The sequence below is a fragment of the Phyllobacterium zundukense genome (assembly GCF_002764115.1).
Classification (GTDB): domain Bacteria; phylum Pseudomonadota; class Alphaproteobacteria; order Rhizobiales; family Rhizobiaceae; genus Phyllobacterium; species Phyllobacterium zundukense.
In genome coordinates this window covers 402,869-460,539 of the sequence record NZ_CP017943.1, presented here as the reverse complement: position 1 = coordinate 460,539, position 57,671 = coordinate 402,869, and the positions used below count along the sequence as shown (strand labels likewise).

General features: G+C 57.7%; 45 protein-coding genes and 4 pseudogenes (1 of these 49 cut by a window edge). 24 read left to right on the top strand and 25 right to left on the bottom strand.

Annotation, left to right across the window (positions count from 1 at the left end; all coding sequences use genetic code 11):
- Positions 1-66 precede the first annotated feature (66 nt).
- The 7 genes and pseudogenes from BLM14_RS27865 (at position 67) to BLM14_RS27835 (ending at position 6,388) form a co-directional block, all read left to right on the top strand.
- Positions 67-734: pseudogene (locus BLM14_RS27865) on the top strand (GntR family transcriptional regulator).
- 165 nt (positions 735-899) lie between these two features.
- Positions 900-1,894: pseudogene (bioB, locus tag BLM14_RS27860) on the top strand (biotin synthase BioB).
- The gene (locus BLM14_RS27855) at positions 1,891-3,036 is read left to right on the top strand and encodes an 8-amino-7-oxononanoate synthase (RefSeq protein WP_100003286.1); all 1,146 of its coding nucleotides are present in this window, start codon (positions 1,891-1,893) and stop codon (positions 3,034-3,036) included. Before bioB ends, BLM14_RS27855 begins: the two are co-directional and overlap by 4 nt.
- Positions 3,033-3,671, top strand: coding sequence for a dethiobiotin synthase (bioD, locus tag BLM14_RS27850; protein WP_100003285.1), 639 nt, complete (start codon positions 3,033-3,035; stop codon positions 3,669-3,671). The genes BLM14_RS27855 and bioD overlap by 4 nt, the downstream gene beginning before the upstream one ends.
- On the top strand, positions 3,668-4,870 hold the full coding sequence (gene bioA, locus BLM14_RS27845) for an adenosylmethionine--8-amino-7-oxononanoate transaminase (protein ID WP_100003284.1): 1,203 nt from the start codon (positions 3,668-3,670) through the stop codon (positions 4,868-4,870). The genes bioD and bioA overlap by 4 nt, the downstream gene beginning before the upstream one ends.
- Entirely contained in the window at positions 4,867-5,856 is a 990-nt protein-coding gene (locus tag BLM14_RS27840; protein WP_100003283.1) for a beta-ketoacyl-ACP synthase III, read from the top strand. The genes bioA and BLM14_RS27840 overlap by 4 nt, the downstream gene beginning before the upstream one ends.
- A 115-nt stretch (positions 5,857-5,971) precedes the next feature.
- Positions 5,972-6,388: an aspartate 1-decarboxylase gene (locus tag BLM14_RS27835; protein ID WP_100003282.1), complete on the top strand. Its 417-nt coding sequence runs from the start codon at positions 5,972-5,974 to the stop codon at positions 6,386-6,388.
- Between the two features lie 456 nt (positions 6,389-6,844).
- On the opposite strand, the gene BLM14_RS27830 is transcribed toward BLM14_RS27835, so the two are convergent.
- Positions 6,845-7,087, bottom strand: coding sequence for a hypothetical protein (locus BLM14_RS27830; RefSeq protein WP_100003424.1), 243 nt, complete (start codon positions 7,085-7,087; stop codon positions 6,845-6,847).
- Between the two features lie 1,273 nt (positions 7,088-8,360).
- On the opposite strand from BLM14_RS27830, the gene BLM14_RS27825 reads away from it, so the two are divergent.
- Genes BLM14_RS27825 through BLM14_RS27815 form a run of 3 tightly spaced genes read left to right on the top strand, consistent with a single transcriptional unit; the run spans position 8,361 to position 12,698 of the window.
- The gene (locus BLM14_RS27825; RefSeq protein ID WP_100003281.1) at positions 8,361-9,545 is read left to right on the top strand and encodes a quaternary amine ABC transporter ATP-binding protein; all 1,185 of its coding nucleotides are present in this window, start codon (positions 8,361-8,363) and stop codon (positions 9,543-9,545) included.
- 22 nt (positions 9,546-9,567) lie between these two features.
- Positions 9,568-10,608 carry a glycine betaine ABC transporter substrate-binding protein gene (locus BLM14_RS27820; RefSeq protein WP_100003280.1) on the top strand — a complete coding sequence of 347 codons (1,041 nt, stop codon included), beginning with the start codon at positions 9,568-9,570 and terminating at the stop codon, positions 10,606-10,608.
- Entirely contained in the window at positions 10,584-12,698 is a 2,115-nt protein-coding gene (locus BLM14_RS27815) for an ABC transporter permease (protein ID WP_133123944.1), read from the top strand. Before BLM14_RS27820 ends, BLM14_RS27815 begins: the two co-directional genes overlap by 25 nt.
- A gap of 51 nt (positions 12,699-12,749) precedes the next feature.
- Here BLM14_RS27815 and BLM14_RS27810 read toward each other — a convergent pair.
- From BLM14_RS27810 to BLM14_RS27785, 6 genes and pseudogenes are all read right to left on the bottom strand, one after another.
- Positions 12,750-13,409: pseudogene (locus tag BLM14_RS27810) on the bottom strand (NAD(P)/FAD-dependent oxidoreductase); the annotation flags it as partial.
- A 17-nt stretch (positions 13,410-13,426) separates the two neighbouring features.
- The gene (gene folD / locus BLM14_RS27805) at positions 13,427-14,314 is read right to left on the bottom strand and encodes a bifunctional methylenetetrahydrofolate dehydrogenase/methenyltetrahydrofolate cyclohydrolase FolD (protein WP_100003278.1); all 888 of its coding nucleotides are present in this window, start codon (positions 14,312-14,314) and stop codon (positions 13,427-13,429) included.
- A gap of 3 nt (positions 14,315-14,317) precedes the next feature.
- Positions 14,318-15,202: a formyltetrahydrofolate deformylase gene (purU, locus tag BLM14_RS27800; protein ID WP_100003277.1), complete on the bottom strand. Its 885-nt coding sequence runs from the start codon at positions 15,200-15,202 to the stop codon at positions 14,318-14,320.
- Positions 15,203-15,231: 29 nt separating this feature from the next.
- Positions 15,232-16,164, bottom strand: coding sequence for an electron transfer flavoprotein subunit alpha/FixB family protein (locus BLM14_RS27795; protein ID WP_100003276.1), 933 nt, complete (start codon positions 16,162-16,164; stop codon positions 15,232-15,234).
- 23 nt (positions 16,165-16,187) lie between these two features.
- Positions 16,188-16,952 (bottom strand): electron transfer flavoprotein subunit beta/FixA family protein, encoded by a 765-nt coding sequence (locus BLM14_RS27790; protein WP_100003275.1) that lies wholly within the window; start codon positions 16,950-16,952, stop codon positions 16,188-16,190.
- Positions 16,953-17,038: 86 nt separating this feature from the next.
- Complete coding sequence (locus BLM14_RS27785) at positions 17,039-18,205, bottom strand: NAD(P)/FAD-dependent oxidoreductase (protein WP_100003258.1); 1,167 nt, start codon at positions 18,203-18,205, stop codon at positions 17,039-17,041.
- A gap of 471 nt (positions 18,206-18,676) precedes the next feature.
- Between BLM14_RS27785 and BLM14_RS27780 the strand changes: the two genes are divergently transcribed.
- Positions 18,677-19,798: an aminomethyl transferase family protein gene (locus BLM14_RS27780; RefSeq protein WP_100003274.1), complete on the top strand. Its 1,122-nt coding sequence runs from the start codon at positions 18,677-18,679 to the stop codon at positions 19,796-19,798.
- Between the two features lie 685 nt (positions 19,799-20,483).
- Positions 20,484-21,597: pseudogene (locus BLM14_RS27775) on the top strand (IS630 family transposase).
- A gap of 640 nt (positions 21,598-22,237) precedes the next feature.
- Here BLM14_RS27775 and BLM14_RS27765 read toward each other — a convergent pair.
- From BLM14_RS27765 to BLM14_RS27720, 10 genes are all read right to left on the bottom strand, one after another.
- Positions 22,238-22,786: a flavin reductase family protein gene (locus tag BLM14_RS27765; protein WP_207795630.1), complete on the bottom strand. Its 549-nt coding sequence runs from the start codon at positions 22,784-22,786 to the stop codon at positions 22,238-22,240.
- A 113-nt stretch (positions 22,787-22,899) separates the two neighbouring features.
- Positions 22,900-24,081, bottom strand: a complete 1,182-nt coding sequence (locus BLM14_RS27760) for an acyl-CoA dehydrogenase family protein (RefSeq protein WP_100003273.1) — start codon at positions 24,079-24,081, stop codon at positions 22,900-22,902.
- Between the two features lie 88 nt (positions 24,082-24,169).
- Positions 24,170-25,054 carry a branched-chain amino acid ABC transporter permease gene (locus BLM14_RS27755; RefSeq protein WP_100003272.1) on the bottom strand — a complete coding sequence of 295 codons (885 nt, stop codon included), beginning with the start codon at positions 25,052-25,054 and terminating at the stop codon, positions 24,170-24,172.
- Between the two features lie 9 nt (positions 25,055-25,063).
- Positions 25,064-25,768 carry an ABC transporter ATP-binding protein gene (locus BLM14_RS27750; protein ID WP_100003271.1) on the bottom strand — a complete coding sequence of 235 codons (705 nt, stop codon included), beginning with the start codon at positions 25,766-25,768 and terminating at the stop codon, positions 25,064-25,066.
- A 14-nt stretch (positions 25,769-25,782) separates the two neighbouring features.
- Positions 25,783-26,946 (bottom strand): ABC transporter substrate-binding protein, encoded by a 1,164-nt coding sequence (locus tag BLM14_RS27745; RefSeq protein ID WP_100003270.1) that lies wholly within the window; start codon positions 26,944-26,946, stop codon positions 25,783-25,785.
- Positions 26,947-26,962: 16 nt separating this feature from the next.
- Positions 26,963-28,819 (bottom strand): branched-chain amino acid ABC transporter ATP-binding protein/permease, encoded by a 1,857-nt coding sequence (locus BLM14_RS27740; protein ID WP_100003269.1) that lies wholly within the window; start codon positions 28,817-28,819, stop codon positions 26,963-26,965.
- Positions 28,820-29,655: 836 nt separating this feature from the next.
- Positions 29,656-30,555 (bottom strand): succinate--CoA ligase subunit alpha, encoded by a 900-nt coding sequence (gene sucD, locus BLM14_RS27735; protein ID WP_100003268.1) that lies wholly within the window; start codon positions 30,553-30,555, stop codon positions 29,656-29,658.
- Between the two features lie 13 nt (positions 30,556-30,568).
- Complete coding sequence (locus BLM14_RS27730; protein WP_100003267.1) at positions 30,569-31,753, bottom strand: malate--CoA ligase subunit beta; 1,185 nt, start codon at positions 31,751-31,753, stop codon at positions 30,569-30,571.
- A gap of 12 nt (positions 31,754-31,765) precedes the next feature.
- Positions 31,766-32,707, bottom strand: coding sequence for an HpcH/HpaI aldolase/citrate lyase family protein (locus BLM14_RS27725; protein WP_100003266.1), 942 nt, complete (start codon positions 32,705-32,707; stop codon positions 31,766-31,768).
- A gap of 317 nt (positions 32,708-33,024) precedes the next feature.
- On the bottom strand, positions 33,025-33,528 hold the full coding sequence (locus tag BLM14_RS27720) for a hypothetical protein (RefSeq protein WP_100003265.1): 504 nt from the start codon (positions 33,526-33,528) through the stop codon (positions 33,025-33,027).
- Positions 33,529-34,059: 531 nt separating this feature from the next.
- Here BLM14_RS27720 and BLM14_RS27715 point away from each other — a divergent pair.
- The gene (locus BLM14_RS27715) at positions 34,060-35,010 is read left to right on the top strand and encodes a MurR/RpiR family transcriptional regulator (RefSeq protein WP_100003264.1); all 951 of its coding nucleotides are present in this window, start codon (positions 34,060-34,062) and stop codon (positions 35,008-35,010) included.
- A gap of 111 nt (positions 35,011-35,121) precedes the next feature.
- On the opposite strand, the gene BLM14_RS27710 is transcribed toward BLM14_RS27715, so the two are convergent.
- The 3 genes from BLM14_RS27710 to BLM14_RS27700 form a co-directional block, all read right to left on the bottom strand.
- The gene (locus BLM14_RS27710) at positions 35,122-36,009 is read right to left on the bottom strand and encodes a MurR/RpiR family transcriptional regulator (RefSeq protein ID WP_100003263.1); all 888 of its coding nucleotides are present in this window, start codon (positions 36,007-36,009) and stop codon (positions 35,122-35,124) included.
- A 290-nt stretch (positions 36,010-36,299) separates the two neighbouring features.
- Positions 36,300-36,968: a cysteine hydrolase family protein gene (locus BLM14_RS27705; RefSeq protein ID WP_100003262.1), complete on the bottom strand. Its 669-nt coding sequence runs from the start codon at positions 36,966-36,968 to the stop codon at positions 36,300-36,302.
- Complete coding sequence (locus BLM14_RS27700; RefSeq protein ID WP_100003261.1) at positions 36,965-37,741, bottom strand: N-formylglutamate amidohydrolase; 777 nt, start codon at positions 37,739-37,741, stop codon at positions 36,965-36,967. The genes BLM14_RS27705 and BLM14_RS27700 overlap by 4 nt, the downstream gene beginning before the upstream one ends.
- Positions 37,742-38,221: 480 nt before the next feature.
- Here BLM14_RS27700 and BLM14_RS27695 point away from each other — a divergent pair, with 480 nt between their 5' ends.
- The 9 genes from BLM14_RS27695 (at position 38,222) to traR (ending at position 50,637) form a co-directional block, all read left to right on the top strand.
- A complete protein-coding gene (locus tag BLM14_RS27695) occupies positions 38,222-39,535 on the top strand; it encodes a type I glutamate--ammonia ligase (protein ID WP_100003260.1) in 1,314 nt (437 codons plus the stop codon).
- A gap of 145 nt (positions 39,536-39,680) precedes the next feature.
- Complete coding sequence (locus BLM14_RS27690; RefSeq protein ID WP_100003259.1) at positions 39,681-40,733, top strand: GlxA family transcriptional regulator; 1,053 nt, start codon at positions 39,681-39,683, stop codon at positions 40,731-40,733.
- A gap of 517 nt (positions 40,734-41,250) precedes the next feature.
- Positions 41,251-42,417, top strand: a complete 1,167-nt coding sequence (locus BLM14_RS27685; RefSeq protein WP_100003258.1) for an NAD(P)/FAD-dependent oxidoreductase — start codon at positions 41,251-41,253, stop codon at positions 42,415-42,417.
- Positions 42,418-42,579: 162 nt separating this feature from the next.
- Positions 42,580-43,983 carry an aspartate aminotransferase family protein gene (locus tag BLM14_RS27680; protein ID WP_100003257.1) on the top strand — a complete coding sequence of 468 codons (1,404 nt, stop codon included), beginning with the start codon at positions 42,580-42,582 and terminating at the stop codon, positions 43,981-43,983.
- Between the two features lie 141 nt (positions 43,984-44,124).
- The gene (locus BLM14_RS27675; protein WP_100003256.1) at positions 44,125-45,534 is read left to right on the top strand and encodes an aldehyde dehydrogenase family protein; all 1,410 of its coding nucleotides are present in this window, start codon (positions 44,125-44,127) and stop codon (positions 45,532-45,534) included.
- Between the two features lie 125 nt (positions 45,535-45,659).
- Positions 45,660-46,961: an aspartate ammonia-lyase gene (locus tag BLM14_RS27670; RefSeq protein WP_100003255.1), complete on the top strand. Its 1,302-nt coding sequence runs from the start codon at positions 45,660-45,662 to the stop codon at positions 46,959-46,961.
- A gap of 233 nt (positions 46,962-47,194) precedes the next feature.
- A complete protein-coding gene (locus BLM14_RS27665; protein ID WP_100003254.1) occupies positions 47,195-48,844 on the top strand; it encodes an MFS transporter in 1,650 nt (549 codons plus the stop codon).
- A gap of 447 nt (positions 48,845-49,291) precedes the next feature.
- Positions 49,292-49,888 carry a phospholipid N-methyltransferase PmtA gene (pmtA, locus tag BLM14_RS27660; RefSeq protein ID WP_100003253.1) on the top strand — a complete coding sequence of 199 codons (597 nt, stop codon included), beginning with the start codon at positions 49,292-49,294 and terminating at the stop codon, positions 49,886-49,888.
- Between the two features lie 44 nt (positions 49,889-49,932).
- Entirely contained in the window at positions 49,933-50,637 is a 705-nt protein-coding gene (gene traR, locus BLM14_RS27655) for an autoinducer-binding transcriptional regulator TraR (protein WP_100003252.1), read from the top strand.
- Between the two features lie 3 nt (positions 50,638-50,640).
- On the opposite strand, the gene BLM14_RS27650 is transcribed toward traR, so the two are convergent.
- The 5 genes from BLM14_RS27650 to traA form a co-directional block, all read right to left on the bottom strand.
- The gene (locus tag BLM14_RS27650; protein WP_100003251.1) at positions 50,641-50,949 is read right to left on the bottom strand and encodes a transcriptional repressor TraM; all 309 of its coding nucleotides are present in this window, start codon (positions 50,947-50,949) and stop codon (positions 50,641-50,643) included.
- 316 nt (positions 50,950-51,265) lie between these two features.
- Positions 51,266-51,895 carry a TraH family protein gene (locus BLM14_RS27645; protein WP_100003250.1) on the bottom strand — a complete coding sequence of 210 codons (630 nt, stop codon included), beginning with the start codon at positions 51,893-51,895 and terminating at the stop codon, positions 51,266-51,268.
- 15 nt (positions 51,896-51,910) lie between these two features.
- Positions 51,911-53,161 carry a conjugal transfer protein TraB gene (locus BLM14_RS27640; protein ID WP_100003249.1) on the bottom strand — a complete coding sequence of 417 codons (1,251 nt, stop codon included), beginning with the start codon at positions 53,159-53,161 and terminating at the stop codon, positions 51,911-51,913.
- Complete coding sequence (gene traF, locus BLM14_RS27635) at positions 53,082-53,612, bottom strand: conjugative transfer signal peptidase TraF (protein WP_100003248.1); 531 nt, start codon at positions 53,610-53,612, stop codon at positions 53,082-53,084. The genes BLM14_RS27640 and traF overlap by 80 nt, the downstream gene beginning before the upstream one ends.
- Positions 53,609-56,911, bottom strand: a complete 3,303-nt coding sequence (traA, locus tag BLM14_RS27630) for a Ti-type conjugative transfer relaxase TraA (RefSeq protein ID WP_100003247.1) — start codon at positions 56,909-56,911, stop codon at positions 53,609-53,611. Before traA ends, traF begins: the two co-directional genes overlap by 4 nt.
- Positions 56,912-57,172: 261 nt before the next feature.
- Between traA and traC the strand changes: the two genes are divergently transcribed.
- Both traC and traD read left to right on the top strand, forming a co-directional pair.
- The gene (gene traC, locus BLM14_RS27625; RefSeq protein WP_100003246.1) at positions 57,173-57,469 is read left to right on the top strand and encodes a conjugal transfer protein TraC; all 297 of its coding nucleotides are present in this window, start codon (positions 57,173-57,175) and stop codon (positions 57,467-57,469) included.
- A gap of 4 nt (positions 57,470-57,473) precedes the next feature.
- Positions 57,474-57,671: the 5' portion of a type IV conjugative transfer system coupling protein TraD gene (traD, locus tag BLM14_RS27620; RefSeq protein WP_162293265.1), read on the top strand. The gene runs 18 nt beyond the window's last position; the window shows 198 of its 216 coding nt (coding positions 1-198); the start codon lies at positions 57,474-57,476; its stop codon lies off the right edge, out of view.

The following is a 57,671-nucleotide window of genomic DNA, read 5'->3' as shown; positions in this document are numbered from 1 at the left end:
GGCTTTATCTGCGGAAAAGATTCGCGCGGGCTCGACAAGCTCGGTGAAGCAAAATATCTATAAAACATGACCGCAACGAATGCAGACACAATCGCCAACCGCATCAGCCGTATTCTTGCTGACAGGATCGTAACCGGCCAGCTGGAGCCGGGTACGAAACTGCGGCAGGATCACATCGCGGAGGAATTCGGTGCGAGCCATGTGCCGGTACGGGCGGCGTTCCGCAAGCTGGAGGCGCAGGGGCTTGCGGTCAGCGAACCCCGCAGGGGTGTACGCGTTGCTTCCTTCGATCTCAAGGAGGTGTGGGAAGTAGCGCTGATGCGCGCCGAGCTCGAGGGTCTTGCGCTGCGGCAGGCTGCCCAACATTTGACATCCTCAATTCTGGAGCAAGCTGAAGAGGCAACCGTTGCCGGGACAATTCGCGGGATGTGCGCTCCTGGGAGGAGGCAAACCGGCGGTTTCACCGGCTGATCCTCGTGCCGTGCGGCATGCCACGCCTTCTCGCCGCCATCGATGACCTTCATTCGGTGAGCGCGCGATTTTTGTTTGCCGCCTGGCGCTCCGATTGGGAAGTGCGGACCGATCACGATCACCGCGCTATCCTTGGATTTCTGCGCCAGGGCAACATCGACAACGCGGTTGCCGTGCTTGAGCGGCACGTTCAATGGATCGGGCAAAAGCCCATCAAAAGCGCGACGGGTTCGACGCGAGACGCTTTCGCGATCGTCGGCTAGCATGCCCACCCTTAAAGCCTGCTACTGTGCTGCTTACAAAAGCCGCTCTATTTCGAAGGCCGTCTTATTCGGTTGCGTTTTTGTTCGTGCTGGCTAGAGTTATAGATAAGTATCGATTCTATCTATAATTTCTCTTACCCATCCTATGAGTCGCAGAATTCCCGCATGCCGGAGGCGCCCCAGTTGCAATCCATCGATCCAACTGCCTCAGCCGCTCTAGGATGGCGTTTTTCAGAGGCCAAACCAATCTATAATTTGCCGTTCAATGATTTGCTGTTTCGGGCGAACACCATCCACAGGGCGCAATTCGACCCAAACGCCGTACAGATGAGCCGGCTTCTGTCGATCAAGACGGGGGGATGTCCGGAAGATTGCGGCTATTGCAGCCAGTCGGCGCATTATCCCACCGGTCTCAAGGCGTCCAAACTCATGGAAGTCGAGCGAGTGCTTGCCGAGGCCCGCAAAGGGAAGGAGGGCGGGGCAACACGCTACTGCATGGGCGCGGCCTGGCGCAGCCCCAAAGACCGCGACATGGACATGATCGTCGCCATGGTCGAGGGCGTCCGCTCGCTTGGCATGGAGACCTGCATGACGCTCGGCATGCTCTCGCCTGATCAGGCGGGCAGGCTCGCCGACGCCGGCCTCGATTACTACAACCATAACATCGACACCTCGGAACGCTTCTACCGGGAAATCATCACCACCCGCCCGCAGATCGCCTGGAGACGCTGGCGAATGTGCGCGAGGCGGGGATCAAGGTCTGCGCCGGCGGCATCCTCGGCATGGGCGAGACGAGTGATGACCATGTCGCCATGCTGGTGACGCTCGCCAATCTTCCGGTTCCGCCGGAAAGCGTACCGATCAACATGCTGATACCGAGCCCTGGATCGAAACTTGGGGACGCCGCTCCCACTGATCCCATTCAATTTGTCCGCGCCATAGCGCTTGCCCGCATCCTCATGCCGCAAACGCATGTCCGCCTCTCGGCCGGACGCACGGACATGAGCGACGAGATGCAGGCGCTGTGTTTCTTTGCCGGCGCAAATTCCATCTTTGTCGGCGATACGCTTTTGACCGCCGACAATCCCGGCGAAGATCATGATGCCGGGCTGTTTCGCCGTCTCGGTCTGAAGCCGACGGCGCTGGATGCAGCTGAATGATGCGCGAGCGTCTTGCCCGCTACGCCACGACGCTGAACGGGCTGGAGCGGAAGGGACGGAGGCGCGAGCTGGTAGCGCAGGATGGCATCGATTTTACGTCGAACGACTATCTTGGTCTCGCCAACTCACCGCGCATCCGCTCCGCCATTTCCGAGGCCCTCGAGCGCGGTGTTGCCGTTGCCTCCGGCGGGTCCCGTCTGCTGCGGGGCAATCATCCGAAACATCAGGCGCTCGAAGCTGAGGCTGCCGCCTTCTTCGGGACGGAGAGGGCGCTCTATTTCTCCAGTGGTTATGCCGCGAATACCGCGCTGTTCTCGACTCTGCCGCAACGTGGCGATCTTATTGTCCATGACGCTCTTATCCATGCCAGCGCGCATGAGGGTATCGCAGCCAGCCGGGCAGAGGCTTTTCCCGTCCGCCACAACGACGTTGCGCGTTTCGACGATGCAATCCGTCAGTGGCGCACCGCGGGTGGCATGGGACATCCATGGATTGCGGCCGAGAGCCTTTATTCGATGGACGGGGACCGCGCCCCGCTGGCCGAGCTTCTGAAGCTGGCAGACAGGCACGACGGCTTTCTGGTCATTGACGAAGCGCATGCGACCGGCGTTTTCGGCTCAAACGGCCGTGGTCTTGCTGCCGGGATGGAGGGCCGGGACAATGTCATCCTGCTCCACACATGCGGGAAGGCATTGGGCGTTGCGGGGGCGCTTGTCGGCGCGAACAGCGTCGTTTGCGATTACCTCATAAACCGCGCACGCGCCTTCATCTACTCCACGGCACCTTCGCCGTTGACGGCGGCGGCTGTTCGGGAGGCCCTGAAAATATTGGTGGACGAACCGGAGCGCCGCACGGAGTTCGCGCACCTTCGAACCTTTGCCAATGCGCAACTGACGGCGGTGCTTGGGCTCGAAGGCAGCGGATCGCAGATACTGCAGGTGATGATCGGCGACAACAGCCGCGCAATGCGTATCGCCGCACGTATGCGCGCCGAGGGCTTCGATATTCGTGCGATCCGCCCGCCGACGGTGCCTGAAGGGACAGCCCGCTTGCGGATTGCCGTCACACTCAACGTCGACCGGGCTGCAATTGTCCGCATGTTTGACGCCTTGGCGACCGAGTTTATCGAGGAGGCAGCATGACACTCCGTTTTGTTGTCACAGGGACGGACACCAATATCGGCAAGACGGTATTTTCGGCAGCATTGGCCGATGCGCTTGGTGCTGCTTACTGGAAGCCCGTCCAATCGGGCCTTTCAGGAGAAACGGATAGCCAAACAGTCCAGCGTCTCGGACGGATACCGCCCGAACGTATCGTCCCTGAGGCATGGCGGCTAAAGACGCCGGCTTCGCCGCATGTGGCTGCCAGGATTGCCCAGGTTCGGATTGACCCGGAAGCACTGTCACCTCCGTCGATGGAGTCTCCGCTTGTCATCGAAGGGGCGGGCGGCGTGCTGGTCCCCTTGACGCAAAGCGAAGTGTTCGCCGATGTCTTTGCCCGCTGGCAGATTCCGGTGATCCTTTGCGCCCGCACCGAGCTTGGAACGATCAACCACACGCTGCTATCACTTGAAGCTCTGCGCCGCCGTTCCATTTCGGTTTTCGGCGTTGCGTTCATCGGCAACGAACAGACCGATACGCTGGAGATCATCCCCCAACTCGGCAACGTAAACTGTCTTGGACGGTTACCGCTGCTTGATCCCCTGACGCCTTGCGCATTGCGCCAGGCGTTTCAAGTTCATTTCGACATTTCCTGTTTTCAGAAAGGGCTCCTGTGACCTGCTCCGCTGTCTGGCATCCATTTACCCAGCATGCACTCGAGCCGGCAATGAAGCGCATTGTGCGGACTGACGGCGCCTATCTCTTGGATGAGCAAGGTCACGCGATCCGACGTGCCAGCGAGACCTATGACCAGATCATCTTTGCCGAATATACCCACGAGCCGGCGGAGGAACTGGCGAGAGGACTGGTCGCCATTGCCCCTGCCGGTCTCGACCACGTGTTCTATTCCGACAGCGGCTCGACCTGCGTCGAGGTGGCGCTGAAGATGGCCCTCGGCTTCTTCCACAATTCGGGCACGCCGCGCTCCCGCATTGTCGTCATGGAGTATGGCTACTATGGCGACACGATCGGGACGATGTCGGCGGGCGAACGGGGCGTGTTCAATATGGCCTATGAACCCATGCTTTTCGATGTGGATAGACTGCCGTTTCCAATGCCCGGACGAGAACAGGACACGCTCGACGCCTTCGAGGCATTCTGCCGCGGCGGACAGGTTGCAGCGCTGCTGATTGAACCGCTGGTTCTCGGAGCAGGAGGCATGCTTATGTACCCGGCATCGCTTCTGGCTGAACTGAAGGCGATCGCGACACGGCATCGCAGCCTGATGATCGCCGACGAAGTGATGACCGGGTGGGGCCGCACGGGCACTCTCTTTGCCTGCGAACAGGCGAACATCGCACCGGATATCCTGTGCACGTCCAAAGGCTTGACCGGCGGGTCCCTGCCGCTGGCGGCGACCTTGTGTTCGGCGGAAATATTCGACGCACACCTCTCCACCGATCGAAGCCGGACCTTCTTCCATTCGAGTTCCTACACTGCCAATCCGATCGTCTGTGCCGCAGCGCTGGCCAACCTCGAGGTCTGGAAGACGGAGCTGGTCACGGCACTTATCCAGTCGCTCGTCGCCATGCATGGCGCAAGGCTGGAGCGGTTCAAGGCGGACGCCCGTTTCGGTAACGTGCGTCAGGCCGGGACGATCGTTGCGCTTGACGTCAATGTCCCGGCGACCGGTTACCTATCGGAGGCTGGGCCGAAGCTCCGGGCATTCTTCAAGGCAAGAAATCTCCTGATCAGGCCGCTCGGCAATGTGATCTACCTGATGACGCCCTATTGCGTGACGGGCGCCGATCTCGACCGGACCTACGATGCCATTGATGAGGCAGCGGACATGATTGTCCAAGGCGGTGGCCGATGAGTCCGGTCAAGGCAAGCCGTATTGCCGGATTTGGCCATTACGTGCCAGCGCGCCGTGTTGAAAATGCGCAGATCGAAAACCAGCTCGGTCTCGAACCCGGCTGGATCGAGCGCCGGACCGGCATCCGCGCGCGGCGCTGGGCGGTAGACGGGGAGTTACTCGTTGAAATTGCAGCAAGGGCAGGGTGCGTTGCGCTCTACGATGCCAACGTGAACCCTGGCGACATCGCGTTGACGATCCTGGCGACATCGACCCCAGACCATCTGCTGCCGCCTTCCGCTCCGTTGCTAGCCCATCATCTTGGCTTGGCGAATTCCGGTGCGATCGATCTTGCCGGCGCCTGCTCGGGGTTTATCTATGCGCTGACATTGGCCGACGGCTTTGTTAAAACGCAAGGCAAGCCTGTGCTCGTGGTCGCGGCCAATATTTTGAGCCGCCGCATCAATCCGGCAGAACGCGCCAGCGCCGTGCTCTTTGCCGACGCTGCGGGCGCTGTGGTTCTGGTCCCATCAGGGGATGAAGAAAGGGGCGTTCTCGGTTTAGAACTGGCATCTGATGGCAGTCGCTATGACCTGATTTCGATTCCAGCGGGGGGGTCGAAGCAGCCTTTTGGTCCCGGCATGGCCGCCGAGGAATGCTTGATGACCATGCGCGATGGCAGGGAAATCTTTGCGCAAGCCGTGCAAATGATGACCCTTTGCGCCAGGCGGGCGCTGGCGAGCGCAGGGCTTCAGGCTGCGGAGGTCTCGAGGTTCGTCCCGCATCAGGCCAATGCCCGTATCTTCGACGTCGTTGGCGAGAATATCGGGATTGAGCCTGAAAGGATCGTTCGCACGATCGCTGAATACGGCAACTCCTCGGCCGCAACCATTCCGCTCTCGCTGTCGCTCGCTCACCAGGCAAAACCATTTGTCTCGGGAGAAAAGCTGCTGTTGACGGCAGCCGGTGCCGGCCTGACAGGCGGCGCGGTCGTCTGGGGCATCTAGCGAAGATATGCGGGTCTTATCCGATTAAACCGAGCCGCCCCGGATGTATGGTGATAGCGGTGCATCTAAAACGAAAGGACATTAAAAACAATGCGTCGCCGGCAAGCTTCATGGGATACACGTCACAGAGGCGAACCTCAATTACCACGGTTCGATTACCCTTGATCCTGCTCACTGCGAGGAAGCAGGCATTCTCCCCATGGAATTTGTCGAAATATGGAACAAGAATTCCGGCGACCGCATTTCAACCTATGTCATATTCGGTGAGCGCCACTCCAGATGCTGCATTCTCAATGGTGCTGCGGCGCGGACTTGCCAGCCTGGCGACCCAATCATCGTCTGCAATTCGGTTTATTTAGACGAGCAAAGGATTACGTCTTTGAAGCCACGGGTCGTTACTTTCGACAAAGACAACCGCGTGTGTGACCGTCTAAGTTACTCCGTTAGCCTTGGTGAGAACGGATATAACTTCTCCATTTTTGATGAGTCGAATCAGCCGTTGGCGATACCCGCTCTTGTTTCTCGCGTCTGACCAGTCCATCGAAAATCATTTCTCAGTAAGAACAATACGTTCTTGTACGTCAACACTGACTGGAAGCTTTGGGCCGAACGTTTTGGCATGAGACGTTTGTAGGTCTAAAAAAGCGAGTGACTGAAAGTTGTGTTCGAGCCAAGTTACACGCGGCATAAGTCGTCAATATTAAGAATCGGAGTAGATCGCGGATTCACAATGGTCAGTACCCATTGTTAAGCGAAGCGTTCGCGTTGGAAGATGGAGGGGCAGCAAGGCAAGATTTCCCCGGCCGCTCTTAAGCGCTGCATCACGAAGAGCATCGAGTTTGACCCGAGATCGCAACCAGTGTCTGGTAGCAACGGATCGCGACAGATGCCTCGCGGAGAAGCGCTTGTTTTGCATGTGTTGAGAGAAATAGTGAATCGTTGCTGTACCTGATCAGATCGCGATTGATCGCATCCCGAACTCTCATCATCACTCCATGTCTGGTATGTCGCCAGATTGAAACAGAACTGTCGGCGGACCGTAACCATCCATACCGGGTTCTGCCTCCCGGCTCCAGGCGATCACGCCGACGTGCTTGCCGGCCAGGTGGCGTGCGATGCGAAGCGCCTGCTCTTCGCTGCCAAACTTTGCAGCGTCAAACGCTGGCACGAGCTCACCGTCATCCGCCCTGAAGAATGCCATGACAACAATGAGCTGAGTGGGTTGAACCATGAAGGGGTTGTGTCCGGTGTGCGCAGTTAGATTGCCAGTGTCAGCTATTCCATTCGGGTAAGGGCGATCGACAAATCTTAATCGCGGCAAGAAACGGACATCCACCTCAATCGGGTTTGGCGTCCAAGGGCGCATGTCGGCCGGAATGGGCATGCTCCAGCACTTCAAATGTCGGACAAGAGTCAGTCACCCCGATCAATTGTCTGGACTACTGGTCCACGCACAATAAGCCACGTCATCCAGGCAAAGAACGCGCCGGCCGCAATCTTGAAGACGATAGCCAGCCACACCGCTCCTGCTCCTGACCGTAAGGCCAACTTAACACAGTTTTGCGATCCGGGGCGTTCGAGGGCGCGAAAATGCCGGCGGCGATTGTTCGACGTCGCGGGAGGGCAGCGGCACGTCTTGTACCCCCTACGTATTGTCACGCATTACCAAAGCGGACCGGAAGGGGTAATGGGATATTCTGAGGAAGCGAATCGGGAGGGGTCCAGGACAATGTCAGTCCACAGCACCGTAAATCAGGCAGCAACGGCAATAACGGAGTTGCCCCCAGCTTCGCCCCATTGAAACCGACCACAAGTACGCCCACCTCTGGCGCTGCTTCTTCGAATTGGAAAGATCACCCGCGTACGGACTTCAAAGGGCCGTCCCTCCGGGTCTTCTTGTCCGATTCCTCCCAGATTGATTTAATACCTGCCGCTCAGTTCCACGACTGAGCCGCCCTAGAGATAACACGCGCGCGTGGTGAAATTATAGTGGGAGAGTTGTTTATATCTTTCCCGCTAGTCGGGAGCGCTCTTCAGAGTGCATGTAGTGAAGGTTAATGACGTGGAAGCGTTGCGGCGAGAGTTTGAGGCATTGTCTTCGGCGCGTTGAAATCCTGCGGCGGCCGAGATTGAGCGGCCGGCAGCGGCTGTGCGGCAATGGTTGGTCGGAACAATCTGGTCTCCCGGTTACATCCGTCGGCACGCGTTCCGATTATCTTTCCTCGCTCAATATGAGCGCTCTCTATACTCCTTTGCCCGCCATTCCTTTGCCGGGTAAAGCACAATGCTCTGAAAATAATAGCTCAATATACGCTGCTCTCATTGACATTGAAACGATTATATCGTAGCATTGGGCCTTTATGACAAGGCAAAACGGAGGGCGCAAATAAGCGTCTTTCATAGCTGACTGGTGTCTGTCGCAACAACGGGGTGGCATTAAGATGACAACGGAACAAGTCACACCAACTACCTTCATAACTCCATTTAGAGTTCGTTGACGCGCCATGGCTGAGATTCGCCTCGACTGTCGCGGACTATGGAAAGTCTTCGGACCTCGGCCCCGCAAATTTCTGGACGATCTGCGGCATGCAAATGGTAGCCAGCTGGCCGACCATCATGTTGCAGTACGCGATACTTCACTACAGGTGCGCGATGGGGAGAAATTCGTCGTAATGGGCCTCTCAGGAAGCGGGAAGTCGACACTTGTTCGCTGTCTCACGCGCCTGATTGAGCCTACTGCCGGTGAAGTACGCCTCGACGGCGAAGATCTCATTCAGATGAGTCAGCAGCAGCTTTCGGCTGTTCGGCGCGAGAAGTTCGCCATGGTATTCCAGCATTTTGGACTGCTCCCCCATCGAACTGTGGTCGATAATGTCGGTTTCGGGCTGGAGATACGCGGCGTTCCGTCGCGGGCGAGGCGTGAGCGGGCGTTCGAGGTCATCAGCCGAGTGGGTCTCGAGGGGTGGGGTGAACGGCACGTTTCGGAGTTGAGCGGAGGCATGCAGCAGCGCGTGGGACTTGCGAGAGCGCTAGCCGTCGATCCAAGCATCATCATCTTTGACGAACCCTTCAGTGCACTTGATCCGCTCATAAGACGCCAGATGCAAGACGAGCTTCTCGGTCTGCAGGACGTGATGCAGCGGACTATAGTCTTCATCACTCATGACTTCCTAGAAGCGGTGAAGATTGGTGACCGAATCGCAATCATGAGAAATGGGGAAATCGTTCAGGTCGGCACCGGAGAGGAAATCGTTGCACGACCCGCCGACGAATATGTGGCGAAGTTCATTCAAGACGTACCTCGCTCGAAAGTCATTCGGGTCAGGAGTGTAATGAATACAAAATTGCCGACTTTGTGCCAAGGGCAGTTGAAGGATGCTCCGGTGACGGCGGAAATCCAAGGAAGTCGGACACCGGTCTTCGTCGTCGACGACAAGGGGCGATTTTCTGGAGCGTTCGATCTAGCGACCGCAGAGAGCCCAGCAACCGCGGATGCGGCGGTTCGTCAAGTTGCGAGCGTTCGGCCCGACGCCCGGCTTGAAGAGTTGTTTTCCCTTTTCGCCGTTTTCGACGGACCAATACCGGTCGTCGATGATGAGGGCAGGCTACTAGGCGGTGTAGAGCGGCAGGAAGTAATGCGGGCTTTGGCTGAAAATAACTTGGAAGAGAACGTGGATAAGACCATGTGAGCTCATTAAGGGAGGAATCAAAATGAGTGAAGGGACAATAGAAGGCCGTAAAAAAATCAGCGGCTACCGTTACGAGGCATCTTGGCGCCATCGGCGCTGGAAGCTGTTCGCCGCTTGGTTCATGTGCTTGAGCGTCATCATTTCACCACTGTCAGCATGGGCCGAGACTAAAACAAACAAGGGGAAGCTGGTCCTGGTTGAAATGAACTGGATCAGCCAGGTTATCAACACCAAGGTTGCCGAGATCATCCTACGTGAGAAGATGGGCTACGATGTTGAGGTTCAGCGAATCGACTTCGTGCCGGGGTTCCAATCGCTTGCTAGGGGCGACGCAGACGTCCTCATGGAAATCTGGGATCTGACCGGCAGTCCCTTTTACAAGCAGCCCGAGAAGGAGGGCAAGATCGTCCTTTCGCCTAACGAGGGCATGAAAGCACTCGAAGGCTGGTACGTACCATCATACGTCATCCGTGGGGACCCAAAGCGAGGCATTAAGCCTTCATGCCCAGGATTACCTGATTGGCGTGCGCTGAACGACTGCGCCAAAATCTTTTCCACCGCCGAGACGGAGCCAAAGGGACGTTACTTGAGCGGCGATCCATCGTGGGCCGAGCTGTATGGCGATCCACAGCGAATTAAAAACCTTGGCCTGAACTACGATATGCGCTTCGCCGGATCAGAGGCAGCCCTTGTGGCAGAAATTTTCTCTGCATACGAGCGAGGCGAGCCAATTATGGCGCTCATGTGGGACCCCCACTATGTCCTGTATATGCTTGACATGACGTTGGTAAAGTTTCCTCCCTACACGGAGGAATGCTGGGGGACGACGTACGCCTGCGCTTGGAAGGACCAGACCATGTACAATGGCATGAACGGCGACGCTGCAAAGCGGTATCCGGAAGTGTGGGAATTCATTCAGAACTTTCATATGACGCGTGAGCACCTAGGCGAGATGATGGTGCCAGTCGCCAAGGATGGAATAACCGAAGAAGAGTCGGTTCGCCAGTGGCTCACGAAAAACGAGGAAGTTTGGCGCAAGTGGATACCGAAGGCGGCAAACTGATGGTTGATGCTACTGATCAAATAGCAATGTCAGAGATCAGGCCAATCACCGTTCGAGGGCTCCAGTTTGGAGCCCTCGTGAAACGTGGCAGCAGTTACAGCTTTCTGCTTCAGCTGATCGCGGTGGTTGCTGCCACAGGCATGACCTTGGTCCTTTACGGATTTCTTGGCATGGACCATAACTTTCCGGCGGAGTGGAAACTACCGGTCGGGGAAGCGATCGACGCAATAGTCGATGCGACGGTGAGGACAATCCCGTGGCTGTTTTCCGGCATCCGTAGTACTATCATTACGGCGGTCGATTTCACCGAGCATGTCCTGCTCTCGACCTCGCCGCTAGTCATAGCGGCTGTTGTCGTTATTGCGGTTGCCACGTTGGCATCGGTGCGCCTTGCTTTGTTCGGCCTGGTTGGCATTACATTCGTCGGTGCAACGGGCTTGTGGGAGCCTACGATGGAAACGGCCGCATTAATGGCTGTTGCTCTCCTGTTTGCCGTTGTGTTCGGTTTGGTATTGGGCGTTCTGGCGGCCCGAAGCGACCGGTTCACGCAGCTACTCCGACCGGTTCTCGATGCCATGCAGTCCTGTCCTTCGCTAGTTTATTTTATTCCGTTTTTGATTGTCTTTGGAACAGGGGCTCCCTCGGCGGTCCTAATCACGATAATCTACTCCCTGCCTCCAGTGGTCCGGTTAACCAACTTAGGGTTGCGAGAGGTTCCGCCGGAGGCGATCGAAGCCGCGCGGGCATTCGGTGCCAGCAAGGTCCAGGTACTGACAAAGGTCGAACTGCCGCTTGCCAGGCCGTCGATAATGCTTGGAGTGAATCAGACAGTGATGCTGGCGCTGAGCGTAGTGGTCATGGCTGGTATGATTGGCGCGGGGGGGCTGGGAATAGAGGTGTGGCGGTCCGTTCAACAGCTTCGGTTTGGCCGTGGTCTCCAAGCAGGACTCGCGATCGTCTTCATTGCAATTTTGATTGATCGCCTCGGATACGCGCTAAGCCAGCCTCGCATTACCCCAGGCACGACAAGGTCGGCACCTGTCGCCGGGTTCGATGGAAATCAGCCTTCCGTCGATAAAAATGAAACAATGCGCGCTAAAGCTCGCCGGCATGTTGGTCGTCTAGCCAAACGAGTTTACCCCAAATCCGGGGGGCTATATCCCGCCATTTTTCAGGCGGCAGCCTTGATTATTTTGGCCACTGCTGCTGCACTGGCTCTCCCTAGTGCTGACGGCAATTCCCCCGGGTTACTCACATTCTCGCTGAATGGCCCGGTAGATAACGCAATTAGGTGGTTTAACCTGAATGTCGCGCCATACATTCATCCGGTTCGCGATTTTCTGATCAGGAACATCCTCCTGCCATTTGTAAAATCACTACTTTGGATGCCATGGCCGATAGTCACCTTGGTCGTTGGCTGGCTCGCGTTCCGAAGAAGAGGTGCTGGCACGGGCCTAATTTCTGTCGCAGCTCTCTTTTTGATCGGAATGCTTGGGATGTGGCAGCACGCCATGACAACGCTAGCGATAGTCGGAGTCGCTGTCGCAATCTCGGTGACCCTTGGTGTGGCAATTGGTATTCTCATGGCCAAAAGCAATGTGATTGAGGCCGTCGGTCGAGCAGTGCTCGACGTTATGCAAACATTGCCTATCTTCCTATTCATCATCCCCGCGGTGATGTTTCTGGGGATCGGCATCGTTGCCGGAATTTTTGCGACGGTCATCTATTCTATGCCACCGGTCATCCGACTAACAAACTTGGGTCTGCGCCAAGTCAATATAGAGATGGTAGAGGCAGCGCGAGCTTTTGGGGCCACGGAGAGTCAAGTTCTCTGGAAGGTCAGGATTGCCGCCGCGCTTCCGTCAATCATGTTGGGAGTCACTCAGACCACCATGTCGGCCTTGGCAATGGTTGTGGTCAGCGCAATGATCGGCACAATAGGTCTAGGTGAAAGAGTCATGTGGGCCGTCGGAAGCGTCAACCTGCCCCTAGGATTTGAGGCCGGCGTATCAGTTATCACTCTCGCGATGCTTCTTGATCGTATACTGCAGGGCGGGGGAGGCGGCAAAAGCAAGAAACTGGCAGCGTAATCCGCTCATCCCGATGGTACTGGCCGGCCTGTCATCGGGCTCGACCTGTCAGAGCTCCTTGATGCCGATGCCGAATTGCTGGGGCTCGCGATCCTTCGACAGGTCGAACTTGGCGATGAGCTGCTTGGCGAGTGAGCCACGCACGCCCTCGCCGATCAGCATGTACTTGCCGAGCAGTTCCATGGCCGCGGGGTGTAGTTCAAGCCGCTCGCCGTTCTTCTCGGTGCCCGTCGCCTGTGGCGACGCCGATGACGGCACCCTCGTCGTTATGAAGCACTTCGGTTGCGGCAAAGCCCGGATAGATCTCGACGCCCAGCGCTTCTGCGTGGCCCGCCAGCCAGCGACAGACGTTGCCGAGCGAGACGATGTAATTGCCTTGATTATTCCTCAAGGGCGGCATCATAAAGTTCGGCAAGCGAATGGCGCCGGCCGGACCGAGCACCAGAAAGTCGTCGGCCGTCACTTCCGTCTTGAAGGGATGGCGCTCCTCCTAGCACCAGCCGGGAAGCAGGCGGTCGATGCCGATCGGATCGACGACGGCGCCGGAGAGGATATGGGCGCCGACTTCCGAGCCCTTTTCCAAGACGACCACGGTGAGGTCCGGATTGACCTGCTTCAGCCGGATCGCCGCAGACAGGCCGCCGGGTCTCGCGCCGACGATCACCACGAGAACTTCATGCTTTCGCGCTCGGGTATTTCGGTCATGCCCATAGCTTTCCCTCGGCCGATTAAAGTCTCAGCGCGCCTAGGCCGCTTAAACGCTGCGCGGCGATAACGGTGTTGGCCATCAGCATGGCGATGGTCATCGGGCCGACACCACCGGGAACTGGGGTGATGACGCCCGCAACCTTGGCGCATTCCTCGAAGGCGGCGTCGCCGACTAGGCGCGACTTGCCGTCGACGCTGATGCGGTTGATGCCGACGTCGATGACAGTCGCACCCGGCTTCACCCAATCGGCCTTGACCAATTCGGCACGGCCGACGGCGACGACGAGGATATCGGCGTTGCGGCAGAAGCCGGGCAGGTCCTTGGTGCCTTTATGGGCGGTCGTCACCGTTGCGTTGGCCGCGAGCAGCAGGGCGGACATTGGCTTGCCGAAAAGGTTGGAGCGACCGATCACCACGGCGTTGAGGCCCGAAAGATCGTTGCCGTGTGCGTGGCGAACGAACACCATAGCTCCGGCCGGGGTGCAGGAGACGAGGCCGCCATCGAGATCACCGGTCACGACTTTGCCGGCATTGACGACGTGAAGACCGTCGACGTCCTTCTCTGGCTTGATCGACTGGATGATCGGGCCGGAATCCAGGTGCTTCGGCAGCGGCAGCTGGACGAGAATGCCGTGTATCAACGGATTCTCGTTCAAGTTCCGCACCAGCGCGGCCAGCTCCTCCTGCGCCGTCTCGGCCGGCAGGGTGTGTTGGATCGAGGCAAAGCCGCATTCTTTGGCCATGCGGCTCTTGGCGCCGACATAGGTGTGGCTTGCCGGATCATCGCCCACGATGACAACTGCAAGGCCGGTCTTCACACCCTTCGAACGTTCCAGTTCAGCTGCAGCTTGCTTGACACTCTCGATAACAGATGCCGCTACCTGCTTACCGTCGATGACCTCAGCCATGATTTACCCCATTCGCTCGGAGGCATAAGAACCGGGGCTTGCCGAGAAGACGACGGTGCGGTTGCCATTGATAAAGGTGCGGTGATGGATATGGGCGTGAATGGCACGTGCCAACACCTGGCTTTCGACATCGCGGCCGAGTGAGACGTAATCGTCTGCCGACTGCGCATGGGTGATGCGCACCGTGTCCTGCTCGATGATCGGACCCTCGTCGAGATGGGCGGTGACGTAATGCGCCGTCGCGCCGATCAGCTTCACGCCGCGCTCATAGGCCTGCTTGTAAGGATTGGCGCCCTTGAAGCTCGGCAGGAACGAATGATGGATGTTGATGATCTGCCCAGACATGCGCTTGCAAAGCAGATCCGACAGGACCTGCATGTAGCGGGCAAGCACGATCAGCTCCGTGCCGGTCTGCTCGACCATCTGCAGCAGTTGCGCTTCCGCCTGCGGCTTGTTCTCCTTCGTCACCTTAATGTGATGGAAGGGAATGTCATGGTTGACGACCACCTTCTGGTAGTCAAAGTGGTTGGAGACGACGCCGACAATGTCAATCGGTAGGGCGCCGATCTTCCAGCGATAAAGCAAGTCGTTCAGGCAATGACCGAAGCGCGAGACCATCAGCATGACCTTCATAGGCTTGGTCGCATCGTGGATCTCGGCGTCCATGCCGAATTCGGCAACGATTGGCTTGAGGCCTTCGATCAACTTTGCCTGATCGGCCCGTTCTTCCGAAATGAAGCTTACCCGCATGAAGAACTTGCCGGTATCCAGATCGTCGAACTGGGACGAATCGACAATGTTGCAGCCCTGGGTCGCCAAATAGCCCGATATAGCGGCAACTATCCCAATCCGGCTGTTACACGTAACGGTGAGGGTGAATCTGTCCATGTGTTTCGTTCCAATTTTAAGGAGTGTGCTCAGAGCGCTTTCTCCAACTCCGGCAGCATTTCGAAGAGATCGCAGACGATGCCGTAGTCCGCGACCTGGAAAATCGGTGCTTCCTCATCATTGTTGACGGCGACAATGACCTTCGAGTCCTTCATGCCGGCGAGGTGCTGGATAGCGCCGGAGATGCCACAGGCGATGTAGAGATCTGGTGCGACAACCTTGCCAGTCTGCCCAACTTGGAAGTCGTTTGGGGCGTAGCCGGCGTCCACGGCAGCGCGCGATGCGCCGACGGCGGCCCCGAGCTTATCTGCGACGGGCAGGATGATTTCGTTGAACTTCTCGGCCGAGCCGAGCGCCCGCCCGCCGGAGATAATAATTTTGGCTGATGTGAGTTCCGGACGATCGGAGGTCGAAAGTGCATCTGCAACGAAGGACGAAACGGCTGAAGAAAAGTCTGCCGTCGATATCTCCTCGACGGCAGCAGCTGGGCCCTGGGAGGCCGGGGGGAAGGATGCAGTGCGCACGGTAATGACCTTCTTGGCATCCGATGACTGAACGGTCTGGATGGCATTGCCGGCGTAGATCGGACGCTTGAAGGTATCAGCGGAGACAACTTCGATGATCTCGGAAATCTGGGCGACGTCCAGCAGGGCGGCGACGCGCGGCAACACGTTCTTGCCGGTCGAGGTCGCGGCTGCAAGGATCGTGTCGTAACTTTTAGCCAGCGCGACGATCAGGTCGGTCAGCGGCTCGGCGAGGTTGTTGGCGAGTTCCTCGCTTTGGGCAAGCAGCACCTTGGAAACGCCGGAGAGCGTGGCGGCTGCATCGGCAGCAGCCTTGGCGCCCTTACCCGCGACCAGCACATGAACATCGCCGCCGATCTTTGCGGCTGCCGTCAGCGCCTTGGCGGTCTGGTCGGAAAGGCTCGAATTGTCGTGGTCAGCCAGAAGAAGAATGGCCATGGTCGTAATTCCTTTCTCGAACCTTAGAGGACGCCTGCTTCGACTTTAAGCTTCTCGACGAGCTCGGCGACCGACTTGACCTTGACGCCTGCCTTGCGGCCCGATGGCTCCTCGGTCTTCAGCACCTTGACGCGCGGGGCGGTATCGACACCGAAGTCCGCCGGGCTCTTCTTATCGAGCGGCTTCTTCTTTGCCTTCATGATGCTCGGCAGCGAGGCATAGCGCGGCTCGTTGAGGCGCAGATCCGTGGTGACCACGGCGGGGAGCTTGACGTCGATCGTCTGCAAGCCGCCGTCGACTTCGCGGGTCACCCTTGCTGTGCCCTCTGGCGCCTTGCCGCCGCCGATCTCGATCTTCGAGGCGAAGGTTGCCTGGGCCGAGCCGAGGAGGGCTGCGAGCATCTGGCCGGTCTGGTTGCTGTCGTCATCGATGGCCTGCTTGCCGACGATGATGAGGCCCGGCTTCTCGGCGTTAGCTACGGCCTTCAGGATCTTGGCGACGGCCAGTGGTTCGACGGCATCGTCGGTCTCAATGAGAACGGCGCGGTCGGCACCCATGGCGAGGGCGGTGCGCAACGTCTCTTCCGCCTTGGCCGGGCCGATCGAAACGACGACCACTTCCTCCGCCTTGCCGGCTTCCTTGAGCCGCAGCGCCTCTTCGACGGAGATCTCGTCGAACGGGTTCATCGACATCTTTACGTTGGCGAGCTCGACACCCGAGCCATCCGACTTCACGCGGATCTTGACGTTGTAATCAACCACCCGCTTCACTGGGACGAGAATCTTCATGCGTGTGTTCCAATCATGCAAAACCTTGAGAGCAGCATTGCTCCCTGAGCAACACTCAATTGGGTTATTGCTTTGGGGATGCAGTTCTATGCGAACCGAGCCAAGGCGAATGCCTCAAGCAGTTCCTGGCGTTCACCAAGTGCCCACTTCGCGACAGATTCGCCCATTGCGGGGCCGAGTTTGAAGCCGTGCCCGCTCGATCCGGCGATGACGAAAAGGCCCTTTGCACCGGGTATTTCGTCAACGACTGGAAGGTGGTCCTCGCTCATATCGTATTGGCATGCATAGCCCGGGCGGATACCCAATTCTGCAATTTCTGGGGAGCGGGTCATGATATGCTCGATGGCCCAAACGGCCTCTTCCTGTGTGATCGTGCGGTCCAACTCGCCGGCGACCTCGAGGCGATAGTTCATCCGGCTGTGTTCTGCGGCCAGGGCTTCGTTCTCGATGCCAGTACCACCGCCGCCCCACGTTCCGATTAGGATTGTGTTCTCGCCTTCTGGCCGGGCATAGCAATTAGTTGTCTCGTCGACCCAGGAATGGGGGAGCAGCTTTCGTGCGATACCAGGTGCGTCCATCACGGCCATGAAGTGACGCTCGATGAAGATCGGCAGGTTCACTCCAAGCTTGGCCACAAGTGCCTTAGACCAAACACCGGTCGCAAGTATCACTCGTTCGGTCGTAATGACCGTTCCGTCGCTGAGAGTTACGCCGGTGGTCTGCCCTTTGGTCACATGAATATCGGTAACGGAACGCCCACCCAGGAACTTAACACCGTTCGCGCGCGCTCGATGAACTAGTTCGTTTGTCGCCCCATAGGGATCGCAATGCCCAGATTCATCTTCCCATGCAGCGAAGGTTATCCCGTCCATGTTGAAGTGCGGCAGCAGCGCCGAGGCCTGGGCTCCGGTCAGTCCTTCAATTCGGCTGCCTTCTACATTGCGTATACGGTTAACCGCGTCACGGTAGAGAGCCTCATTATCCGGGCCGCAGGCCCAAAGACAACCGGACTGATCGAAAGCGCCCGGAAGATCCTTCAAAATCTCGATACCGCGTTTTGCCAGCAAGGATTGCTCACGATCGAGATAAAACAAGTGGCACACGGCGGAGGATGACCCCGTCGGACCGGAAGCCGGGTGATCTGTTTCTACCTGGATCACGTTCAGCTTTTGACTGGACAGATAATATGCCGCACCCGCACCCGCGATTCCGGCGCCGACCACAAGCACGTCACAGCTGTATTTCTCGGTCATCTAGTTCTCCCGGGTCACTGCAAAACTAAAAGCATGCCGCAACCATGTCCCTTAAGGCGTGATCGCCCTCCTGGGAGCGATCCACCTGATGTTAAAGATAGAGGCATCTCCTCTCCCACAGGCTGCCAACAACCAGGGACCCAAGGCACGCCACTAACGTGCAGGCAATTGGCTCAAGCCCCTAAGTTCCGGTCATTCAGCAAATGCCTATGAACAGGTTCGATAATAACGCTACTCTGGAAATATTTTTCTGTCCAGCCGATAATGAACATTCTTGACAAAATTTTTTCATACGCTCATGCTGTCCGAACTCGAACAAGTTACCGAAACAATGTTCCTGATCGGGCGGAGAAAACCCGCTAGCGGATAACCGCGACAGAAACCAGCTTTTGGTGACAAGCAGGGTATCGCAAATTCTTGGAATTCAGAAATCATCTTGATAGCGAAACAGGTATAGGCTGGAGCTGCACTATGGAAATGAGAACGGTTTACGATCCTATCTACGAGAAGCTTAAAGCTCCCATGATAGATTTTGGCGGATGGCGAGTTGCTTCCCATATAACTTCGACGGATCAAGAATATATGATGATTCGCAATAGTGTAGGGTTCGCAGAATACGACTTCCAAAGTTGCTTTGGCGTGTGCGGGCCGGACTCCTTTGACTTTATACAAACTCTGATTGTAAACGATCTTGGAAAGATTAGCCCAGGCGGTACACTTTACTCAAGTATCTTGGATGACCAAGCTAATCTCATTGACGACGTCATCATCTTTTGGATGAAAGAAGACCGGTTCATTATTCATGGCGGCATCGCGCGAGAGGCATCGCGTAAATGGATCGCCGAAAAGTCCGAAGGCCGGAAGGTTTGGATCACTGAGTTATCCAACACCTTTCTCTCCATTCAAGGACCCAAATCTATCAATGTTCTTGAAAAGGTTGTTGATGTCGCTCATCTTGAGCACAATCGTTTCCTGCAAGTCGACTTCGAGGGCGTTCCAACGACGATCGCGCGAGTCGGGTTCTCAGGTGAACTAGGTTATGAAGTTCACTTCGGTCCTGAGTATGCGCTCGGGATGTGGGAAAAATTTACGAAATACTGCGCGGAATTTGGCGGCGGCCCATTTGGATTGATGGCCGCATTCCCTATCGCTGTGGACAAAGGCTTTCTATTCGGTGCGGATTTCTATAAGGGCGGTTCACCACTGGAATATGGCCTGGGTTGGTCAGTGGCGTTCGAAAAGACATTTTTCCATGGTCGAGATGAGATGCTGCGCCGAAAAGAGGTAGGCCTCCGCACGAAGCTCGTGGGCATCGAAGCTGACATATCGGCCCCTGCAATCGCTAGCGGTTTGAAGCTCACCTATAACGGTGAAGTAGTTGGTGAAACAACTACAGGCTGGGTTAGTCCGTTGCTTAAACGGAATATCGGTCGGGGCTGGGTAAACATTAAATTTGCCGAACCCGGGACAGACCTACAGGTGGTCGGCGGAAGCGGGCCTAAATCGGTCAAGGTTCAAAGCACCTACCGATTTTTCGATCCCAAGAGCGAGCGGGTGAGGGCGGATCCGCGCGTTATGTTGGAAAAAGCATAACCTATTCAGCTTGCGAGACCGGTGGTTTCGTTACGTTGGCTCGCCGGGTTCACTGTCTGGGCCCGGCGGGCGATGGAGTCTTAAGCAAAAGTCGGTTGTCCGCGTATTGAGGCTGTATCTGCTTTAGGCTCTACAGCTTCGGTATTCACCTGGCAGGGCTGCGCGTTTCGAGGCGCAGGCGGCTCAGGGTTTGGTTTGTATTGGAGCCTGTTCCGGTTTGCTTATCACCGTATCTCCTTTGGATTTCGGGTGGCTCGCGCGCAACACCGCCAAGCCGCTGCTTTTGCTTGAGACCTGCGCACCGTGCTGAAACCGTGATCCTCGACCAAGACTGATCAAGATGCCGGCTTTTCACGCAGAGCGGTCTGCACAAGCGCGATCAATCTGTCGATCTTCTTGCGCGTGTCGGCATTCGCACCGGGTACCCATTCATGCTTCTTCCATCTACGGGATCAGGGCCTTCGTCGCTTCCGGCGCGATCAAGACATCGACTTCAATACCCCGGCCGCCCTTGCATCCGACCTCGATGCGTGTTGGCTTTGCCAGCCTTTCGGTCCGGCCTTTTCCACCGCCGCGGCTCGACCCCGGTCCGCCATCCCCATCCGGTCGCGTCCTAGTGGAATGAATGTGACGGTCGAGTCCGAATGTGGTTTCCCGTCGGCGGTTTTGCGTGCGAGTCTAGAGGATGCGCACCGGGATCGTTGTCACAGTGACCACCGCGGACCGTGACCGGCTGGAAGCCATTGTTGCGGACCGCAACAGCCCTCAGAAGCACGTCTGGCGCGCCAGGATTGTGCTGGCCACAGCGGATGGGCTCGGCACGATGGCGATCATGCAGAACACGGCGATGAGCAAGACGGCGGTCTGGCGTTGGCAGGAGCGGTTTTGCGAGGAAGGCGTCGATGGCCTTCTGCGCGACAGACCCGGCCCTCGCGCGTCAAGCCCTTTGGGCCGGAAGTGGCCGGACGGATCGTCGCCCTGACGCTGGCCGAACCGCCGGGCGAGACGACCCATTGGACCGGCCGCGCGATGGCGAAGGCCGCAGGCGTGAGCCTTTCCTACGTCCAGCGCGTCTAGCACTCGCACGGGCTTCAGCCGCACCGCATCCGAACCTTCAAGCTCTCCAACGACCCGCAGTTTGCGGCGAAGGTGCGCGACATCGTTGGACTCTACGTCGACCCGCCGGCCCAAGCCGTGGTCCTGTCGATCGACGAGAAGAGCCAAATCCAGGCGCTGGATCGCACCCAGCCGGGATTGCCCATGAAGAAAGGCCGCGCCGGCACCATGACCCACGATTACAAGCGGCACGGAACCACTACCCTCTTTGCAGCTCTCGACGTGCTGGAGGGCAAGGTGATCGGCCGGTGCATGCAGCGCCATCGCCATCAGGAATTCATCCGCTTCCTCAACGCCATCGAAAAAGCCGTGCCGGCGAAGAAGCCGTCCACGTCATCCTCGACAATTATGCAGCCCACAAAAACCCGATGGTGATCGCCTGGCTTTCCCGTCATCCCCGCGTCACCTTCCACTTCACGCCGACTAGCGCCACATGGCTGAACGCGGTGGAGGGGTTCTTCGCCGCGCTGACCAAGCGACGCCTCAGACGCGGCGCCTTCGTCGGCGTCGTCGATCTGCAGGCCGCCATCAACCGATACCTCGCCGACCACAACACCGACCCCAAACCCTTCCGCTGGAAAGCCGACCCCGACAAAATCATCGCAGCCGCAAGCCGAGGGCACCAGACGTTGGCCACTAGTACATCCACCGACCTGGTGTGCCGTCTGAGTTTCTTGCGCTAGCGGTAACTCTGCGGCGAAGTTATATTAAGCGACAAGGTGTCCCCATCTAGCGAACCCGGTGGGCGCCGAATATCGGTAGCGGACGTTGTGAGCTCAGCCGGCGCAATGCCCGCTATCACAAGCGCATGGATCTGAACGTTAGGCGCTGCAACCGGTTCCAGGAACCCGCATCAGAGAAAAGGTTGTTGTGCGGGGCTCGCGCAGCCGCGGCTTCACCTTGCGCAAGGTCTTTTACACCGTGCCATCACGGCTCATTGGACATCGGCTACGCGTGCGCCTTTACGACGATCGACTCGAAGTCCTTATCGGGGCACCCATCTGACGACCCTTATAGCAACAAACTGGACAGAGGTGCGCGACCTGACGCTTACAATGGCGGTAACCGCGGCTTAAGGGTAGAATCTTACCCAAGCAGACGCAGCGAGATCTAGGGAGTGTTCCGCACATCCCTGGCAAACGCTAAATGGCCTAAACATAGTTTGCGAACTCGGAGAGGTGCCAGAGCCCAATTGTCAGACTAGTGGAATATTGCTTCTCGAGTGCAACTCGACTTGCAGGGATTTAGCGCGGCGAGCAGTTGCAGACCCCCTGAACTTGAAGTTGTTGGACCTTTCTCATGGTTTTAAAAGTGAAAAAATCATTAGAAAAGCATCTCGTCGAGCACCACTCGGACGTCAGCCGGTCGACGAACCAGCTCCACGAATTCTATAGGTGTGTGGTACCGTCGCCCTTGCCAAAGAAGAGAATTATGAGAATCTCCTTCGGCGAGCCGAACATCTTCAACAATACCAATGAGGACGCTGTGTGAATAGCCATCATAGGTATGGCTAAGCCGGCAGTCCAGCGCCATCGGAGCCCCCTTGAGCAGGGGTGCTCCAGTTTTGCCGGCCGCCCAACAACTCTCTTCAAATCGATCCGAACCCTTTCGCGTCTGAAATCGATTTGCGACATGCGATAGGGTAGGCGACAGTAGATTAACTGCAAACGCACCTCGCCGTAGAATCACGTCGTGAGCACTCGCCGTTTTGTTGACACAAACAAGAACAGACGGGGGATCAAAAGACAAACTGCATACCGCAGTAGCGATCAACCCACTTGGCGCGCCGTGCTCCTCGGTGGTGATAACGTTAACCGCACCGGCGAACCGCCCCATTGCCTCGCGAAATGCATCTTTCTTATCGATTGGCATAACATTCTCCAGTCCAAGGTCTGCTTTGGAATAAACAGGGAAAGGTCGAACCACCTGCTCGCTTTGGTGGCAGGTGAAGATCTTTGCTGTTTTAAGGTATTTTATATACCGATTCAGAAGCTTGAACTAACCTGATCGAGGTTAAGCAGAGCTCGCGCATAAATTTCGCGCCCGATGTCGCCGTTAATGTACGCATGACGTGTACAGGTCTCAATGTCTCGCCATATACGTTGTACAGGATTAGAGAGCATGAAAGCAGAAGCTCCTCCTATATTCAGCAGTAGGTCCACGGCCTCGCGAACACGTTTCTGTGCAACTGCTTCATCAAGCCGCACACGTGCTCGTTCAAGATCGCTCATCGGCACTCCTGAGGCTACCGAGCGATCTATGTCACTAGCCGCGCGCATTACGTGTAGCCTTGCTGAGTCTATAGCGCCGCGCGCATCGGCAAGATTCAACTGGTAGCTCGGAGACTGCCTTGCGTCCGTATAGCAAGACGCCACGATGGGCTTTCCTCGTTCTAAGTTTTCCAGGGTGTGATCGAAAGCAGACTCTGCAATTCCCACAGCGGTGGCGCACATAGCCAGCGGCAACGCGGTGATAAGCGGCGCCCGGTAAATAGCTTCGTCCGAATGATCCGACCGGGTAACACCTGCGATTAATTCGCTCATGAGCATTGCACGGTGCGATGGAACAAAAATGTCATCGCCGACGAATGTGTTGCTACCAGTTCCACACATGCCGGCGACATGCCATGTATCTTCAATGGTCAGTTCTGATGTTGGAACGAGTGCTAGTCTCACGTCGACCATCTTGCCTGACGAGTCGGGAACCGGCGACCCAACGAAACTCCATTGAGCTTCGAAACAACCAGATGCCCAGGGCCATCTACCCGTCAACTTCCATCCGCCGTCAACAGGCGTGGATTTGGCGGTTGGAGCCCATTGACCGATCACGGTTGCCCGAGGGTCTGCATCATAGACTTCGCTGCGAGTCTTATCGGGGAGAAGGCCCATCAACGCCGCGCTACTACCAGCTATCATTGTTAGCCAACCGGCCGCGCTGTCACCTCGAGCCAGCTCCTCGCAAATCTGACAGAATGTTTGAAAGTCAGCCTCCGAGCCGCCACAGCGTCGGGGTACCATAACCTGCAAGAAGCCTCCGGCACGTAGGGCCGCTGCGCTCTCCATTGCAAGACGTCGGTTCAATGCAGAGTCTTCCGCATTGGCACGCAAAAAACCGCGCAGCTTTCTTGCATTTTCGACGAGTTCCGTATTCGTTATCATAGTGTCCATGTTAACCTCCCAGTTATACTTCAAATGGACGACGAGAAGATGGACCCTCTAAGTTCGCCGCTCATTATCGTCGTGAATTCTTCAACAGTTACGAGCGCTGAGCGCGCGAGGCGGGTATTAGGCCCTCTGGCTTGACAACCAGCAACGCTACCACTGCCATCAGAACAATGGCGTCTCGGTAGGGCGCTGTGCCCGAAGTTAGGAAAAGCTCCGAACCGACCTCTAGGCCGCCGAGGATAAAACCCCCAGCCACAGCGCCGCGTAGCGAGCCGAGACCTCCGAGGATGGCAGCAATAAAGGCTTTTAGAACTGGCGTGAAACCCATGAGGGGATCTACTGAACCCCGCTGAGAAACCCACAAAACTGCTGCAATAGCGGCGAGAACGCCCGAAATCGCGAACGACGTTGCAATAACCGTATTGGCACGCAGACCAAGTAGGCTGACCATCACGAAATCTTCCGATGCGGCGCGCATCGCGATTCCCAAGGTGGTTTTCCGCAAAAAGATGTCGAGACAGACCAGGACGGCAACCGTTAGAATGATCGACGTCAACGGAACCACACCGATTTGAAAACCTGAGAATTGGACGGTGCCAGACATCCATTCTGGCAGCGCAACAGGCTTTGCTCGAGCCGAAACTCCATTTTGTAGGAGCACCTTGATGATGGTGCTCACTGCGAAACTCGTGATGAGGAGGGTTGTTACCGACGCAGAACGCATCGGACGGAACGCTACTCGGTCCATGAGAATTGCGGTGACCGCGCCGCCGGCCACCGCAATGATGAGACCTAGCGGAAGAGGGATGCCGAGAGACAACGAAAGCACGATAAGATAACCCGATATCGTCATTATCTCGCCATGCGCGAAATTGATCAGACCGACGATTGAAAATACAATCGCCAGACCAAGGGCCAAGAGTGCGTAAATACCGCCCAAACTCAGAATGTTGACCACATATTGGAGGAATTCCATTTCAACCTCCTAGATTGCCAGATAAGCCTGTCGGACAAGGTCCGACCCGGCGAGTTCGGATGCTGTGCCGCTTAGCGCGATACGGCCATTTGCAATGACGTAACCTCGATCCGCCACCGATAACGCTAGTTCAACGTTTTGTTCGACAAGCAGAATGGTCAGTCCTTCTCTTTGCAGCTCTTCGACAAGATCATAAACCTTATCAATGGTTTGCGGCGCCAGCCCCAGTGACGGCTCATCGAGCAACAGCAGACGAGGCTGGCTCATTAACGATCGCGCAATCGCAAGCATCTGCTGCTCACCACCCGATAGGCTTCCAGCCTTTTGATCAATCCGCTCGGCAAGGATCGGAAAGCGGACGAGCATCGCCTCGCGACGGGCAGCAAGTTCCTCGCCACTTGCAAATGCCGCCCCACCCAGGTGGAGATTTTCGCTCACGGTGAGGTGTGCGAAAATTCGGCGGCCTTCCGGGGTAAGAGCAACGCCCATGCGGGCCACCGCATCGGCGGACCTACCCGTCACTGGATCGCCAAATAGCGAAACTTTTCCTTCAGATGGCGGGACGTGACCGGATATACCGGCAAGAATAGAGCTCTTGCCGGCACCGTTAGCGCCAATCAGCGTCACGAGTTCACCTTTCGAAACCCAGAGGTCAACTCCATGAACTGCCTCAACCGCTCCATAGCGTATTTTCATTCCCTCGACGCGAAGCATTGGTGTTATTCCGTTCAAGGCTTAGGTATATCGGACACCGCGGGGCGGATCGTCTTAACGAAAGTGGGAGTTCCGCCGTGAATTCGAATTATGGCTATGTCTCGCAACGGAACACGTTCGGTGCCAGCATAGGTCACCTTGCTGAGGACGGTTTGCACATCCTTCAAATTTGCTAATGCGTCTCTTATTTTGGATGGCTCAACGGACCCGGCCTGTCGAGCCGCTGCATCCAGTAACTGTGCAAGTTCGTACCCAGAAGCTTCATACGAGGTCTCAGCGACTCGGCCTGTCTCGTCTTTGAACCGCTTGTTGAATGCTTCCATACTACTTCCGGGCGTAGGGAAGCCTGCAGACGAATATATGACGCCGTCGACGGCAGAGCCCAGTCCATAGACGGTGGGAGTGCCGATGGAGTCGCAACCCAGAACCGGAATTGTGACGCCGGCACCGCGCAATTGCTTAATAAAAGCAGGGAAGTCAGGTTCATAGGCTGCCGTCATAATAACGTCAGGCTGTTCGGCCATACCCTTAATCTGCGCGACCACGGCAGAAAAATCGGGCTGCCCCATGGCGTATACCGCTTCACCAACCACAGTTCCGCCTTTGGCCTTAAAAGCCTCTGCAAAATACTGTGGGAATGTAAGAGTGTAGTCTGTGTCGGGCGACTTCAGAATGAAAGCCTTCTTGTACCCAGTTTCGACGGCGTAAGTGGCCAGCGCGGATGCCTGAAGGTTATTGGAAGGATAGGAGATGAACATGTAATCTCCGACGGCCAGCGGAAGGGTCGGAGAGCCCGCGAGGTTAAGCACCGGGATACCCGCCGCCTGAGCGATTTGGCCTGCGGCGATAGACGGATCGGCATCGGCGGGTGTAATCAGCACCTGGGCGCCATTATCAATCAGTTGCTGAGCAGCGTTTACCGTCGCTGCTGTGTCTGACCGGGTATCGATAGCCTCAACAACGATCTTCGCCATGCCTCCGAGGCCACCATTCGCATTGAGATCCTTGATCCCCAGCATGAAGCCGCCAAGTCCCGGCTGGTCGAATGGTGCAAGCGCACCGGTCTGGGCGGTGGCGGCACCAATCTTGAATTCAGCGCCATATGATGTTCCTGCTCCGAGCATAAGCGCCATTGCTGCGAAACCTGCTAGCGCACGCGGATACTTAATATTGTTCATGTCTAGAGTTCCCTTCTTAGGAGATTTTCGCTTCGCTGACCGAAGTCTCATTATGTTGTTTTTTTCGTCCGTCACTCATTCTCTTACTGCCGAGATAAGCTGCTATAACGGCGGGATCGGTTCTAACCGCGTCTGGCGACCCAAAGGCGATGCGCTTACCGCGATCAATAACGACGATAGAGTCGCTAAGAGACATGATGAGATGCAAATCGTGTTCGACAACAAGGATGCCCATACCTGTGTCCGCGCGCAGTGCTGCCAACCTTGTCACGAGTTCTTTGGTCTCGGCCGGATTCATTCCTGCGGCGGGTTCGTCTAGCAGCAAAAAACTGGGGCCAGTGGCGAGCGCCCGGGCAATTTCGACCAGACGCCGCTTTCCATATGGAAGGCTACCAGCCAGCCGGTCACCTAATTCTTCAAGTCCAAAACGGCGCAACGCGTCGTCTGTGCGTCGTGCAGCAAGGGACGCATCTGTAGTGCATGCCTCAGCCGCAACAAGAACGTTTTCACGAACCGTCATGTCAGCGAAGATTCGTAGGTTCTGAAAAGTTCTCGCCAAGCCCGCGCGTGCAATTGCGTGCGGCAGCTTCTTTTCGATCAAGCCTGACCCGAGAGCCACGTGGCCTTCGCTGGGATGTAGCTGGCCTGTCAGAAGGTTGATTAGTGTGCTTTTGCCCGCGCCATTCGGACCGATAAGCCCGGTTATCAGACCAGCTTTGGCTTCGAAGGACACTCCATCCACGGCTCGGAGACCGCCGAAATGGCGAGATAGTTGATTGGCTACTAGCGAGGGCGCGCTTTCCGAGACCTGGTGACCGAATAGATTCACCACTTCGAGTACGTCGGTTGTAGAGGGCCTTGGTGGCTTCAAGACCTCAAGCTCACGTCCGCCGACAAGTCCGGCAGGCCGAATTCCTAGCACCAAGATCATTGCAAGCGCCGCCCCAATCAGGGGTAGTCCATACAGCGGCGGCACGGTAAATCCGAGGATGTTGCCACCACTTTCGAGCGCTCTAAGAAACTCAGTGATCGTTGTGATCGTGACCACACCAACCAACGCACCCGATACGGAGCCGAGGCCCCCTACGATAAGCATTGAGATCAGTAGGAAGCCGAATTCAAAATAGAAGTCCTTCGGACCGAAAGCACCCAAAAACTGAGCCATCAAGGCACCAGCAACTGATAGGATAGTTCCACTCAACAGCCAAGCCTTGAGTCTCGCCTCCCGAACGTCTACTCCGACTGCGCCCGCCGCTATTTCATCTTCTCGGGTGGCGCGGACGGCACGTCCACTTCTTGTATCACGGAACACCCGCGCAGTCGCAATCGCTAGGGCCGCGACGATCACCGCCACTACCAGGGTGGTATTACGTGGGACGCCGTAAAACGTTTGACTCCCCCTCGTAATATCCTTCGTCGCGACCAATACTGTGTAGGTAATGATTAGCAACGCCAGCGTCGCGATTGACGCAGCCGAGCCGGAGAGCCGACGCATAACTACTCCGCTCACGCCAGCCCATATTAATCCTGATACAGCAGCAACCAACAATGATGGCCAAATAGAAAGGCCATACCCGGCCATCCATGCCGGAAGGTGAGGAAGAGCCGTCTTCTGGATCACTGGGCTCATGGTGAGGATGCCAGCCGTATAGGCACCAACTCCTGCGAAAGCCGCAGGACCGAACGAGACTATGCCGGTGTTGCCGGAGAAGATCTGTAGACCCACGCAGGCGGTGACAACAATAGACATCGACGTTGCTATGCGAGCTCCATTCGAACCGAACAGAGTAGCGGCACATATCACGATCACCACCAGCATCAGAGATAGAATCAACGCATCGGTAATCGCTATTTTGATGCGGGTACTGACCATAGATGTCGGCTCCTCGTGTTCCTTTGTGACAGATTATTGAACATGCGACTTCCGATGTCAATATGATTACATCATTTCGCTAAACGTAAATTAATGCAGAGAAAGTTACACCCATTTCTTCGTCATCGTGGTGACGTTCCTTTACGCCTTGGATATCAGGTCAATGGGAAAACCGTCGGCGCTGTCAGCTCCGCGCTCTCGGCCAACAGGTCATTACGGCTCGCGTTCAAGCCCAAGATCGGCCGCTTTTTTGGTTATATACTTGGTCCAGGTGGAGGGTCGGCGGCTGGGGTCTGACGCGCCAGCAATCACCAGGATGGGCTGCAAACCGGGGGGGCTCTACGTACGGGCCATTAGTCATCGGGGTTGCGCTGAATAGAATGCCGCTCTCCTCTTCTGGCGCAGGAAGAAATCACATAGACGCGGAGAGAGCGTGAAGCATATTGAGCGAGAGCCAGACCGTGATTTAGAACGCATCCGCGCGCCACCTATCTAGCGTGGCGGGAAGCCACCCACCTTCCCTGGCGCCTAGGACAGAAAGTCCCCGATTGGGGTTGGTCTATGTCTCGAGTGCTGCGGCTGTCCGTTTGTCTTTCCGTCAATTTACGGAGAAAAATGAAAGATCTTACAAAATAACTCACACTCGTGACGGATAAGTGCAAGCAGACAGTATCTATACAGCATCGGATTGAGATGCTTGGCATTGGCTCTGAAATTATTCACTCATCCCTGGAACATTCGGGTGCCGCATTTATGCTTGCTGGCTTAGCCGTGGACGAAAGCACGCTTACCCGAAGATGCCGGCGCAGGGTCGCCGGCACTAGGGTCTTCCGCGCTTAAGCGGCATCCGGCCGACGCTGCAAAACGCCAGCCACCGTGGCGCCGAAGGACGACGGCGTCGGCACAATGGTCACACCGGCGCTCTTGAGGATCTCGACTTTTTCCTGCGCCGATTCCCCGAAGGCGGAGATGATCGCGCCGGCATGGCCCATGCGGCGACCCTTTGGTGCGGAGAGACCCGCGATGTAGGCGATCAGCGGTTTCTTCATATTGCCGCGCGCCCAGGTCGCGGCTTCAGCTTCCTGCGGACCGCCGATCTCACCGATCATCAGCACCGCATCGGTGTTCGGGTCCTTCTCGAAGAGCTCCAGCATGTCCTTGAAGGACGAGCCGTTAACTGGATCACCGCCGATGCCGACCGAAGTCGATACACCGATGCCGAGCGCCTTCATCTGGCTTGCCGCCTCATAGCCGAGCGTGCCCGAACGGCCGACGATGCCGATGCGGCCCGGCAGGTAGATCGAGCCCGGCATGATTCCCATCATCGCCTGGCCCGGTGTGATCATGCCCGCGCAGTTCGGCCCGATCAGGGTCATGCGATCCTCGTAGCGATAGCGCCTCATGTATCGCTTGACCCTGATCATGTCCTGGGAGGGAATTCCGTCGGTGATGCAGACGCAGAGCCGGATACCGGCATCCGCCGCCTCCATGATGGAGTCGGCCGCGAAGGGCGGCGGCACGAAGACGATCGAGGCGTCCGCGCCGGTTTCCTGCACCGCGCTCTTCACCGTATTGAAGACCGGCATGCCGAGATGAGTCTGGCCGCCCTTGCCGGGGGTGACGCCGCCGACGACATTGGTGCCATAGCGATTCATGTCCTCGGCATGGAAGCTGCCGATCTTGCCGGTAAAGCCCTGTACGATGACGCGGGTATTCTTGTCGAGTAGAATGGACATGTCTCGAACTCCCTCAAGCAGCCTTGTTTGCGGCGAAGGCGCGCCACGCGCCAACGGCCTTGTCGGCAGCCTCCGCAAGCGTTTCCGCAACGATGATATCTTCGCCTGACTTGGCGAGGATGCGGCGGCCTTCCTCCATGTTGGTCCCCGACAACCGGACGACGAGCGGGACCGGGACGCCGACTTCCCTGAGCGCCTTGATCACGCCCTCGGCGACCCAGTCGCAGCGGTTGATGCCGGCGAAGATGTTGACGAGGATCGTCTCGACGTTTCTGTCCCGCAACACGGCGCGGAAGGATTTAGCCACGCGTTCAGGCGAAGCGCCGCCGCCGATATCGAGGAAGTTCGCGGGCTCGCCTCCGGCGATCTTGATCATGTCCATGGTCGCCATGGCGAGCCCCGCACCATTGATGATGCAGCCGATATTGCCGTCGAGACCGACATAGGAGAGGCCGCGGTCGGAAGCGAAGGTCTCGCGCTGGTCTTCCTGGCTCTTGTCGCGCATCTCGGCAATGTGCGGCCGTCGGAAGAGCGCGTTCTCGTCGAAGCTCATCTTGGCGTCGAGCGCCACGAGGTCGCCGCGGCGGGTCACGACCAACGGATTGATCTCCAACATTGCGGCGTCATAGTCGACGAAGGCGCGATAGCAACCGAGCAGCGTCTGCGTCGCGCGGCCGATCAGAGCATTGTCGATGCCCAGCCCGAATGCGATCTCGCGGGCCTGGAAGTCCTGCATGCCAACGCCGGGATCGACGGTGGCGCGAATGATCGAGTCGGGCTCAGCCTCGGCGATCTCTTCGATCTCCATGCCGCCCGAGGACGAGGCGATAATCATGATACGCTCGGATTTGCGGTCGAGCACAAAGCCGAGATAGATCTCGCGTTCGATGTCCATCGCCTCCTCGATATAGAGGCGGCTGACCAGCTTGCCCTGCGGCCCAGTCTGGTGCGTCACCAGCTTGGCGCCCAGCATGGCATCGGCAGCCTCGACGATCTCATGGTCAGAGGAGCAGAGCTTGATGCCGCCCGCCTTGCCGCGCGCGCCGGAATGGATCTGCGCCTTCACTATCCAGCGGTCGCCGCCGATCTCGCTCGCGCGATAGGCCGCCTGCTCGGGGCTGTAGGCCAGCCCGCCGCGCGGAATTTGGATCTGGTAGCGGGACAGAAGTTCCTTGGCCTGATATTCGTGAATGTCCAAATCGTCCTCCTCTCAGCGGCCGGCGGTGATGGCGTCGTGGGTGGCGAGCACGTTGCGCGCCATGCGCTCCGATGCGGCATCGATCATCTTGCCGTCGAGCGACGCGGCACCCTTGCCCTGGCTTTCGGCGACCTTGAGAGCGTCGATGATGCGGCGGGCGCGATCGACCTCCTTCTCGGGCGGCGAGAAGATGTCGTTGGCGAGCGCGATCTGGCTCAGATGGATGGCCCACTTGCCTTCAATACCCAGCGCCGCGGCGCGGCGGGCGGCGTCCTTGTAACCATCAGGATCGGAGAAATCGCCGAACGGTCCGTCGATGGCGCGCAGGCCATAGGCGCGGCAGGCCACCGTCATGCGCGACAGGCCAAAATGCCATTGGTCGCCGGGGTAGTCAGGATTGAGACCGCCGATGTTGACGGTGCGGGCCTTGAGGCTTGCGGCATAGTCGGCAACGCCGAAATGCATCGCCTCGAGCCGGCCGCCGAAGGCCGCGATGGCCTCGACATTGGCCATGCCGAGTGCGGTCTCGATCAGCGCCTCGAGGCCGACACGGGTTTTGAAGCCACGGGCGATCTCGATCTGGTTGACCATGGCTTCGACCATGTAGAGATCGGCGGGCACGCCGACTTTCGGTACGAGCAGCGTGTCGATCCGGTCACCCGCCTGTTCCATGAGGTCGACGACGTCACGATACATATAATGGGTGTCGAGGCCGTTGATGCGTACGGAGATGGTCTTGCCGCGGCCGCGCCAGTCGATCTGGTTGAGTGCCTGGACGATATTGGCGCGGGCGCGCTCCTTGTCCGGCGGCGCCACTGCATCCTCAATGTCGAGGAAGATGTAGTCGGCCTCCGAATTGGCGGCCTTTTCGATCATCTCCGGATTTGAGCCCGGTACGGCAAGCTCGCTGCGCTGCAGGCGAAGCTTGCGCAGGTGGTTGATAGTATGGCTCATGAATACTTCCTCGTTATTATTAGGCGGCTTGGGAGGCGCACGCGCGTTTGGCTAGAGTATGCTTTACCGTCGCTTCGCCCCAACCATTCGATCTCACGCAGTAATCTTGCAGTGCATACGCAAGTTCTTTCTGGGGCCTATCGCGACGCCTATTTTCAGCGGCCTGCACTGGTCGCTGCACATAGCTTCGCTGTTGGCATGTAGACGCGCTGAAACGTCAAACGCATTGTTTTGGCAGACCTGCCACCTCGACACCCTCGTCGGGCCGGCAAATCGATTGTATTAGGCTCGGTGCATTGTCCATGAGCAAAATCGGGCTAACTAAGGGCGTCGCCAAAATAGCCGCTGTATCGACGAACGAATTCGTCCAGATGGATGCTGCCGTCGCGTTCATCTTCACCTTCGGTTCTCGCGAATGCGATGAGCGCAGCTTCGTGGTCAACAAGTAGCTGAACAAGAGGTTCATCAGCGCTTGGGGCATCGGCAAGCAAGCCTTCAAACTCTGCAAGAAAAGGAAGCAAGAGGTCCCGCAGTTTTATGGCGAACTCAGTCCAGTCCAAGCCGAGATAGTCAATGGCTTCCTTACGCCCCTGAGCTGCCAGCTCTTCTTTTCTTTTCGGTTCAAGGCTGCGGCGGGCAATAACTGGCGAAAGAGCTCCTGCAACCATTCGTTCGATAGCCGCCAAATGCTGCAACTTAGTTCGCGTCTGGTCCGCTTCAGCTTCGTGGGCAAGAGTTGCAAAGAACGCTTCGCCGAGAATTTCGCCCTCATAGGCGCTAAGCAGCCGATCTTCGTACGATGGGTCCTGAGAAGAATGCATTTCGGAAACCTCTCTATTCCGATTTGAAGGCTGACGATCAGACAAGGCATCGCAGACTCAGCCAATAAAGACGACCGAATGCCCAGTCGCAGATACTCGCGATGCCGCCACTGGATCTATCTCCAATTCATTCGTAAGAGCCAAAATATCGGTCTTAGTGATCCGTGTCAATATCTCTTCAAGAAATGTTATTTATGAAACGAACGTAGAAATGGCTACATTCCTGCAACCTGATTGAACGGGCAGGTGGCGCCCTTTGAGTTGCCGAAGCTTGGGGCAATTCTGATAGCTAGAGCCGCTCGTGCGGCGTCAAACCAGCTGCGGCGTTGTGCTAGTCACGTTACAACCACATCTAGCGAGCGAGGACGGCTGGAATCTCTAGTGGGTCCCGTGGTGCTGGCCTCAGCAGCCGCAACGATCGCTGAACGTCGATGATTTTTCCAGTTGGTAAAGTGTGATAAAATTCTTACAGGTCGACGCGTCAAGAAAAAGACTGTAATCTTCTCTTCAACCTAGTGCTGGAGAACATTGATGAACGTTAGGGATACGTTGTTGCAGGGCGCCGTCTCATTAACCCCGTCGGAGGAGCGGATCATACAGGTGCTACTGACTGATTATCCGACAGCTGGGCTCGGAACCGCTACTAGCCTGGCAAAGCGCGCCGGCGTCAGCGATCCAACCGTCGTTAGGTTAGCCGTCAAGCTCGGCTTCAATGGCTTTCCTGACTTTCAGCAGCGGTTATTAGCAGATGTTGAAGCAAGGTTGCATTCACCGCTGCTGATGATGGAGGCTAAGCGGCCAGACATAGGCAGTGACAGCGAACAGGGAGCTGCCATTGCGTACATGAAATCTGTTGCGGGCACCCTACACAAGGCTCTGACTTCTACGCCCCTAATAACATATGAACGGGCGGCGCGTCTTATCATGGATACCAAAGGAAGGGTCGTGCTGCTCGGCGGGCGCTTCAGCCGCCATGTCGCAGGTTTGTTGGCAAGTTATTTGTCTCAATTCCGGCCCGGCGTGTACCATGTCGAGACGTTATCGGCACAGCAACTTGATGTGTTAGTCGACTTGGGAAAGCGGGACCTCTTGGTCGTCTTCGATTACCGCCGCTACCAGGTCGACGTCATTACCTTCGCAGAACAGGCGGCGGCTCGTCGCGTTCGCATTCTTCTTTTCACGGATCCTTGGCTCTCACCTATCTCCGAATTCTCAGAAATAACTCTAGTCTCCCCGATCGAAGTCAATTCACCTTACGATACAATGGCCCCTCCCGTGGCGCAGATTGAAGCGGTGGTAGCCCAGATACTGGCCTTGGGGGACAAGCGGACGCGCAGCCGCATCGAAGAACTCGAAACGATTAGATCGAAGGTGAGTGTTCCGCTAGAGAAGGAAAAAACCACCGCAGGGAACAACGGATCACAATCACGCACGAGGCAAAGATACGGTTTGCGGGAAATCGAAGGAGACAAAGATGTTTAGCAACCTGCGATGCGAAACGTATGGTCTCGGCTGCGAGTACCGATGGTGTTAAGGCGTACCTACGGTAAAATGTGAGTCAGGGATCTAATATTCCCATTGGAGGACTCCCAGCTATGGAGTGTCCTTTGCATCTGTGTGCGGGGAAGGGGGGCTCCTCAAAGAATCCCATTGTTTTATACGCTGGCTGGCCTGCGACCAATTTGCCTCCGCGACCCGTGTTAAGAGTGCTTCGATCAACGAGAAAGCGGCAATGTTGCTATCGAATGCAGTGTCATTTTCAATGTGCAGCGGCAGAACCTCTCCCGCGTATTTCGAGATTGGCGACATCCATCGATCCGTTATTAACACAATCTTTATTCCACAGTGTTTCGATGCTCTTGCGGCGAAATCTTCCAGAGAACGCTGGTATCTGCGGAAATCTACAAGAACTAATACGTCTTTCTGTCGCATCCTCAGGATGTACTCCGGCCACCAATCATCTTCAGATGAGACTTGATGGACCCCTGGGCGGATCTGCTTCAGATGGCGAGATAGGTATTGCGCGACCAAGTCGCTGATGCGTCCGCCTAAGGTAAAGATCTCGGACTTGGGATCCGCCAGAAGTGATCCCACCCTCTCAAACTGGTCGATTGTTATTGATCGTGCTGATGCCCTCAACAACTCCGTGGACTTCTCAGTAAACTTTTCGAAAAAGTCGTCTGCCAGGGGGTGTGTCGTAGTGCGCAAATCCAGAGGGGACTTCTGCCCCTGTTTCAATTCCTTGATAAGTTGCTGCTGAAAATCCTGCAGGCCTTGATAGCCTAGTTTGGTAACAAATCGTGAGATAGAAGGCGCAGAAACGTTGGAGGCGGCGGCAATCACCTGAATTGGCTCAAGGCCAGCGAACGGATAGTTGGACAATATCAGCGCGGACAGGCGACGCTCGGTGGCGGTAAGTGATTCCGCCGATCTCCGTATTTGTTCCCTTACCGTCTCGCCCGCAATTGCGCTATTCGTCATAATCTTCTCCAGTAGCTCGACCACTCTGCAAATTTGCCACCAAAAGCAGCTGGAGTATGCGGTACTGAAACAAGGGTATCAAGTAAACAGTGTTTCTCCGTTGGCGCGGGATAGTGTGCATTCTCATGTCTTATCCATATTCCCGGCACCCAGCCTAAAAATTCCAGCTGTCGCAGTTAAGCGATGTGGTAAACGCGGTCCCTTCCAAGTGAGATGCGCTAAACTACGTGTCGTCGGATCAAGGCGCGCTTAGGCCATCTCCAAAGAGCCTTGCGTCAAACGATATCTGGTCATTGATCTGCGGGCTGGTGAGATCGAGCTGCGGTTCGTAGTTCTGTGATGAGTTCCTTTGTCGTCACTTGTCGACAATATCCTTTGATCGCGCGTACGGAGTTATCGTGGCGTTCCTGCGTATAGGTGAGGCACGCGTCTGTAACTTGCGTAACGAGATAGCCAAGATCGCAAGCATCTCGGATGGCGCCTTCTACGCATTGGTCGGTGACCAGCCCGGAGATCACCAACTGCCGAATGCCGAGATTTCGTAGGACATAATCTATGTTGGTAGAGATGAATACTGAAGAAGAAGTTTTCGGCAGCACGATCTCGTCGCCTTCTACAGCGAGTTGATCAATTACCTTGCCGTCCCATGAACCTTTAGGAACATGAAAGCCAGTAATTTTGTAGTCGAGGGATCGGTCCCGTCCATCAAGCGTCAAGCTCTCGATTGTCGTGTACATCACTTCGGCTTTTGCTTTACGGAAAGCCGCCTGTAACGATTGCATATTGGGGATGACACGGGCGTCAAGTTCGTTGAAATACCAGCTGTATTTGGCTTCAAACTCGGCCTCCGAAAGGCCAACGAATTCAGCCCCTTCGCGGTGGGCGCCAAAGTTCTGCACATCAATAAACAAGAGGGCCGACTGCTCCGGCACCAGGGGTAGGTCGCGTGTAAGGTTCATCTTTGGTCCTCGTTCAAAAAATCCTCAATGGATCTAGCCACAATATCGGCCCAGCGCCTTTGACCTTCAATCGTCCGGAGATGGTCGTTGCGGATTTCGATGAGGCTATGATCGATCCCACGAGCCTCCGCATGACGAGGCACGAACCAGTCAGAGGTGTCGCTGATCTCGTACGGTTCATTCATTCCTACAACGATGTCAGGGGATTGAACCGTCACAGATTTCCTCAGATATTCTGAGGTTTTCGTATCAAAACGAAATAGAAAGCCGATGTCCCAGGGACGTGAGACATTGTTCATGCACGGCGTGAAGCTGTGGATCGATATCGCGAGTTTATGTCGACCACTGTCCAAGTGGCGGTCAATCTCTGCATGGAAGGGTTCGAATATCTGAGCCTTTCGTGTCATACGATGGGCGTTCGCGATGTCTTGATTGCCTGGTATTACCATACCATCACTGACTGCGGGGATCGCATCGGATGCGTCGGGCGGCCTATTGCAGTCTATAACCAGGCGGCTGTAAGGTTGAAGAATGGCAACCGCGTCAAGCTGCTGCGCCAAAAGACGAGCTACGGCTGCTGCCCCTATATCCCAGCCGACATGCTCGTTGAGCACCTCTCGCGTGATGCCCAAGCCTCTAAGGGAAGCGGGAATCGCCTGCCCCGCGTGCTCACAGACGAGAAGCACGGGACTTGAACCATCGGGATTGACGACGTCGACCGGCGCTGGATCGTCCGGCGTCAACAAGTCGAGTGCATCGTAACCTTGCTTCATGCCATTACCTGTTCTTTCGAAAATTTAGAAGCTTCCGACGGCTGAACCTCGATGCGTCATGAGCTAAGGTGGGCGCGAAAGCTTCACCCCATGAGGCACCGTCAGGCTGCGCCTTCTCAAATTGTGGTGGCCTGGAAAGGACGACATTTTTATTTCATTGTCAATCCAAAAATTTTAATTGACAAATAATTTTCATCGAGCATTCTGGCAATAAGGGAGCAACGGCAGGCCGGTGTCGATCGAAGATTGTGCCAACTGAACAGCAGTTTTCTTCAGGTGCCTCGCGAGCGATTTTGCGCGCGAGGACACTCTTCGATGAGACTGACCAATGAGTGCAAACAAGGTAACTTGGTTTTCCATCTAGTCGGACATACCATCGACATCTTGCCCCCAAGGATGAATTTCGCCAGGCAGCCCGATTGTCTCAAGAACTTGGAACGGTGCTGGGGCTTGCTTGGACCTAGTTGAAAGAGGATATCAATGATCTCTAACCCCCTTATCTTTGCAGCCATGTCCGATTTCGCCGGCAGAACACGCGGAAAAGCGTTTCCGGTTTCAGACTTGGACAAGCGCCTCAAGCGTGGCATCGGCTGGACACCGACGAACGTGATGATCACTTGTTTCGACGCGATTGCCCCAAGCCCTTTCGGCTCGCTCGGTGACCTGCTCTTGATCCCCGACCCCGAAGCGCGCGTTGAGATCGACTTCGAAGACAGCGGACCAGTCGAGCGTTTTATGCTGGGCGATATCACAGATCTCGACGGTCGCGCGTGGGACTGCTGCACCCGCTCGATTCTAAAGGCGGCGCTTGAACGCCTCCGGCTATCGGGCGGCATTCACCTCGTCAGCGCGTTCGAACATGAATTTCAGATGCGTAACTCCTCCAATTCTTTCGCGGATGGCTACAGCTTGCGCGGCTTTACACGACAGCGGCAATTTGGAGAGGCCCTCATGTCGGCTCTCGCCTGCGCGGGTCTGACGCCTGATACCTTTATGAAGGAATTTGGCCCCAATCAGTACGAAGTTACCAACGGTCCGGCTCAAGGTCACCGCTCTGCTGACCAGGCACTGATCCTTCGGGAATTGACCCGGATGACGGCTCAACGTTGCGGCGAGCAAGTAACCTTTGCGCCTATCCTCGATCCCACTAGCGTCGGGAACGGGGTTCATATTCATATGAGTTTTCTGGATGAGCATAGCACGCCCGTTACCTATGACGAGAACGGCCCTTCTGGTATGTCCAAAGTAACAGCGTCGTTCATTGCGGGTGTGCTCAAGTATCTCGATTCTATTGTCGCATTGACGGCTCCATCCGACATCTCATATCTGCGGCTGACACCAAACCGCTGGAGCGCCGCATACAACAATCTTGGCTTCCGTGACCGCGAAGCATCAGTGCGGATATGCCCCGTCACGTCCGTCGATCCCGAAAAGATCGCACGGCAATATAACTTCGAATATCGGGCGGCAGATGCAACCGCATCGCCCCATCTGGCCCTGGCCGCAATTATTTATGCGGGTGCCCAGGGCATCGAAGACGAGTTGCCTGCCCCTGGGGTAACGCAGGAGGATCTGTCCGTCTTGTCAGAAGATGACCTCTCTGCTCGCGGATACAAGAGGCTGCCGCAATCGCTTGAAGAGGCGTTACAACGCTTCGAGCAGAACGACGTCGTCACTCGCTGGTTCCCGGCCAGCTTCGCCTCGATATACACCACCCACAAGCGTGCCGAGATCGCATACTTGGGAGATCTAGACGCCAAAGCTCGCTGCGCCGCATATGCAGAAGTGTATTGATGATAGTGTAAAACGCCCAATATGAAGCGTGGCTCACCGTTAGCGCTGGCGACTTGTGGAGCGAGCTAGGTCACATAACGCCAAGGCGTCAATGAACTTCAGTCAATCTGAACAAGCAAGTTCACGAGGGAGGGGAAATGCCGAAATGACGATAGTAAACCGTCTGTTTAGCCTGTATTTGCTACCTGATTTCTCCCTTCAGGCATTCTCATCAGCAATCGAAGCACTCAGGCTCGCGAATGAGGTGATCGGATCGGACGTGTATTTGTGGCGCGTGGCTTCAGATGACGGTCACCCGGTCCACTCGAACTGCGGAGTAGTAGTTTCCGCCGACACGTCTCTTGCCGATGAGCGTATACTAATCGGCAAGAGCGGGCCGCCATCCGTGGCGGTCGTTGTCGGGGGTGGGCGCCCTCCTCAACGCTACCGAGCCCTTCATACCTGGCTGCGGGAATGCCGGGCTCAAAAACTAGGCTTGGCTGGTATTGCAAGTGGCATCTTTGCTTTTGCACAGACAGGGCTAGCAAATGGGCGAAGATGTGCGGTGCACTGGGAACAATTCCCTTCCTTTCTTGAGGTGTTTCCGAGCGTAGAAGCGGTCCAAACTGCTTACGAAATCGACGGCGACTTATATTCCTGCTCGGGAGGTGAGGCGGCTTTTGATATGTTCCTTCGGATCATTGATCGGGACCACGAGATTTCCATTGCAGGCCGTGTATGTGAAAAAGCAATCGCCTCGCGTATTCGGGAGCCCGGAGAGCGTCAACGAATACCGCTTCAGACGCGCTTTGGCATCAACAACGATGCATTGCTGAAAATCGTCGAGAAGATGGAAGCCGCCATCGCCGAACCAGTACCCCTGGAAAGATTGGCAGCGTTCAGTGGCCTCTCCCGACGGCACATCGAGCGTCTTTTTCTGCATGAGCTAGGATGCTCACCAGCCCGATATTATCGCGGATTAAGACTTGAGCGCGCTCATTTGCTCATTCTGAACTCCGCACTTCCAATGGTCGACATCGCAATCGCGTGCGGTTTCGTCTCCGCATCCCATTTCTCAAGGTCATACCGCGAGAGCTACGGACGTACCCCACAACAGGAACGATTTGCGGCGGCAGAGCGGCGGAACGCGAGCAAGCAGCAGTTAGGACGCTTTCGGCCGGCCCCACTTCGTGCTGACCTGCCTCAGGTCTCGCATTGAAATGTATCCCCTAGTTGCACAGGAAGTAACGTCAGTGCGTCCAAGCTATGTGGACGGGATCGAACGCGCAAATTCTCCTGTTGGACTCTGCTTTCCATTGCCCGGTCAGACCGCCGAACGCGCAGACCGCAGGGGATATGAATACCCGCCTAAGAAGGAAGAGAGGACCGCGCTGCCGTCAAGGTGACGACCGGGCCCTCCTACAAGCATTTGCGAGTCCTTCGTATGAAAAAATTTTGTCAAGAATGTTCATTATCGGCTGGACAGAAAAATATTTCCAGAGTAGCGTTATTATCGAACCTGTTCATAGGCATTTGCTGAATGACCGGAACTTAGGGGCTTGAGCCAATTGCCTGCACGTTAGTGGCGTGCCTTGGGTCCCTGGTTGTTGGCAGCCTGTGGGAGAGGAGATGCCTCTATCTTTAACATCAGGTGGATCGCTCCCAGGAGGGCGATCACGCCTTAAGGGACATGGTTGCGGCATGCTTTTAGTTTTGCAGTGACCCGGGAGAACTAGATGACCGAGAAATACAGCTGTGACGTGCTTGTGGTCGGCGCCGGAATCGCGGGTGCGGGTGCGGCATATTATCTGTCCAGTCAAAAGCTGAACGTGATCCAGGTAGAAACAGATCACCCGGCTTCCGGTCCGACGGGGTCATCCTCCGCCGTGTGCCACTTGTTTTATCTCGATCGTGAGCAATCCTTGCTGGCAAAACGCGGTATCGAGATTTTGAAGGATCTTCCGGGCGCTTTCGATCAGTCCGGTTGTCTTTGGGCCTGCGGCCCGGATAATGAGGCTCTCTACCGTGACGCGGTTAACCGTATACGCAATGTAGAAGGCAGCCGAATTGAAGGACTGACCGGAGCCCAGGCCTCGGCGCTGCTGCCGCACTTCAACATGGACGGGATAACCTTCGCTGCATGGGAAGATGAATCTGGGCATTGCGATCCCTATGGGGCGACAAACGAACTAGTTCATCGAGCGCGCGCGAACGGTGTTAAGTTCCTGGGTGGGCGTTCCGTTACCGATATTCATGTGACCAAAGGGCAGACCACCGGCGTAACTCTCAGCGACGGAACGGTCATTACGACCGAACGAGTGATACTTGCGACCGGTGTTTGGTCTAAGGCACTTGTGGCCAAGCTTGGAGTGAACCTGCCGATCTTCATCGAGCGTCACTTCATGGCCGTGATGGACGCACCTGGTATCGCACGAAAGCTGCTCCCCCATTCCTGGGTCGACGAGACAACTAATTGCTATGCCCGGCCAGAAGGCGAGAACACAATCCTAATCGGAACGTGGGGCGGCGGTGGTACTGGCATCGAGAACGAAGCCCTGGCCGCAGAACACAGCCGGATGAACTATCGCCTCGAGGTCGCCGGCGAGTTGGACCGCACGATCACACAGGAAGAGGCCGTTTGGGCCATCGAGCATATCATGACCCGCTCCCCAGAAATTGCAGAATTGGGTATCCGCCCGGGCTATGCATGCCAATACGATATGAGCGAGGACCACCTTCCAGTCGTTGACGAAATACCCGGTGCAAAGGGCCTTTTCGTCATCGCCGGATCGAGCGGGCACGGCTTCAAACTCGGCCCCGCAATGGGCGAATCTGTCGCGAAGTGGGCACTTGGTGAACGCCAGGAACTGCTTGAGGCATTCGCCTTGGCTCGGTTCGCATAGAACTGCATCCCCAAAGCAATAACCCAATTGAGTGTTGCTCAGGGAGTACAGCGTCGTCGGCGTCAGCAGATTGAGCGACTCAAATACTGCGTGATCGCTAGCAATGATCTGGCCGAGCCGGAAAGCGCCAGATAGCCCACGTTTCTAGATGAGAGGAAGCACATGACCATTAACATCAAGGACATCAGTGAAAAGGATCGCAATTCGGTCCTGCATCCTTTCACACAGCTGAAGGATTTTGCCACCGGCAAGCTCGGTGAGCCCACGATCGTCGAGACGGGGAAGGGGATCCGTATTCAGGATGCCCACGGCAATCAGCTGATCGACGGCTTTGCCGGCCTCTACTGCGTCAATATCGGCTACGGCCGCACGGAAGTGGCCGAAGCGATCTCGCGCCAGGCCCATCGCCTTGCCTACTATCACTCCTACGCCGGGCACACGACGGACGAGCTTGCGATCCTCTCCGATCGCCTCGTGAAAATGGCGCCTGGCAAAATGAGCAAGGTGTTCTATGGCATGTCCGGCTCGGATGCCAACGAAACCCAGGCCAAGCTCGTCTGGTACTACAACAACCTGCGCGGTAAGCCGACGAAGAAGAAGATCATCTCGCGTGAACGCGGTTATCACGGTTGCAGCGTGGTTGCCGGCTCTATGACCGGCATGAGTTTCTACCATGACAATATGGACCTGCCGCTGTCGCAGATCGTCCATACCGGCGTTCCCCATCATTACTGGGGTGCCAATTCCGGCGAAACCGAGCGGGAATTCTCGGCACGCCGCGCAGCGGAGCTCGATCAACTGATTGAACGTCTGGGTCCCGACAATGTCGGTGGCTTCATCGCCGAGCCCGTTCTCGGCACCGGCGGTATCACGCCGCCGCCGGAAGGCTACTGGGACGCAATCCAGGCAGTGCTCAAGAAGCACGACATCCTGCTGATTGCCGACGAAGTGATCACCGGCTTTGGCCGCACGGGCTCGATGTTCGGCTCGCAGCATTATGGCATCGAACCCGATCTGATCACGGTCGCCAAGGGACTGACCTCCGCCTATTTCCCACTCTCCGCCGCTATTGTCGGAGAAAAGGTTTACAAGGTCTTGGAAGACGGGGCTGACAGGGTCGGTGCGTTCTCGCACGGCTATACCTATTCCGGTCATCCGATTGGTGCGGCTGCGGCCAATACGGTCCTCGACATTGTCGAGAAAGAGAACCTGCCCGGCAATGCTCGCGAGGTCGGAGCCTATTTCCAGACTCAGCTCAAGGAGAAGTTCGCGCAGTTGCCGATCGTGGGTGAAGTGCGGGGTGTCGGCCTGATGGGCGCCATCGAATTCGTCGGCGATCGCGAGAACAAGACGCGCTTCGATCCGGCGCTGAAGGTCGGTGCCCGCATCTCCAAGGCGGCGCGTGATCGCGGCCTGATCGCACGCGCCATGCCACACGGTGACATCCTCGGCTTCGCTCCGCCGCTCGTCACCACCAAAGCGGAGGTCGACGAGATTGTCTCCATCGCCGAAAGCGCCGTGCGCTCGGTCATGGACGAGCTCACCAGAGACGGCCAGAAAATCTAAGCGATTGGCGGCGGGGGCCGAGCACCGCATTGCCCTGTTCACGTCTTCGTGGACACGCTGGGCCGGAGCACCGTTCCCCGGCCTACCAACGTCATACCGCCGCAGCTGCTGATGAAACACCAAGGAAGAGGAAGCTGGCCAATGACCGCTGCCGAACTTCATATCGCAACGGGCTTGCCCCCCATATCCGTGTACAGCCCCTATGATGGGTCTCTCATAGGATCTGTCGACGCGACCGATGCCCGCGAAATCAATGAACTGGTCGCGCGCGCACGGCATGGGGCCGAGCTTTCGCGCAACCTCCCAAGACACCTGCGGGCGAGTATCCTTGAAGGGGCCGCCAAAATCATCGAGAGTCGTCGCGATGCGTTTGCCAAGACCATCGTACTTGAAGCCGGGAAAACGATTGTTCAGGCGCGAAAGGAAGTCCATCGCTGCGTCAACACGCTGAAGCTCTCGGCAGAGGAGGCAAGGCGCAACGCAGGGGAGGTTGTTCCTTTCGATTCCTACCCAGGATCCGAGCATCGCCAAGGCTGGTTCACGCGCGAACCACTCGGCATTATCACCGCAATCACCCCCTACAACGATCCGCTGAACCTGGTGGCTCACAAGCTTGGGCCCGCCATCGCGGGCGGCAATGCCGTGCTGTTGAAGCCTTCGGAGCTGACACCGCTTTCGGCGATTCAGCTTGTTGAGGCGCTTCGTGAGGCCGGATTGCCCCGAGATGTCATAACCGTTGCAATTGGTGGTAAGGACCTTGGAGAAGCCCTGGTCTCTGCTCGTGACGTCCGCATGGTGTCGTTCACCGGCGGATTTGCAACAGGCGAGGCCATCAGCCGATCAGCCGGGCTCAAGAAGCTTGCAATGGAGCTCGGCGGCAATGCTCCAGTCATTGTGATGAATGATTGCGATTTTGAAAAGGCGGTGGAAGCTTGCGTATCTGGCGCATTCTGGGCCGCAGGCCAGAACTGTATCGGTGCCCAGCGCATTCTGATTCAAGCTGGGCTTTACGATCGCTTTCGCGACGGCTTTGTCGAAGCGGCCAAGAAGCTGAAGGCCGGCGATCCTTTACGAGAAGATACCGATGTCGGTCCGATGATCTCGAAACAGGCGGCGGAGCGAGCCGAGGCGGCGGTCAACGACGCCATTGCTGTTGGCGCCAGGTTGCTGTGCGGAGACAGCCGCGAGGGATCTCTATATCACCCGACGGTGCTGGAAGGCACGCCCGCTACCTGCCGGCTTTGGCATGAAGAGGTCTTTGCCCCCGTGGTTATGCTCGCGCCGTTCGACACCCTCGACGAAGCCATCGATATGGCCAACGACCCTGAATACAGTCTGCATGCCGGTATCTTCACCAACAATCTGGCCGACGCGCTGGAAGCGGCAGGCAGAATCGAGGCGGGCGGGGTGATGATCAACGACTCCTCGGATTACCGGTTCGATGCCATGCCTTTCGGCGGCTTCAAATATGGCAGCATGGGAAGGGAAGGCGTTCGTTTCGCCTACGAGGAGATGACCCAGCCGAAAGTGGTCTGTTTCAATCGCGGATGAAGCACTGCACCTGGTGCTGCTCCGAATTGGAACAGTTGGGTGGCAAAATTAGCGCAAAGTCGCGTCATCCTGGGAAAAAAGGGATTTCAGGATTGTGACGCTGGATAGTTTTTAGTGGAGAGAAGATGTCCATCGAGTATCGTACAGAATATGATTCACTGGGGCCCATCAACGTGCCCTCGGATCGGTACTATGGTGCGCAAACCGCCCGCGCGATCGAGAACTTCCCCATTTCGGGAATCACAATCAAAAGTTTGCCCTTCGTCATTCAGGCATTGGCACAGGTAAAGATCGCCGCAGCGCAAGCAAACTGCGAGGAGGGCTTTCTCGCGACCGAAAAGCGGGATGCAATCGTCACGGCTTGCCAAGAGGTGCTCGCTGGCAAGCACGACGACGAATTTGTAGTTGACGTTTTCCAAGGTGGCGCTGGAACCTCCACGAACATGAACATGAACGAGGTGCTCGCCAACCGGGCCAGCGAACTATTTGGCGGCGTGCGCGGAGAGGGGCGTCTTATACACCCAAATGACGACGTCAACCGGTCGCAATCGACGAATGATGCATACGCGACCGCCGTACGTCTATCAATCATCCCGGCAAGCCGCCAGCTGCGTGACGCGCTGCTCGTTCTTTCAAATGCCCTGAATGCCAAAGCTGCCGAGTTTGCACATATTAGCAAACTGGGTCGGACACAGCTTCAGGACGCAGTGCCTATGACGCTGGGGCAAGAGTTCGGGGCGTTTGCTACGACAATCCTTGAGGACTGCGATCGGCTCAAGGAGACCGAGCGCCTCTTTCTCGAAGTCAATCTCGGCGGAACCGCGATCGGGACGGGAATAGCCGCGACGCCCTTCTACAGGACGCGCGTGCTGGAGCACTTGTCGCATAACACCGGGCTACCGGTGGTCGGCTCGAAAGATTTGCTAGAGGCAAGCTGGGACATGGGGGCCTTCATGCTTCACATGGGCCTGCTGAAGAGGACAGCAGCCAAACTCTCGAAAATCGCCAATGACTTCCGGCTGCTATCGAGTGGTCCGCGCGGCGGCATCGGCGAAATCGTGCTTCCGGCGCTTCAGCCCGGCTCTTCTCTGATGCCCGGGAAAGTGAACCCGGTTGCGGCCGAAGCGTTGAACCAGGTCTGCTTCTACGTATACGGCATGGACACCACGGTTGGCATGGCTGCGCAAGCGGGACAGCTTCAGCTTAACGCGATGGAGCCGGTCATCGTCTTTAGTATCCATAATGCCATGGATCTTCTGCGCAAGGCGGTTCTAACATTTACCAAAACTTGCGTCGAGGGCGTGCAGGCCAATGCCGCCAGATGCGAAGACAATCTGACCAGCAGTACTGCGTTCGCAACGGAACTCGTGACCACCATGGGCTATGAGGCGGCCGCTAAAGTCGTCAAGGAGAGGCTGGCGAGTTGATAGCCTCAAGCCTCTGCGTGATGGAAGGCATCATTGTAAGAAAAGTCCTGCTTCCGCTCCCTCCCAGGGCAACTTGGCTGTCGTCGAACGAGCTTCGGCGGCAGCCTTTTTTTCTAGCGACCTCGAATTTCGAAGCCCTAATTGCATGTTCCATAAACTATGTTGTGCGATATGTTATAACGTTACGAACTGCCATCTCGGGTTGAAAGGAGCCTTGTCCAAGGCAAAAAATTATGCAGCACGTAGAGTCCCATCGATCCGGTTCAACGACCCTCGCTCCGCTGCGGAACGAGGTGTTTCGTTCGATCTGGACGGCCTCACAAATATCCAGTCTCGGGTGGCTCGTGCAAACGGTTGCCATCAGTTGGCTGATGGCGACCATTTCGGCGTCCGATCTGATGGTTGCACTGGTGCAGGGCGCGTCGACGTTGCCGGTGTTCTTCCTGTCGATCCTTGCCGGCGCCATCGCCGACAATTTCAGCCGCCGATGGGTGATGTTTGCGGGACACTGCCTGTTGGCGTTGGCGTCAACGACGCTGATGATTTCAGTCTACCTGGGATTTGTCAGTCCCTGGCTCATCCTCGGACTGGGTTTCCTCGCCGGCTGCGGCTTCGCGCTAAATGATCCGGCCTGGCACGCTTCCGTTGGCGATATCCTGCACAAGCGCGACATTCCGGCCGCGGTGACGCTGATGTCGGTCGGATACAACATCGTACGCAGCGTTGGTCCGGCTTTGGGCGGCGTGATCCTGGCCTTCTTCGGACCGCTCACCGCTTTCGCCCTGGCCGCGTTGTGCGATCTGACGCCGCTTGGCGTTATTTGGCGCACCAAATGGCACGTTCGCGCTTCGCCTCTGCCGCGTGAGAAAATGACGACGGCTATTCATGACGGGCTGCGCTTCACGGCAATGTCCTTCGAGATTAGGTCAGCGGTCGCCCGTGCGACCCTGTTCGGGTTGGCCAGCATCTCCATCCTGGCGCTGCTTCCTCTCATTGTGCGTGACCAACTCACAAGCGGGCCAATCGTCTACGGCATTCTGTTGGCCGGCTTCGGCGCGGGGGCGTTTATCGCCGGCATGAGCAACAGCTTCCTCCGACGGATCATGTCGCAAAACAAGTTGGTGGCGGTCGCCTCTGTTGCCTGTGCAGCATGCTGCCTTTGCCTTGCCCTGACATCGTCGGTCGCCGTGGCGGCTTTTGCGCTGGCACTCGGGGGTGCGGGCTGGCTCATCACCTGGACGGGCATCGACGTCTCGGTGCAGTTGGCCAGCCCAAGGTGGGTTGTCGGTCGCACGCTCTCGATCTATTACGCCTTGAGCGCCGGCGGCATGGCTGCCGGCAGCTGGGTCTGGGGAACCGTCGCGCAGAACCACTCCCTGACCTGGGCTCTGGAGGGCGCTGCGGGGGCTCTGTTGCTGGTCGCGGCAGCGGGAATACTGTTCCCGGTGCGCCCGTGGGAAGAAGCCGACCAGGAAAGTTCGGATTTTCAGCCGCCGGAACTGGCACTCAATCTGAAGCCCAGGAGTGGCCCGATCGGTGTCAAGATCGAGTACTCCATATCCGAAGCTAACACCGAGGCGTTTCTGGGCTGCATGCGCGCCAGGCGGCACGTTCAAAGCCGCGCCGGTGCACGAAACTGGACCCTCCAGCGAAACCTGCAAACGCCGTCTGTTTGGACGGAGACATTCCGCACGCCAACCTGGATGGACTTTCTTCGCTTGAACCATCGGCTTACCGCCGCGGATAAGGACGTCGTCCAGCATCTCCAGGCCCTGCATGATGGAGAGCTTCCTCCGCAGACGGTGCTTTCGATCGAGCGGACGACGGATGCAGCCCGCAGCCGTGCCCAGCCAATCGAAGTCGTTTCACGGCCCCTGAGGTGATGTCAGTATGAAGCCATTCACCGATGAACAGCGATGCTTGCACCGGGCTTTCTGGCCCATAAGTCCGGCGAATATCACCTCGACCGCGGCCGATCGGGGTCGGCCCACAACTCCTGACCTGCGTACGGCAGTACCCCTTGCCGCGCAGGCCCACTCGGATGCCGTTGAATCTGTTCCAACGGCAGCCGCTTTTTCTCGGCGCGTTCGGGCCGCGCTGATTTTAAATAGATTTTCTTTCCAGTTCGCCTCCCAAGGCAACGTGGCTGTCGTCGAACCTGTTTCGACGGCAGCCACGTCTCACCGCATTGCGGGAGGGTTCGGCGAAGTGGCAACGGGAACCGATGCACCGAAACGGAGCCAGCGATGATGATCGCGACCATACGTTTCGCAAAAGTGCGCATCGTGGCGGACGCGCCCGCTGGTGAGCAGCCATAGCAGGGAGTGAACATGGTATTTCGATTGAAAGAGCGCCTCGGCAAGAGGTTCGAAGAGGAAGTGCAATTCTTCAAAGGCTGGCAAAAAGACAAGAAGGGCGTCGGCGCCCTGATCCCCACTTCGATCCATACGGCGCGTCGAATGGCGAGCGTGATCAACCCGCGTTCGGGGCTGCCGGTTCTGGAGCTCGGCGCGGGAACTGGCGTCATTACCAAGGCGATCCTGGAGAGAGGCATCAAACCTTGCGAGTTGGTTTCGGTCGAATACTCCCAGGATTTCTACGACGGCCTGACGCAACGCTTTCCGGAGGTGGATTTCCGGTTGGGCGACGCCTTCGCGCTCGATGGCGTTCTGGGTGATCGCAAAGGCGAACAATTCGATTGTGTCGTCAGCGCAGTGCCAATGTTGAGCTTTCCGATGGAACAGCGCGTTGGCCTGCTTGAGGATCTGCTTGCCCGCATACCTGCCGGCCGACCCGTCATTCAGATAACCTATGGACCTCTGTCACCGGTGATCAAGATGCCCGACCGCTACGTGGTTTCCCACTATGACTTCGTCGTCCGCAACATACCGCCGGCGCAGCTCTGGACCTATCGGCGAGCGGTCTAAGCACATCTGGTAAACGAGAAAGAACGTGTTCACGGAGAAATCGAATGCAGAATTGGCTGGACAAGCTCACCGATCTCGCCGCCATTCCCGGCGATGAACGCATCGTAAAACACGGGCTTGCGAAATTCACCGAGGAGATGGGATTTGCGGGCTATGCATATGTCAACATCCTATCAAGTTACACCCACATCGTTTCAAACTATGGGCCAGAGTGGCAGTCCGAATATGCCGAACAGCACTATTTCGAGATCGACCCTGTCGTTCGACGCGCGAGGGCGCTGAAAGGGGCCTTTACATGGAGCGGTGAACGGGAGAGGGCACAATTGTCGAAGGACGAGCGCTCATTCTATGCGCACGCGGCCGATTTCGGCATTCGCTCCGGCGTGACTATCCCCATCAGAGCCGCGCATGGCACGCTTGCGATCTTCACGCTTGCCTCGGAGAGACCGGAGAGCGACCTCCAACATGGGTTGGACCCGTTGGCCGCCGCTGCTGCGGTCGGACAGTTGCATGCCCGCATCAGCTTTACGGATCTGGCACCGACGGTTCCGCAGCCTGAATTTTTCGATTCCAGGGCAGCCAACTATCTTTACTGGCTCTCCGAAGGCAAGACAAAGCGGGAAGTGGCAGACATCGAGAACGTCTCATATGACAGCGTGCGGGCAAAGCTTCGATTGGCGAGCAAGTACCTCGAAACCGGGAATACGATGCACCTTGTCTCGACCGCCATTCGCAAGGGGCTGATCTGAGACTCAGTTCGCCGGCACCTTTGGGATATAGCCGAGTATGTTGATCAGTGTGTTCGTCGTATACATTTGGGCGTGCATCTCCATGCAGGCCCTGATGTAATCGAGATGCTGCGCACTGCCGATCATCTCTGGAATCTTGTCCGTCTCGGGCAATGCCTGGAAGAGGTGATCAGCCTTGTCGACCAGTATCCGGTGGGTTCGAATGGCTTCTACGGTCAGAATTTCCAACTGGGGCTTGGGAAGCCCCTGCGTGAGCCCGAAGAGGGCGCGAATTTCGGGTTTCGATTGCAACGCGGCTGTTTCCGATCCCATTTCATTCTCCGGCTTGTCCGCGGTGCGCCCCCGCAAACGTTAATCCCTTAACCCAAGCCGGGGGTTGGAAACTGTCGTAGACAGTCCTGCGACCTTTAGCACCGGGGCACCTGGACATACGTCACAGGCCCCCGGCCAAATGGTCAGAGGATTCTGGCGCCGTTTCGGACGGCGCCAACCGCTACGAGAGGTTTCCACACCCCGGGACAGCGCGTACTGTCCTAACCGCCCTTATAGAGGGCGGAAGTTGTTTTCGCCAGTGCAAACAGGCGGATAATTGCCGTCGACACACTGCAAATCTGGATTGCTCTCACGCTCATTTTGCCCCGATGCCCGAGAGATCGACACGGATGCCGGCCTTATTGGGATCGCCGTCGCGGGCGGGATCCTCGGCCGGTTCGCTCTGTTCTTCATCACTGGGCTTTTCCGACTTGCCGGCATCATTCTTCACTGGTTCTTGACCGCCGGGCTCATCCGCCTCGATCTCGCCCGGGTCTGGCGTGCGAAACACCGCCGTTCCCTCGAAATATCCGGTCTGCCACGCGATGATCGCGTCATCGAGCACCTCAGGCAACACATCCTTTCCGGTGGGATTGCCGTACCACTTGGTGACAACCCGAAAGACCTTGGCGAAGAGCGCCGTGCCCATGCGCAAGTTCTTGCACGAGTCGACCAGGTCCGGCTTCAGATCGCCTGTCTCCATGACGCCGAGACCGGCCGGATATTGGGTGATCCCGACACGAATGGAGTTGCGGCCGATATGTTTGCGGATGAGTTCCATCGCTTCGTCCGGTGTCGTCGGCTTCGGCACGAGCACGACCCGGTTTCCGGACCGGACCGTGACGGCGAGCGGATCCTCGGACCCAGCGCGGGCGATAAAGGCCTCGACGATCGCGGGCCTCAGGGCAGGATCGGAGCATTTGTGAATGAGGGCGGCGTCGATCATTGCTGTCTCCTGTATTCACGTGTTGAAGGCCATGACGACGGGCAGGCCGAAGAGTTTTGCCCAGGCGGTGACGCTCGCCTTCTGGATCGCGATGATGGCGGTGCCTGACGTCCACCAGCCATTGCCGGAGGCGACGATGACGTCGGGGGAATGCAGCATCGATTGCAGGACCGGCCAGAGGAGGAGCTGCTCGTAGCAGATCAGCGGTGCGATCCTCGCGCGATCGAGTTCGACCACCGGATTGGCAAAGAAATGCGCACGCGCGCCGCCGCCCTGGCCCGTCCAGGCCTGCCACGGTCGCCACATGGAGACCGGCACCGGCATGCGTTCGCGATAAAGAATACGCGCCTCGTCGGCGGAGATCGCCATCATGACGTTGTCGTAGCCGTCCGCGTCGATCACGGCGGCGCCGGCAACCACGGTGATGTCAGATCCGCGTAAGCCCTCTTGCCAGAGACGGGCGACGGTCGGCGTCCAGAAGCCAAGGGCGCTCTCGGGAAGGACGATGGTGCGGATGCCGGCACTTGATTTTCCGCGAACTGTGGCAATCAGGACTCGGTGGCGAGGCAATGTTGTGTCGCGCCCAAGGCTCTCTCCCATTTCGAGATCGACGCCCTTCCATCTCTCCGGTAGGGTGGGTTCTGTCCACGTTGCGGCGGACCAGAGCCAGAAGCCTGTCAGGACAATGGCCGCAGCCGGCCATAGCCTCGTTGTCAAGGCGAGGAGGCCGGCTATCGCCGCAATGACACCCCACCATCCCCAGCCCGGAAACAGGATGCCAGCCGCCGTCAGCGGGTGTGCCCAGCCGACGACGCCGAACGGCGGCAGCCCCGTCAGCGTCAGCGCGAGCAAATAGCGCGCCGCTATCTTCCACATCGCTTGCCCCTTTCCCGGTTGCCCTGGCCAGCCCGCCGCATGCACCGCGACGAAGCCAAGCGACGCGACCAGCCAGAGCAGCAGGCCGGGCCAGAGATCGGCGGCGTAGAAGTTCGCAACACCCTGCGGCAGGCCGCGCGAGGAGCCAAGGAAATAACCGGCCGACACAGCAGCTGCAGTGAGCCGCGAGTGTGACTGCGCCCAGATCAGTGGGAAGAACATCGCGACCGGCAGGGTGAGCGCATGGCCACTCCAGCCGATCCAGCCACAGACGATGGAACCGAGGATCAGGAGCGGCGATTGGAAGCGATCAGGGACCGAAGGTGAACACCGGCCAGGCGAGGCCAAGTAGGCCCGCGTCGGGGACCGGTCCAAAATATCGGGAGTCATAGGAGCTCTCAAAACTGGAGTGAAGATAGAGATATCCCGGCGGCACGATGCCGCCGGCAAAAGGAGCGATTGCCCTGCCGTCACCATCCGTGTGCCGGAGGCGCAAATTCGGCAGGGACTGGCCGTCGATGACGACATCGGCGCCAATTTCGACACGCTGGCCCGGGAGTGCTGCTACGGTTTTGATCAGCGGCGCAACGCCGCCATCGCAAAGTCCGCGGCGCAGATAGCCTCGTGTTAGCGCTTGCCTGAACTGCTCCGTCGGCGGCAGGCAGATGAAGACCAGATCGCCGGTCCTGACCGGCCGGTCCAACTGGACGATCCTCCAGAGACCGAGCGGTTCGCTCGGGGTCAGGTTTAGCCGGTACCCGCCGAAGAACCCGATGATGGCCACGCCGCTCATGACGATGCCGGCGGCGACGAGAGCGACGAGGATGCCACGCGCCTTCATTGCTTCAGCGCCGGCGTCTGGCGCTGTGACAGGCGCAAATCCTCTGCCTGCTTCAACGACACCACCGTCCGTTCGTGCGCCGCGAGCTGCTGGGCGGTGCGCAGGATCGGCCAGGCGTCCCTTAAGCGCTGCTTCTCCTCCGGCTTCAGGCCATCCGCGAGCTTGTCGAACAGCTTGCCCGACGGTTCTCGCGCGGCATTGGTGAGCAGGGTGCGCTCGCCGAACCGCTCGCCGACAGCCTTGTTGAAACCGTCAATTTCGATCTTGGTCTCACGATTGCTGAGCGCATATCCGAGTGCCGCCGGCAGATCGTTCCGGTCGATCGCATCGCGCACCCGTTCCAGCACGCTGCGTGCGGCAGGCGACAGCGCCGGAATGTCGATCGACACGCGCTGCCGCAGCGCCTTTTCGTCCGCTTCAAGCCGCTGCACCGCCGCCTCCCGCATCTGGAGATAGCGCTCGATGTCGCGCTTCAGCGCCGGCACGTTGACGTTGGCGGCGCGGCGGGCTTCACGATCAGACTTGCTGGCGAGAAGACCGGTCTTGCCGTTGAGTGGACCGATCGATACCGGATTGACGGCGAGCTTCTGAAGCGTCTGCGACGCCGCTCGGCCGTCGGTCAGGACCGCATCGAAGTTCATCGCCCGGAAGGCGGTCTCGGGATCGGCGAAAACGTAACGGAACCGTGTCGAGACCTCCTCCCATTGCGTCTTGAGGGCGGGATCGGCCGCGAGCTTCTGCTCGACGGTGTCGCTTAAGGGTATGGGGAACAGCTTTACGCCTGATACCATCGGACGGGCCTCCTTTTTCGTGTCCATCTTTGGGATTTGCAGCAGGCCGAGGCGCGTCCCCGCCGCACGAAGGCGGACCGCAAGATCGGCGAGTTTCGAGCTCTGGCGCAGCGTCCAGTCGAGCCGGTCGCGCAGCAGCGTGCGGGCGACCTGGACGACGTGCAGGCCGCGGTTTTCCGCGAAACGAAGCGCCTGGCGGTAGAGCGTGCCGCGCTCGTAATCGAGCGTGGTTTCCTTGGGCCGTGCGCGCGACAGAATCTTTTCGAGGCCGCCGTTGATGGCGAAGGACCGGGTTCCGTAATAGAGCTGCAGATCCTCGCGATGGCGGGTCATCGCGACATAGGTCAGATGCCGATCAAGCGAGAGCGATGCGAGCACCTTCACGCAATCGACAGTCGCGCCCTGGCTCTTATGAATCGTGGTGGCATAGCCATGGTCGAGGTTGTTGTAGAAGCGCTGCTCGACTACGACCTGACGGCGCTGATCGCCCTCGCCAACCACGGCGACGATGCGGTTTTGAGAGGCTTCAACGACCTTCGCCAACATGCCGTTCTTGACGCCGAGCGAGCCGTCGTTCTTCAGGAAGACGATCTGGTCGCCGGCGTCGAACCGGCGCATGCCGTCTGCCGTCAGGAAGCTCTCGCCCTCGCCAACGATGCCGCGCTCGACCAGCCTCGTTCGAGCCATCTCGTTGAGCAGGCGGACATCGCGGCGCAGATGCGCGAGGATGAGCGTGGTCTTTGACGCATCGTAGTCGCGGTTCCAGTCAGCGATGAGGGTCTCGATTGCCTCTGCCTTCAGTTCCGAACCGAGCACCTTGCCCTCGGTGCGATAGGCGGCGAGCGCCTGACCAAGGTTACCACGCGCCAGATCGAGCGAAGCCTCGCGCATCCATGTCTCACGCTGGCGATAGATGGTCTCAAGTTCCGCATAACCGATCCGGTCGACGATGGCGCGAAACGCGGCGCCCGCCTCGATCGGCTGGAGCTGCTCCGGATCGCCGACCAGCACCAGCTTGGCGCCTGTCCTGACGACAGCCTCGACGAAACCGGCCATCTGCCTGGAGGCCACCATGCCGGCCTCGTCCATGACGAACACGGTTCGCGCGTCGAGCGCGTCACGGCCCTGTTTCCAGCGCAGTTCCCACGACGCCAGCGTCCGACTCTGGATACCGGCCTCCTTCTCCAGACCCTCGGCGGCCTTGCCGGCAAGAGCTGCGCCGACCACGCGGTATCCGGCAAGTTCCCATGCCTCGCGGGCCGCCTTCATCATCGTGGTCTTGCCAGCGCCGGCGCGGCCGACGACAGCGGCGATGCGGGCGGAACCCATGACATGTTCGATGGCCGCTCGCTGTTCATCGGAAAGCCGCGTATGGCGCGCAAACGTCGTCTGGAGAACTTCCTTCTGAACGCCATGCGATGATCGTCCGGAGAGCCAGATGGCGCGCGCGGCCATCTCCGCTTCAAGCCGGATCAGTTCGCGCGTCGTGTATCGCGCCGGCACCTTTTCTCCGGTTGCGAACGCCACCGTGTCACGCTGCAGGCGAAGCACGTCCGGGCTCTGAAGAATGCGGGCCAGGAGCTGATGGAAGATGCCGGGATCATCGACATAGCGATGCAGCACCTTGGCTACATCGCGTTCGTCGAAGACGCTTTTCTCGCGAGCAACGAGATCGAGGACGATTTCCGGACGGGCCGGAATGCGGCGCAGGTTCTTAAGCCGTACCGCCTCCTGCAGATCGAGCCGCTCCAGCGACGGCTTCCATCCTTCCGCTTTCGCCTTGCGCTCGATCGCCTTGGCGCCAACGCCGACATGGATCGTCGGCACGAGCTCAATGCCCTGCTTCTCGTAGGATCGGCCATCGACCTGCAGCGCGATCCCGTTGAGCGCCAGATGATGGTTCTGCCGTTCGAACCAGCCTTCGCGAAACGCGTTGAAGTCTTGGGTGTCGCCGGCCCAGAGCTGGTAGACTTGTCTACCGGTCTTGTTTCGCAGCGGCTGGCCATCTTCGCCGATGACCGCGATCTTCTTGGCGCCGAAACCGTCTTCGGTCAGCGGTCGCAACGTGGTCATCAGGTGGATGTGCGGATTGCCGGGATTGTCATGGTAAACCCAGTCGGCAACCATGCCCTTCGAGAGGATGTGTCGTTCCACGAAGTCGCGGACGAGCACGATGTTTTGTTCGACTGAAAGCTCCAGCGGCAGGGCAACGGTGAGGTCCTTGGCGAGCTGCGCGTCGACACGTTTCTCGAAGGCCTCGACCTTGTTCCAGAAGGCTTCGGACGCGCCCGAAGTCGACCGGTCGGCGATCAGCGTCCGGGCCCAGTCCGGCGCATCGGCAGGCAGCGAAAAATCCTCGTGGATGAGCCCCTCCTTCCTGGTGTAGTCGATGGTACGGGCCTCGCGTTCGTAGTCCATCTTCGCGCAGTGCCGGTAAGCCGCCGATAGCACGGCACTGCGGCCGTTGCCGCGGCTGACGATGCTGACGGAGAAATGGGCGATGGCCACGGCGTGAATTCTTTCCCGGTTGCAACATGATCTCAACAGGTTCGTCGGGAGCGGCGGCCCCGCCAGGCCAGGGTGCAAAGCAGGACGTCGCGCAAGCGACGTATAATTGCGCCCTTGGATCCGCTCCTTCGGAACGGCGGGATCATCTCTCAAAGTGTCGGCTTTGCCGACGTGCAAATCTGCACCTTTCCCTGATGGGTCATCCGGGAGAGTCTGGCGCTGCTGACGCAACGCCAACTCGAAGAGGAGCGAAATCCGGAAATGAAGAAGCCGTCATCGAAGATCAGGGAAGAGATCGCACGCCTGCAGGACCAGCTGAAGCAGGCCGAGACACGCGAGGCCGAGCGGATCGGACGCATCGCGTTGAAGGCTGGCCTGGGCGAATTCGAGATCGATGAGACCGAGCTTCAGGCGGCATTCGAGGAGATCGCCGGGCGGTTTCGCGGAGGCAAGGGACCAGCGACCGGAAGAAAAAATGCCGGTGATGGGAAAGCCGGCAGCACATCGGCCGCGAAGGACGAGGCTGGCGCGGCTCAAAGCAGCACTGGCGAGGCTTGAGCGGATGCGCCGGATGACGTCGAACGATGCCCGCAAGAAAGACACGCGGGAAAAAATCGAGCTCGGCGGCCTGATCGTCAAGGCCGGCCTGCGCTACGAAAAAAGGGCGCTGCTGCTCGGCCTGCTGATCGACACCGGGAAACGGATCAAGGGCGACGAGGCGGAGCGGTCTCGCCTGACCGCCATCGGCGCGGAGGCTTTT

Excerpts from the sequence above, each read along its gene's own strand:
- BLM14_RS27855 (WP_100003286.1), top strand. The coding sequence starts at position 1,891 with ATGATGCGCGAGCGTCTTGCCCGCTACGCCACGACGCTGAACGGGCTG.
- bioD (WP_100003285.1), top strand. The coding sequence starts at position 3,033 with ATGACACTCCGTTTTGTTGTCACAGGGACGGACACCAATATCGGCAAG.
- BLM14_RS27840 (WP_100003283.1), top strand. The coding sequence starts at position 4,867 with ATGAGTCCGGTCAAGGCAAGCCGTATTGCCGGATTTGGCCATTACGTG.
- BLM14_RS27830 (WP_100003424.1), bottom strand. The coding sequence starts at position 7,087 with ATGGTTCAACCCACTCAGCTCATTGTTGTCATGGCATTCTTCAGGGCG.
- BLM14_RS27825 (WP_100003281.1), top strand. The coding sequence starts at position 8,361 with ATGGCTGAGATTCGCCTCGACTGTCGCGGACTATGGAAAGTCTTCGGA.
- BLM14_RS27820 (WP_100003280.1), top strand. The coding sequence starts at position 9,568 with ATGAGTGAAGGGACAATAGAAGGCCGTAAAAAAATCAGCGGCTACCGT.
- folD (WP_100003278.1), bottom strand. The coding sequence starts at position 14,314 with ATGGCTGAGGTCATCGACGGTAAGCAGGTAGCGGCATCTGTTATCGAG.
- purU (WP_100003277.1), bottom strand. The coding sequence starts at position 15,202 with ATGGACAGATTCACCCTCACCGTTACGTGTAACAGCCGGATTGGGATA.
- BLM14_RS27795 (WP_100003276.1), bottom strand. The coding sequence starts at position 16,164 with ATGGCCATTCTTCTTCTGGCTGACCACGACAATTCGAGCCTTTCCGAC.
- BLM14_RS27790 (WP_100003275.1), bottom strand. The coding sequence starts at position 16,952 with ATGAAGATTCTCGTCCCAGTGAAGCGGGTGGTTGATTACAACGTCAAG.
- BLM14_RS27785 (WP_100003258.1), bottom strand. The coding sequence starts at position 18,205 with ATGACCGAGAAATACAGCTGTGACGTGCTTGTGGTCGGCGCCGGAATC.
- BLM14_RS27780 (WP_100003274.1), top strand. The coding sequence starts at position 18,677 with ATGGAAATGAGAACGGTTTACGATCCTATCTACGAGAAGCTTAAAGCT.
- BLM14_RS27765 (WP_207795630.1), bottom strand. The coding sequence starts at position 22,786 with ATGCCAATCGATAAGAAAGATGCATTTCGCGAGGCAATGGGGCGGTTC.
- BLM14_RS27760 (WP_100003273.1), bottom strand. The coding sequence starts at position 24,081 with ATGGACACTATGATAACGAATACGGAACTCGTCGAAAATGCAAGAAAG.
- BLM14_RS27755 (WP_100003272.1), bottom strand. The coding sequence starts at position 25,054 with ATGGAATTCCTCCAATATGTGGTCAACATTCTGAGTTTGGGCGGTATT.
- BLM14_RS27750 (WP_100003271.1), bottom strand. The coding sequence starts at position 25,768 with ATGCTTCGCGTCGAGGGAATGAAAATACGCTATGGAGCGGTTGAGGCA.
- BLM14_RS27745 (WP_100003270.1), bottom strand. The coding sequence starts at position 26,946 with ATGAACAATATTAAGTATCCGCGTGCGCTAGCAGGTTTCGCAGCAATG.
- BLM14_RS27740 (WP_100003269.1), bottom strand. The coding sequence starts at position 28,819 with ATGGTCAGTACCCGCATCAAAATAGCGATTACCGATGCGTTGATTCTA.
- sucD (WP_100003268.1), bottom strand. The coding sequence starts at position 30,555 with ATGTCCATTCTACTCGACAAGAATACCCGCGTCATCGTACAGGGCTTT.
- BLM14_RS27725 (WP_100003266.1), bottom strand. The coding sequence starts at position 32,707 with ATGAGCCATACTATCAACCACCTGCGCAAGCTTCGCCTGCAGCGCAGC.
- BLM14_RS27720 (WP_100003265.1), bottom strand. The coding sequence starts at position 33,528 with ATGCATTCTTCTCAGGACCCATCGTACGAAGATCGGCTGCTTAGCGCC.
- BLM14_RS27715 (WP_100003264.1), top strand. The coding sequence starts at position 34,060 with ATGAACGTTAGGGATACGTTGTTGCAGGGCGCCGTCTCATTAACCCCG.
- BLM14_RS27710 (WP_100003263.1), bottom strand. The coding sequence starts at position 36,009 with ATGACGAATAGCGCAATTGCGGGCGAGACGGTAAGGGAACAAATACGG.
- BLM14_RS27705 (WP_100003262.1), bottom strand. The coding sequence starts at position 36,968 with ATGAACCTTACACGCGACCTACCCCTGGTGCCGGAGCAGTCGGCCCTC.
- BLM14_RS27700 (WP_100003261.1), bottom strand. The coding sequence starts at position 37,741 with ATGAAGCAAGGTTACGATGCACTCGACTTGTTGACGCCGGACGATCCA.
- BLM14_RS27695 (WP_100003260.1), top strand. The coding sequence starts at position 38,222 with ATGATCTCTAACCCCCTTATCTTTGCAGCCATGTCCGATTTCGCCGGC.
- BLM14_RS27690 (WP_100003259.1), top strand. The coding sequence starts at position 39,681 with ATGACGATAGTAAACCGTCTGTTTAGCCTGTATTTGCTACCTGATTTC.
- BLM14_RS27685 (WP_100003258.1), top strand. The coding sequence starts at position 41,251 with ATGACCGAGAAATACAGCTGTGACGTGCTTGTGGTCGGCGCCGGAATC.
- BLM14_RS27680 (WP_100003257.1), top strand. The coding sequence starts at position 42,580 with ATGACCATTAACATCAAGGACATCAGTGAAAAGGATCGCAATTCGGTC.
- BLM14_RS27675 (WP_100003256.1), top strand. The coding sequence starts at position 44,125 with ATGACCGCTGCCGAACTTCATATCGCAACGGGCTTGCCCCCCATATCC.
- BLM14_RS27670 (WP_100003255.1), top strand. The coding sequence starts at position 45,660 with ATGTCCATCGAGTATCGTACAGAATATGATTCACTGGGGCCCATCAAC.
- BLM14_RS27665 (WP_100003254.1), top strand. The coding sequence starts at position 47,195 with ATGCAGCACGTAGAGTCCCATCGATCCGGTTCAACGACCCTCGCTCCG.
- pmtA (WP_100003253.1), top strand. The coding sequence starts at position 49,292 with ATGGTATTTCGATTGAAAGAGCGCCTCGGCAAGAGGTTCGAAGAGGAA.
- traR (WP_100003252.1), top strand. The coding sequence starts at position 49,933 with ATGCAGAATTGGCTGGACAAGCTCACCGATCTCGCCGCCATTCCCGGC.
- BLM14_RS27650 (WP_100003251.1), bottom strand. The coding sequence starts at position 50,949 with ATGGGATCGGAAACAGCCGCGTTGCAATCGAAACCCGAAATTCGCGCC.
- BLM14_RS27645 (WP_100003250.1), bottom strand. The coding sequence starts at position 51,895 with ATGATCGACGCCGCCCTCATTCACAAATGCTCCGATCCTGCCCTGAGG.
- BLM14_RS27640 (WP_100003249.1), bottom strand. The coding sequence starts at position 53,161 with ATGACTCCCGATATTTTGGACCGGTCCCCGACGCGGGCCTACTTGGCC.
- traF (WP_100003248.1), bottom strand. The coding sequence starts at position 53,612 with ATGAAGGCGCGTGGCATCCTCGTCGCTCTCGTCGCCGCCGGCATCGTC.
- traC (WP_100003246.1), top strand. The coding sequence starts at position 57,173 with ATGAAGAAGCCGTCATCGAAGATCAGGGAAGAGATCGCACGCCTGCAG.